Below are 56,204 nucleotides of genomic sequence, written 5' to 3' on the forward strand. Positions count from 1 at the left end.
CAGGCACCCTTTTCATTGCGTCCGCGAACGGAACGATCGCGGTCACATCGGTCGACCACCGCCCATCGGCGAAGCGCTTCTGCGCCTCCATCACGGCAGCGCCCCTGCGCTGCGGATCGGTGGATCGCATCCACTCCGTCAGCCAGAATCCCTCGATCTTCTTGTGCATGAAGATGAGCTGTCCGGGCTCCTGGATCGGCGTCTCGGTCTGGTCGAGCCGTCCGTAGACGATCCACCGCGCGCGTCGCGGCATCGCATTGAAAATCGTCGCCGCCAGCGGCCCCGTCACGGCATCGAGCAGGATGCGCGGCTTTTCGACCTTGCAGGCCTCCGCCAATCGCTGCTTGAAATCAGGCGCTTCGGCGTTCAGCACGATCGCCGCCCCTGCCTTTTCCAAAAGCGGAATCTGGTCGTCGCGGCGCACGATGGCAATTGGGCGATACCCTTCGTCGCGCGCGATCCCCATGATCAGCTTGCAGAGCTGGCTGGCGGCGGCGGTCAGGATGAAGGCCTTCTCGCCCTCCTGCCTGACGATGTCAAACATGGCGATCGCCGTCAGCGGATTGACGATCATCGCCGCGCCGTCGGCATCCTTGACGCCGTCGATCAGCGGCAGGCAGGCCGCCGCTTCGGCAACGGCATATTCCGCCCAGGCGCCCCAGTTGGAGATGCCCGTGGCAAAGGCCACCCGCTTGCCGACCAGCTTCTGCGCGCCTGCGTCTTCGCCCGCCGCGACCACCTCGCCGACGCCCTCGAAGCCCGCCGGCTGCCCCTTTGCCCGAGGCTGGCCGTACATACCCTTGATGAACATGACGTCCGATGGATTGATCGAGGCCAGCGCGACCTTGACGAGCACCTGGCTGGCCTTCGGCGTAGGGACGGCGATCGTGCCGGGCGTCACATAGGGCTCCATCGCCTCCAACATGCTTCCCGACGGACGGGCCGTGTAGCCATCGTCGTTGAGCAGCAGCGCGCGCATGGTGGCGGGGAGCGTCATCGTCGGGGTCCTACGGCTTGAGGATCAGCTTGCCCGCGACGGCGCGGTCGTGGATGCGCCTGAGCACATCCTTGGCCTCTGCCAGCGGGTAGATGCCTTCGATCACCGGCTTGAGCTTTCCCGCCACCAGCCAGTCGATCAGCTCATGCATGTTCTCCTCATGCGCCTCGGGCTCTTTCGCGGTGAACGTGCCCCAGAACACGCCGACGACGCTGAAGCCCTTCACCAGCGCGAGGTTGACCGGGAATTGCGGGATCTTGCCGGAGGTGAAGCCGATGACGAGCAGGCGGCCGTTCCAGGCCATAGAGCGTGCCAGGACGTCAAACATATCGCCGCCGACGGGATCGTAGCCGACGTCGACGCCCTTGCCGCCGGTGGCTTCCTTCAGCGTCTCCCGGAGATTCTCGTAGCCGAGCGTGATGTCGGCGCCCGCCGCCTTCGCGACTTCGCGCTTCTCGGGCGTCGAGGCGACCGCGATCACCTTGGCGCCCATGATCTTGCCGATCTGGATCGCCGCGAGGCCGGTGGTGCCGGCAGCGCCAAGCACGACAAGCGTCTCGCCAGGCTTGATCTGCGCCCGTTGCTTCAGCGCGTGGTGCGAGGTGCCGTAGCCGCAGATCAGCGCGCAGGCATCCGCACCGGAGACGTTGTCCGGCAGCTTGATGACGACGGACTCGTCGACGCCGATTTTCTCGGCATAGGCACCGAGCGGCGTGAAGGAGACGACGCGGTCGCCGACCTTGAACTTCGTCACCGCCTCGCCGACGGCCGACACCCGGCCGGCCATCTCCATGCCGGGGACGAACGGCGTCGGCGGCTTGGCCTGATAGAGGCCCTGCACCAGCAGGCCGTCCGGATAGTTCACGCCGATCGCCTCGGCCTCGATGACGACGGTGCGGCCGGTCGCGTTGGGCTCCGGCCAGTCCGCGTAGTCGAGGTTTTCGATCGGTCCGTATTCGCGTGCGACGACAGCCTTCATGACGTCACACCTTCTCCTGGGTGTATTTCTTCAGTTCCTGCCGGGCGATCTGGCGGCGGTGCACGGCGTCCGGCCCGTCGACGATGCGCAGCGTGCGCAGGTTCTTCCAGGTGCGCGCCAGCGGCGTGTCCTGGCTGACGCCGGCTGCGCCATGCAGCTGCACCGCCTCGTCGGCGATCTTGAGCGCGACGCGCGGGGCGACGACCTTGATCTGGCTGATCCAGGGAGCCGCGGCCTTGGGGTCGCCCTGGTCCATCATCCATGCCGCCTTGAGGCAGAGCAGGCGGGCCATCTCGATCTCCATCCGCGCCTCGGCGATGATGTCGTAGTTGGCGCCGAGCTTGGCGAGCGGCTGGCCGAAGGCCTCGCGGCGCATCGAGCGGCGGCACATGGTCTCCAGCGCCATCTCGGCCTGGCCGATCGCGCGCATGCAGTGATGGATGCGGCCCGGGCCGAGGCGGCCCTGCGCGATCTCGAAGCCCCTGCCCTCGCCGAGCAAAAGGTTCGACGCCGGCACGCGCACATTGGTGAAGCGCATGTGCAGGTGGCCGTGCGGCGCGTCGTCGTCGCCATAGATCGTCATCGCCCGCACCTTCTCGACGCCGGCGGTGTCGGCAGGCACGAGGATCATCGAGTGCTGGGCATGCTTCGGGCCGTCATTCGCGGTGCGCACCATGACGATGTAGATGGCGCAGCGCGGGTCGCCCGCGCCCGACGACCACCACTTCTCGCCGTTGAGCACGTAATGGTCGCCGTCGCGCTCGCAGCGCATCGAGATATTGGTGGCGTCGGAGGAGGCGACGTCCGGCTCGGTCATCAGGAAGGCCGAGCGGATCTTGCCCTCGAGCAGCGGCTTCAGCCACTTCTCCTTGTGCTCGCTGGCGCCGTATCGCTCCAGCACCTCCATGTTGCCGGTGTCAGGAGCCGAGCAGTTGAAAACCTCGGCGCCGATATGGGCCTTGCCCATCTCCTCGGCGAGATAGGCGTATTCGACGGTCGTCAGGCCGTAGCCCTGGTCGGAATTGGTCAGCCAGAAGTTCCACAGGCCGCGCTCCTTGGCCTTCGCCTTGAGGCCTTCGAGGATCTCCGACTGGCGCTTCGTGAACGACCAGCGGTCGCCCTCCTTGCCCACCTCGGCGAGGAACTCCTCGTCGAGCGGAATGATCTCGTCCCGGATCATCGCCGCCACCCGCGCGTGGATCGGCTTCAGCTTCTCGGTCAATCCGAGGTTCATCTCACTCATGGTCTTTCCCTATCTTTTCCACCCAACCCGCCGCGCGCGAACGCCACGACCTGGTCAACGATATTGTCGATGTCCTGCGCGCTCTCGCGGGGACGCGGCTTGTACCAGAAGATCGGCGAATTGAGCGCCATGAACATCATCTGGTTGGCGATGCTGAGATCGGCGAAGTGCATGTCGCCCTGGTCGCGCGCCCTCGCCATCTGCAGCCGGAAAACGCTGCTGTACTGGGACCGATACTCGACCAGCTCGTTCAGCTGGCTGCGCTGCTCTGGCGTGGTCGCGCCGCGCAGATGCATCTCCACACCCTCCCAGACCACGCGCTGATACGCCCGGGTCACGATCATCTGGCGCACATGCGTGTGCGCCATCTTCGTCCAGATAGCGATCGCCGGCTCGTCGAGCGACCGCAAAGGCTCGATCGCGGCGAAATTCATATCCATGCCGGTTCGGAAGATCTGCGCGAAGAGATCGGCCTTGGACGAGAAATGGTGGTAGATTCGGCCCTTGGTCGCCCGCAGCCGGCGCGCCACGTCATCGATGGACGTCGCCGCGTAGCCGCGCTCCATGAAGCACGCGGCGGCCGCGTCGAGAATCTCGACGCGTGCCCTTTCGGTAACCGGCTCGCCGACGCCAACTTCCGCCAGAACCATGATCTCCCTTTCCCGCAGACCTTTTGTGCGGCATCGCCGATCGGGTCTTTACGGATGCGCAAATAATGAACATACTACTCGGTATGTTGTCAACGCGGCATCCGAGCTGATCGGAAAACAAGCCCGCGGCGGGAGGAAGAATGGCTTATCTGGACGAACTGTTTTCGGTTGCCGGCAAGACGGCGCTTGTGACCGGGGCCGCGACCGGCATCGGCCGCATGATCGCCACCGCCCTCGTCCAGGGCGGCGCCCGTGTGCTGATCGCCTCGCGCAAGGCCGCCGACTGCGAGAAGGTCGCCGCCGAGCTCAACGCGATGGGCGCGCCGGGCAGCGCCGAAGGCTTCGGCGCCGACGTAAGCACCGAACAGGGCGTCGATGCGCTGGCCGCCGAGGTGAAGGCACGCACGGACAAGCTGCACATCCTCGTCAACAATGCCGGCGTGTCGTGGGGCGCGCCGCTGGAGGCCTTCCCCTATTCGGGTTGGGCCAAGGTGCTGAACGTCAACGTCACCGGCCTGTTCCACCTGACCAGGCAGCTCCTGCCGCTGCTCGACGCGGCCGCGAGCGACGAAGACCCCGCCCGCGTGATCAATCTCGGCTCGGTGATGGGCACCCAGCCGCTCGCCGACGACGCCTATTCCTACACCGCCTCGAAGGCGGCCGTTCACCACCTGACAAAGACGCTCGCCAACGAGTTCGCCAGCCGCCGCATCACCGTCAACGCCTTCGCGCCCGGCCCCTTCCAGAGCCGCATGACGGCCTTCGCCACGGCGAGCGACGACCAGGCCAAGACCGTCGGCAGCCGCGTTCCGCTGGGACGCATCGGCGCGCCGTCCGACATCGCGGCGGCCACCCTGTTCCTCTGCGGCCGGGGTGGCAGCTATGTCACCGGAGCAATCCTTCCGCTTGACGGCGGCCAATCGGTCCAGCATGGCATGACGCTGTTCAAGGAATGAGCGGCGAGGCAGCCATGCTGCAGAAAAGGAAGGAGCCGGTCACCGTCGACGCGATGGTCCGGCTGGTCGGTAGGGAGGTGGGAGTTTCGCCCTGGCGGACGGTCTCTCAGGAAATGATCGACCGCTTCGCCGACGCCACCGACGACCACCAGTTCATCCATGTCGACCCCGAGCGCGCCAGGGCGGAGACACCCTATGGCGGCACGATCGCACACGGCTTCCTGTTGCTGTCGCTGCTGTCGCCGATGACCTACGAGACGCTGCCGCCGCTGGAGGGCGCAGGGATGGCGATCAACCACGGCTTCGACAAGATCCGCTTCACTTCGCCGGTCCGCTCCGGCGCGCGCGTGCGCACCCGTTTCGTGCTCGCCGAGATGAATGCGCGCCCCTCCGGCATGGTCCAGATCGGCTACGACGTGACGATGGAAATCGAGAATTCGCTGAAGCCGGCGCTGACCGCGCGCTGGCAGATGATCGCGGTGATGGACCGCAAGGACGAGCCGGCATGAACGATCCGAACGCGCTGGATGCAGGGGCGCTGGGACCCTACCTCGCCGGGCATATCGACGGCTTCGGCACGCTCGACGAAATCGTCAAGTTCAATGCCGGCCAGTCCAACCCGACCTATCTCTTGAAGACCTCCACCGGCCGCTTCGTGCTGCGCGCCAAGCCGCCGGGCGAACTCCTGAAATCGGCGCATCAGGTCGACCGCGAATACCGTGTCATGAAGGCGCTGGAGGCGACCGACGTGCCGGTGCCGCGCATGCTGCACCTGTCGGGCGACGATTCGCCGATCGGCCGTCAGTTCTTCGTCATGGAATTCCTCGACGGCCGCATCCTGTGGGACCCCGCGCTCGGCGAGATCGGCACCAATGCGGAGCGAGGCGCGATCTACGATTCCATGAACGCGACGCTGGCCAGGCTGCACAGCGTCGACATCGAGGCCCGCGGCCTTGCCGACTTCGGCAAGCCGGGCAGTTATTTCGAGCGGCAGCTCACCCGCTGGACCAGCCAGTATCGGGCATCGGAGACCGGCGCGATCGCCGACATGAACCGCCTGATCGAATGGCTGGAGAAGCGCATTCCGGCCGACGATGGGCTGGTGTCGCTGGTGCATGGCGACTACCGGCTCGACAACATGATGTTCGCCAAGGACCGGCCGGAGGTGATCGCCGTCCTCGACTGGGAACTGTCGACGCTCGGCCACCCCTATTCCGACATCGCCTACCAGTGCATGCAGTGGCGGCTGCCGCACTCGTCCGGCTTCCGCGGCCTCGGCGGCGTCGACCGCAAGGCCGTCGGCCTGCCGAGCGAGGAGGAATATGTCGCTCTCTACTGCCAGCGGCGCGGTATCGCCGGCATCGACAACTGGACGTTCTATCTCGCCTTCTCCTTCTTCCGGCTCGCCGCGATCTGCCAGGGCGTCTACAAGCGCGCGCTGGACGGCAATGCGTCCAATCCGGAGAAGGCGAAGACCTATGGCGAAGCGGTCCGCCTCTTGTCCGCGCTGGCTGTGCAACTGATCGACGGAGAATGATGTGGCGCGTTTTTCAGGGCTGACGGCGATCATCACGGGCGCCACGGGCGGCTTCGGCCGCCGCACCGCGGAACGGCTGGCCGAGGAAGGCGCGCGCCTCGTGCTCTCCGACGTGCGCGAGGAGCCGCTGAAGGAGTTCGCCGCCACGCTGCCGACCGAAACCGCGATCCGCGCCGGCGACATTTCGGACGAGGCGCTGTCGGAGGCGCTGGTGGACCTCGCGGTCGAACGCTTCGGCGGGCTCGACATCGCCATCAACAATGCCGGCGTCGCGCAGAGCTTCGTCAAGCTGCCGCTGGTGCCTTCTGACGAGGCTCGCCGCATCCTCGAGATCGACCTTCTCGGCGTGTTCTTCGCCCTCAAGCACCAGCTGCCGGTGATGGAGAAGCAGAACCGCGCCTCGGGCCGGCTCGGCGCCATCGTCAACATCGCGTCCGTGGCAGGCGTCGCGGGCGCTCCGCGTCTCGCCGTCTATTCCGCCGCCAAGCACGGCGTGGTCGGCCTGACGCGTTCGGCGGCCGCCGAATACGCCACCAAGGGCATCCGTGTGAATGCGGTCTGCCCCTCCTTCGCCCGCACCGCGATGGCGTTGGATTTCCTGAAGATGTCGCCGGCCGGCATCGAGGAAAGTGCCGCCAACCTGACGCGCGGCGTGCCGATGAAGCGGTTGGCCGAGGTGGACGAGGTGGTGGAGGTGATCCTGTTCGCCTGCGATCCGAAGAACACCTTCATGACCGGCCAGACCTTCGGCGTCGACGGCGGCATCACCGCCATCTGAGCCGTTCCTACGGAACCAGCACTGCGTCGGCCGCTGCCTCTTCGAGGAAATCGAAGGCGTAGGCGGAGAAAGAGCGCCAGCACTCGACGCGGAAGGTTGTCTCTGCCGTCCGCCAGATCACGACCTCGATCTTGCCGAGGATGGTGCGCGAACAGGCGCCGACCGGGAAGGCGGCCAGCGACAGGTCCTGCGGGCAGCCCGCATTGAGTGTCGCCTCCGCCCCCCTGCCCTCGACCAGGATCGCGGTGTTGCGGTGGGAGATGTCGACGGCGGAGTGAAGCGCCTTGACCTTGGCGCAGTCGGCGAGCGGATCGCCGCCCGCGGTGTCGATGACGAGCCATTCGTCGGGGCCGAGCCACAGGGCTGCGCGGCCTCCGGACTTCGATAGGGCGGAGGTCTTCGGCTTTTCGGGCAGCTTGACGCCGAGCGCCTTGGACAAAGCGGCGACGCCATCCGGCCGGGCGCGCAGCGACAGGCGCGCGGCGGGTTCGGCGGGCGTGACGGTCACGGTGGGATTGGCGACCTTGCGGCCGGCGAGCGGGTGGATGCGGGTGAGCTGAATGGTCATGGAGAGAGCCCCCCTCTGGCCTGCGCGCGAACGACGTTATCCATGCAGCCGCTCCCCCTTCTCGTCGAAGAACACCTGCCCGACCACCTCGACCTCGATCGTCCGGTCGGGCATCGGCACGTGGAGCGTCTGGCCTGTGCGGTCGAAGCCGCCGGCGACCAGCGCCAGCGCGATGGAGCGGCCACAGTTCTCCGACCAGTAGCTTGACGTCACGTGGCCGATCATCTTCATCGGGATCGGCTGCTTCGGATCCTCGACGATCTGCGCACCCTCTTCCAGCACCACCTTCGGGTCCTTCGTCTTCAACCCGACGAGCTGCTTGCGGCCCTTGGCCATGAGGTCCGGCCGTTTCAGGCCGCGGATGCCGACGAAGTCGGTCTTCTTCTTGCCGATCGCCCAGTCGAGCCCGGCGTCCTGCGGCGTGACCGTGCCGTCGGTGTCCTGGCCGACGATGATGTAGCCCTTCTCGGCGCGCAAAATGTGCATCGCCTCGGTGCCGTAGGCGCAGGCGCCGTGCTTCTGGCCCTCGGCCCAGACGGCATCCCACACCGCTTCCGCGTAATCGGCCGGCACATTGATCTCGAAGCCGCGCTCGCCGGTGAAGGACATGCGGAAGAGCCGCGTCGGCACGCCGCAGATCTTGCCCTCCCGCACCGACATATGCGGCATGGCGGCGTCGGACATGTCGATGCCCTCGACCAGCGGCTCAATGATTTTCCGCGCGTTCGGCCCTTGCACGGCGATGACCGCCCACTGCTCGGAAATCGAGGTGAGCCAGACGTCGAGATGCGGGAACTCGGTCTGGAGGTAGTCCTCCATGTGGTTCATGACGCGGGCAGCACCGCCCGTCGTCGTGGTGACATGGAAGCGGTCGGCCGCCAGCCTGCCCACGACGCCGTCGTCGTAGATGAAGCCGTCCTCGCGCAGCATGATGCCATAGCGGCAGCGGCCGGGCTCCAGCTTCTCCCACGGATTGGTGTACATCAGCTCCATGAACTTCGCCGCGTCGGACCCGACGATCTCGATCTTGCCGAGCGTCGAGGCATCGAAGATGCCGGCGGCCTTGCGCACCGTCGCGCATTCGCGATTCACCGCCGCGTGCATGTCTTCGCCGGCGCGCGGATAATACCAGGCGCGCTTCCACTGGCCGACATCCTCGAACACCGCGCCGAGCTTTTCCTCCTGCGCGTGGAACGGCGTGCGGCGGGTCGGGTCGAACAGCTTGCCCTTGGCGTGGCCAATCAGTGCGCCGAAGGTGACGGGCGTATAGGGCGCGCGGAAGGTGGTGAGGCCGACCTCGGGCATCTCCTTGCCCAGCGCCTCGGCTGCAATGGCGAGGCCATGAATATTCGACGTCTTACCCTGGTCGGTCGCCATGCCGTTGGTGGTGAAGCGCTTGACGTGCTCGATCGAGCGCATGCCTTCGTGCACTGCTTGGCGGATGTCCTTGGCGGTCACGTCGTTCTGGAAATCGACGAAGGCCTTTCCGGTCGATCCCGATCCGGCGCCGGGGGCAGCACCCACCATGCCGCCGGCCCAGCTCTCGGTCGTCTCGGCCTTCAGCTTCGTTCCTGAAACCTTGGCGGCACCCGCAGCCTTGGCAGCCTTCTCCCCAGCGGCGAGCGCCTCCTTGACGGTATCGGCGAGCGTATCGGTGCCGGCGCAGGCGCCAACCGAAACGCAGTCCTGCGCATAGGTGCCGGGCAGGAAGCGGCGCGTGGCGCTGTCGAAGGCCACCTTGCCGCGCGACTGCGAGAAGAGATGCACCGACGGCGTCCAGCCTGCCGACATCAGCAGCGAGTCGACCGGGATCGAGCGCTCCGGCCCCCCTGCGGACGCACGGACGGAGATGGAGGAGACGCGCAGTCCGCCCGAGGCCTTGGCCACCGTGCGGCCGGACAGGATCTCGATGCCCAGCTTGCGGGCTTCGTCGACCAGCGGCCCGGCCGGGTTGTCGCGCAGGTCGACGATCGCGGCGATACCTGCGCCGGCCTTCTTGAGGTCGATCGCGGCGGCATAGGCGGAATCGCCGGCTGTGAAGACGCCGACATTCTTCCCGACCAGCACGCCGTAATGGTTGAGATAGGTGCGCGCCGCGGACGCCAGCATGACGCCCGGCTTGTCGTTGCCGTCGAATACCATGTGCCGCTCGATCGCGCCGGAGGCGAGGATCACGCGCTTCGCCCTCACCTGCCACAGCCGCTCCCGTGGCAGGTCGCCGGGGCTTGCGAGATGGTCGCTGACGCGCTCGACCAGGCCGACGAGGTTCTGGGCGTAGTAGCCGAAGGCGGTGGTGCGGGTGAGCACGCGGACATTGTCGAGCGCCGCGAGCTTCGCGATGGTCGCCTGCGCCCAGTCCCAGCCGGCCGCGCCGTCGATGGTGGCGCCCTGCTCGAAGCGGAGCGCGCCGCCGGCCTGCGCCTGCTCGTCGACAAGGATGACGCCCGCGCCGGTCTCGGCGGCGGCCAGTGCCGCGGCCAGGCCGGCCGCGCCTGCACCGAGCACCAGCACGTCGCAATGCGCGTAGCGGGAGGAATAGTGGTCCGGATCCGCCTTGTCCGGCGCAACGCCGAGGCCTGCGGCAGCGCGGATGTTCGGCTCGTAGACCGACTTCCACGCCGCCTTCGGCCACATGAAGGTCTTGTAGTAGAAGCCGGCCGAGAACATCGGCGAGGCGATGTCGTTGACCGCGCCGATGTCGAAGGCGAGCGACGGCCAGCGGTTCTGCGACACGGCGGTCAGGCCGTCATAGACCTCCTGCACGGTGGCGCGGACGTTCGGCGTCTGGCGCGCCGCGTCGCGGTGGATGCCGACCAGCGCGTTCGGCTCCTCGGCGCCGGCCGAGAGAACGCCGCGCGGGCGGTGATACTTGAACGAGCGGCCCATGAGATGCACGCCGTTGGCGAGCAGCGCCGAGGCCAGCGTATCGCCCTCCAGCGCCGGGTAGGATGCGCCGTCGAAGGAGAAACGGACAGCTTTCGCGCCCTTGAGACGGCCGGCGGTCGCGGTGCGGAATGCGGCGGTCATGCCTTCTCTCCCGCCTTCACCGCCGGCTTCTTCTCACCTGCCTTGTAGGTCATCAGGAACTTGTCGCTCACGCTGTCGCGAACGGCGTTGAAGAACCGCCCGCAGCCGTGGATGTGCCGCCAGCGCTCGTAGACCAAGCCCTTGGGATTGGTGCGGATGAAGAAGAACTGCGCGAACTCCTCGTCGGAGATCTCCGCGATGTTGTCCGGCCGCGCGATATGCGCCTCGCCGGCGCCACGGAACTCGAGTTCCGGGCGCTCTTCCTCGCAATAGGGACAACGGATCAGCAGCATCGGAACCTCAGTGCGCCACGGCGGCGGCGGCCGCCTCGTCGATCAGCCGGCCGGAGCGGAAGCGTTCCAGCGTGAAGCCGGCATTGATCGGGTGCGGGTTGTCGTTGGCGATGGTGTGGGCGAAGACATGGCCCGAGCCCGGCGTCGCCTTGAACCCGCCCGTGCCCCAGCCGCAATTGACGTAGAGGCCCGGCACCGGCGTCTTGGCGAGGATCGGCGAACGGTCTGGCGTCACATCGACGATGCCGCCCCAGGAACGCAGCATCTTCATGCGGCCGAACATCGGGAACATCTCGCAGATCGCGTCCAGCGTATGCGTCAGGATGTGCATGCCGCCGGTCTGCGAATAGGAGATGTACTGGTCGGTGCCGGCGCCGATCACCAGCTCCCCCTTGTCGGACTGGGAGATATAGGCGTGAACCGTGTTGGACATCGCCACGCAGGGGAAGACCGGCTTGACCGGCTCCGACACCAGCGCCTGCAGCGGATAGCTTTCGAGCGGCATGCGCACGTCGGCCATCTGCATGATCACCGAGGAGTGCCCGGCCGCGACGACGCCGACCTTCTTCGCGCCGATGAAACCACGCGTCGTCTCGACGCCGGTGACGTGGCCATTGGCCGAGCGGCGGATGCCCTTGACCTCGCAGTTCTGGATGATGTGGACGCCGCGGTCGGAGGCCGCCCGCGCATAACCCCAGGCGACCGCGTCGTGGCGCGCCGTGCCGCCGCGACGCTGCAGCGTCGCACCGACGACCGGATAGCGCGCGTCCGGCGAGATGTTGAGCGGCGGGCAATAGGCCTTGGCCTGCTCGGGCGTCATCCACTCATTGTCGATGCCGTTCAGCCGGTTGGCATGCACGTGGCGCTTGAGCGACTGCACGTCGTGGACGTTGTGCGCCAGCATCATCACGCCGCGCGCCGAATACATGACGTTGTAGTTGAGGTCCTGCGACAGCCCGTCCCACAGCTTCACGGCGTGGTCGTAGATGCCGGCGCTCTCGTCGTAGAGATAGTTGGAGCGGATGATGGTGGTGTTGCGGCCGGTGTTGCCGCCGCCGAGCCAGCCCTTTTCAAGCACGGCAATGTTGGTGATGCCATGGTTCTTGGCAAGGTAGTAGGCGGTGGCCAGCCCGTGGCCGCCGGCGCCGACGATGATAACGTCGTATTCCGAGCGGGGCTCGGGCGAGGACCACTGCTCCTCCCAGCCCTTGTGGGCGCGCATGGCCTCGCGGGCAATCGCGAACACGGAGTATTTGCGCATCGTTCGGACCTCTGGACGGGTTCGGCACCGGGAGCATGGCGGCCCCGCGGACACCGAGGGTATCACTACCCAAAATGCGTCGGAAGCAAGTGCGCTGTTTGCGACGGCGCTTGCCGCTTTGCGCCATCGCGGACACGACGAGGGTGCGACATGGCGCCCGATGCCAGACGCGTCGCGCGGCGGTCAGCCGAACTTGCGCTGCGCGTCGAGCGCAAGCCCGAGGCCAACGCTGCCGAAGGCGTCGCCCTCGACGACGCGGGCTTCCGGAAACAGGGCGCGGACGGCGCTGCGCATCTGCGGGATCGCGGTCGAGCCGCCGGTGAGGAACAGCGTCTCGATCTGCGCCGGCACGAGGCCGGCGTCGCGGACCGTGGCCGAGGCGGTCTCGACGATGCGGGAAATCGCAGGCGCGATCGCCGCGTTCATTCTTTCCTGCGTCAGCGGGATGTCGACTTTATCGTCCGCAAGCGGCAACGGAATCGACGCGAGCGGCTGCGCGGTCAATTCGATCTTGGCCTGCTCGACGCGCCCTGCCAGCGCATGGCCCTGGCGATGGCGGACAATGTCGATCATCCGCTCGACCAGCTCCGGCTCCGCCGCCTCCTGCCGGATCTGGCGGAGATCGGTCGCGGCGCGGTTGGAATAGAGCTGGTTGATGCGCTGCCAGGTGGCGAGGTCGTTGAAATAGGAGACCGGCAGGTTGCGCTTGCCGTCTTTTGTGGGAGTGCCATAGCCCAGCGCAGGCATGACGTTGGCGATGCTGATCAGCCGGTCGAAATCCGTGCCGCCGACATGGACGCCGGAATTGGCGAGCACGTCGGATTTGCGGTCGGGCCGGCGCGCGCCTTGCGGCGACACGCGCACGATCGAGAAATCGGACGTGCCGCCGCCGATGTCGACGATCAGCGCCAGTTCCTCGCCGTTCACGCTCTGCTCGTAGTCGAGCGCGGCGGCAATCGGCTCGAACTGGAACTCGATGTCGCGAAAGCCCTGCGCACGCGCTGCCTGCTCCAGCTCGGACTGCGCGGCGCGGTCGGCGGTCTCGTCACCGTCGACGAAATAGACCGGGCGTCCGAGCACGACGCGGCCGACGTCGCCGCCCGCGGCCGTGTCGAGCTGCCGCTTCAGGTTCTTCAGGAACAGGCCGATGATGTCGGTGAAGGCAATCGAGCGCGCCTTGATGCGCGTCTTCTCGTGGACCAGCGACGAGCCGAGCACGCTCTTGAGCGCTCTCAGGAGCCGGCCCTCCGAGTTCAGCGTGTAATCCTCGATCGCGCGGCGGCCGTAATAGGTGCGGTCGTCCTCGAAGTTGAAGAAGACGGCGCTGGGCAGCGTGACATGGTCGCCCTCGAGCGGCACGAGGCGCGGCCGCCCGTCCCGCATGATGCCCACGGTCGAATTTGACGTGCCGAAGTCGATCCCGCCGAAGCTGTTCTGCATGATGGTGGCTCCGCTCGGGATGCTGGAAAGAGGGAGCGGGATAGTCGCGCGGGCGCGGCGAGTCCACCACCAAACACGAAAGGCAGGTATCCTCTCGACAACCGCGATCGATTCTGCTAACAGCCGCCGCAATTCGCGGTGGGTGTCCATCGCGGACGCCTTTCGCTTACCCGTCCGTCTCACGACCCGCCAGGCCAGCGACAGCGTTTTACCCCGGTTTAGAAGCTACAGGATCGCACGTGCAGGTACTCGTCCGCGACAACAATGTTGACCAGGCGCTCCGCGCCCTGAAGAAGAAAATGCAGCGCGAAGGCATCTTCCGCGAGATGAAGATGCGCGACCACTACGAGAAGCCGTCCGAGAAGCGTGCGCGCGAAAAGGCCGAAGGCATCCGCCGCGCCCGCAAGATGGCCCGCAAGAAGTTGCAGCGCGAAGGCCTGCTGCCGCCCACGCCCAAGCCGGCGGCGGCTGCCCGTCCCGCGGCGCGCTGATCTCCGCCGCTATTTCGTCCCTTTCGGGCCATAGGAACGTGGCGCGGTTTCGGCCGCGCCATTTTCGTTTCATCGCCTGTGGGGACAGGTTGCATTCGAGCGAAAGCCGGTCGCGGGGGGAAGACCGGTCAGAGGACGAAGGGATCCGCCTGCGATGAATGATGTGCGTCTCAACCGCCCGGCCGCCAGGGGCGCGGCAGTTGCGCTGCTGCTGGCCGCCGCCCTCGGGCTGGCCGGCTGCCAGACGGCGGCGATCAGCGACATCGCGACCGTCGAGGAGGCACAGGGCTCGACGGAGAACATCTCCTCGCTGACGGCGGTGATCGAGCGCAACCCGAACGATCCGGAAGCCTATAATGTGCGCGGCTTCGCCTATGGACGAGGCGGGCGCTACACCGAGGCGCTGAAGGATTTCGACACCGCCATCAAGCTCAATCCCGGCTTCTACCAGGCCTATGCCAATCGCGGCCTGATCTACCGCTTCCTCGGCAGGAACACGGAGGCCATCGCGGACTACAACCGCTCGATCCAGCTCAATTCGAGCTACGACACGGCCTATATCGGCCGCGGCGAGGTCTATCGCACCTCCGGCCGCACCCAGGAGGCCTTCAACGACTTCGAGAAGGCCATCCAGCTCGACACGACCGACCCCCGCGCCTATCACCGCCGCGGCCTGCTCTACCAGATCCGCGGCCAGCACGACTTCGCCATCGAGGACTTCTCGACCGCGATCTCGATGTCCGGCGGCTCGCCCGAGCCGTACAACGGCCGCGGCCTTTCCTATCTGGCGCGCGGCGACGAGGACAACGCCTTCGCCGACTTCAACACCGCCATCGGCCTCAACGACAAGGTCGCCGAGAGCTGGGCCAACCAGGCGCTGATCTACGAGCGCCGGGGCGACAAGGCCCGCGCGGCCAAGTCCTATGCCCGCGCCGTGCAGCTCGACCCGAACTACAAGCCCGCCGTCGACGGCCTCTCCCGCACCAAGACCTCCTGATCCGGCATGCCGGCGGGAACCATGCGCCGCGCCGGAAGTTGTGCTATCTTGGATGGAAACGTGCTCGTGGGAGTTTCCGAGATGATGAAGATCCTCGCCTCCGCCACCCTTCTCGCAGCGATCTTGGCGACGCCCGCCGGCGCGCAGAAGCAGGGCGTCGAACTCGGCGTGCTCGATTGCGTGATCGACGGCGGCACTGGCTTCGTCTTTGGGTCGACCAAGGATTTGAGCTGCACCTTCCGTCCTGCCAACACGGCCAATGCGCCCGAGGACTATTTCGGCGTGGTGCGCAAATACGGGCTGGACGTCGGGACGACCGGCACGACCTTTATGCAGTGGGTGGTTCTGGCCCCGACTGCCAACATCTATGCGCCGGGTGCGCTCGCCGGCGACTATATCGGCGCGAGCGCCGGTGCGACGGTCGGTGTCGGCGCGGGCGCCAATCTCCTGGTTGGCGGCTCCGGCTCCTTCTTCACCCTCCAGCCGTTGAGCGTCGAGGCGCAGACAGGGTTGAACCTGGCGATCGGCGTCAGTTCGTTCCAGCTGCGCAGCGCGGACTGATCCCTGCCGCGCAATACGCCCCTCGTAGGCGGATTCTCGACCGATGATTGCATTGCCGCGCATCCGCTTCATCAATCCTTAAACGCGCCTGTCTAGGGTAACCCTCGTGTGGAGGTGCCTGAGTTGCGGCGTTTGAACAGACTGTCGATCTTCAGAAAGAACGGCGGACGTCGCAGCCTCCAGTTCCATCTCTTTACGATCATGCTGTTTGCCGTGGTACCGGTGGTTGCGGCCACCGCACTTGCGGTCTGGCAGGCGGGTGAGGCCTTCCACACCTCGTCGGAGAGCAGGCTGCGCGATACCTCGCAGACTCTCGCGAACGCCGTCGAGGCGGATCTCGCCGGCACGTTCACCTCGCTTTCGACCCTTGCCAATCTCTATGCCAGCGGCCGCAACACCGCCCGGTCGTTCGAACCCTGGCTCGATGAGGCCGGCACCCATCTCGGCGGAACGCTGCATGTCGTGGCCAGAGGCTTGACCGACATCGGGGCTAACAATGCGGCATTCGCGACTGGGCTGCGTGCGATCGAGCACCGCAGCCGCGCGATCTCGAACCTGATCGATCCGGCCTCGGGCAAGGACGCCCGTATCGCGCTCGCGGTGCCGTTCGAAACGGCCGGAGGCCAGCTCCAGGCGCTCGTCTTCGTCGCGAAACCGGACAGGCTCGTGCACCTGCTCCAGGGGAACGAGCTTGAAGGCTCGGAATTCCTCGTTGCGGTCACCGATGGCACCGGCCACCTCGTCGGGCGCTCCCGCGACGCCGACAGGTTCATCGGCAAGCCGGTGCCCGACTGGGGCAAGCTCCAGAGCATGGGCAGTCCGAGCGGCCTGTTCGAGGCGGTGTCCAAGGAGGGCAGCGAGATCATGCTCTCGTTCCGCAAGCTCGCCGGCACGCCGGGCTGGGTCGTGGTCGTCGGCGAGAATCTCGACGCCTTCAACGCGCGCTGGCAGGGGCCGCTCGCGACGCTCGCACTCAGTGCGCTGATCGCTTTTTCCATCGCGCTCCTCGGCGCCCTCTGGATGGCGCAACGTATCCTGGCTCCCGTGAAGGCGCTCGCCGCCTACGGCCGCGGGATCGCCGAGGGAGGGCAGCTTTCCGACGGGGCGCACCTCCAGCGTTCGTCGATCGCCGAATTCGAGAGCCTTCGCGAGAGCTTCATCGCCGCGCAGACGGAACTGCGCGAGCGGGCGGAACGCGAGAAGGAGATCGCCGACACGCTGACGCTGAGCGAACGGCGCTATCGTGCCGTCGCCGAGGCGGGCGCGCTCGTCTTCTGGCAGCGCGACCGTACAGGCCCCGTCACGCAGGTGACGGGCTGGCGCGAACTCACCGGCCGCAGCGACACCGACGCGATCGGCTTGGGGTGGATGGCAAGCGTCCATGCGGAGGATCTGCCGGTGGTGGAATCCGCCTGGGCCGAATGCGTCGCCAAAGGCAGCGACGTCGATGTTGAAGCTAGGGTCCTCACCCCTGCGGGATGGAAATGGGTCAGGGCCCGCGGCGCGCCGATCCGCGACGCGGCGGGAGAGATCGTCGAATGGGTCGGCTCTCTGGAAGACATCGACGCCCGCCGCAGCGCGCAGGCGCGCATCGCCCACATGGCGCATCACGACACGCTGACCGGGCTCGGCAACCGCGCCCTCATGGCCAAGCGCATGGCCGAGGCGATCGAGGCAGCACACGACGGCCAGTGCGCGGCTTTGCTGTGCATCGACCTCGACCGCTTCAAGCTGGTGAACGACACGATGGGCCACCCGGTAGGCGACGCGTTGCTGTGCGCCGTCGCTGCGAGGCTGAAGCAGTGCGTGGCCGAGACGGACGTCGTCATCCGCACCGGTGGCGACGAATTCGCCGTCATCCAGTCCGCTTCCAGCTGGGCGACTGCGAGCCTGCTGGCGGCGAAGATCGTCAAGTCGCTGTCCGATCCCTTCACGCTGCGCCGCCAGTCCGTGTCCATCGGCGCGAGCATCGGTGTGACGTTCATCGACGATCCCGGCATCGGGGACAGCGAGCTGATGCGGCGCGCCGACATCGCCCTCTACGCCGCGAAGGCGGAAGGACGCGGACAGTTCCATCTCTTCGACCCGAGGATGGACTTGCAACGCCGCCGCGCGCCGGCAAGGTCGAAGCCGGCCGTGCGAGAAAAGGCGCGCAGCCGCTGACCAGTCGTGCTGGCGCAAGCGGCTCTGCCGGACTGCCTCCTGCCCCGAGGCCGCAACTCAGGTAATGGCTGGCCGCTCGATGGGCAGAGGCGCCGCGAAATGGTCGATCGATCCGGACGGCGGGTAGACTGGCGCGCGCTCTGGGCGAGCGGCGACCTCGGCCTGTTCTGCTTCGTCAGCCTCGGCATCCTGCTGCACGCCACCATGGAAACCATGATGGCGACGATCATGCCGGCGCTGGTCGGCGACCTCGAGGGCGTGACGCTAGTCGGCTGGACCTTCGCCATCTACGAACTCGGCGCGATCGTGGCCGGGACGGCCGCCGGCCGGCTGGTGTCCTATGTCTCGCTGCGCGGCAATATGGTGGGCGCGGCCACGCTCTACGGCTGCGGAGCACTGATCTGCGCGCTGGCGCCGACGATGCCGATCCTGCTGGCCGGGCGGCTGATCGAAGGGCTCGGCGGCGGTGGGCTCGTCTCGCTCGCCTATGTGTCGGTCGAGCGGCTGTTTGCGCGGGCGATCTGGCCGCAGCTCTTCGGCATCATGTCCGCCATCTGGGGCGTGGCCGCCTTCAGCGGGCCGCTGCTCGGTGCCCTTATCTCAACGGCCTTTGGCTGGCGCTGGGCGTTCGGGACGTTCGCGATCGCCGGCGTCGCCATGGCCGCGGTCAGCTACGCGGTGCTGCGCATGCCCGAGGCGCGGCGCGTCACCGGCGACGAGCCGCCGCCATTTCCAGTTCCGGCGCTCGCCACGCTGGCCTGCGCGGTGATCCTGATCGCGTTTGCCGGCGTCACCGCGAGCGGCTACGCCTCGCTCGCGCTGCTGGTCGCCGGTCTGTTCGGGCTGTGGCTCTTCTTCAGGGTGGATGCGCTCATGCCGCGCTCGCGCCTGTTTCCACGCCGGCCCTTCGACTGGTCGACGGCGTTGGGATCGGGCATGACGATGGTCGCGGCCCTGTCCGTCTCGACCGTGTCGTTCGCGGTCTATGCGCCGCTGCTGCTGACCAGCCTGCACGGCATTCCGGTGCTGACGACCGGCTACATCATCGCGGCCGAGTCGATCGCCTGGTCGATCCTGTCGATCCTCGTCGCGGGCGCGCCGCCGCATCGCGAGCGCCTCATCATCGTTGGCGGCGCAGTGATGATCACGGCCGGGCTGGCCGGCTTCTCGGTGGCGATCCCCGCGGGCAACGTCCCCGCCATCCTCTTCTGCGCACTGCTGCAGGGCGGCGGCTTCGGCATCGCCTGGCCCTTCGTGACGCGCATCATCGTCGCCTCCGCGCCGGCGCAGGACAGCACGGTCGCCTCCTCGGCAGTGCCGGCGCTGCAGCGGATCGGCTATGCGGTCGGTGCGGCGGCCGCAGGCATCGTCGCCAATTCCAGCGGCTTCGCCGAAGGACTTTCGGGGGAGACGGCGGCCGGCGTCGCCCGCTGGCTGTTCCTCGCCTTCCTGCCGCTCGCCCTCATCGGCTGCGCGGCAGCCGTCAGGATGTCGCGTACCGGTTGACGGCTACAGCTTCTCCGCCCAGTCGAGCACATAGGCCGCCACCTTCTCGTGGCCCGGCTCTGCCGCGAGGAAATGCGACAGTCCGGGGAACTCGACGAAATCGGTGCGCGCGGCCGACTTCTTCTGCTTGCGCCAGATGGCGCGGGAGAGCGCGGGCGCCACGGTGCGGTCGTGCTCGGCAGCCGTCACCAGCAGCGGCTGCTTGCGCGCCTTCGTATTGACGCCGACGCCGATGCCGGTGGCCGCCTGGGCGAAGAGACGGCCCGAGGTCGGCACGACATACTTGTCGTAGGCCTCGTCGCGCAGCGCCTGCGGCGCGGTGTTGGCGAAGCGGGCGTCGAACGTCGCCTTCGGCAACGTGTAGGTGCGGTTCCAGGCATTCCAGCGCAGGAGCACGGGAATGGCCGCGCTGAGGGACAGAAAGTCGGGGATGACGCCCGCGATCGGACCCGGATCGAGCGCCACGCCGGCGACGCCATAGCCGCGGTCAAGCAGGAGCTGGGTCACCAGGCCGCCCATCGAATGGCCGATGATCAGCGGCTTTTCCGGCAGCGTGTCGATGAACTTCGCATAGTGGTCGGCGATCGCGCCGGCGGTCAGCCTGCCGAGCCCTTCCGGCGGGTTGGCGCGCAGTTCCGCGGCGGTGCCCCTCTCCAGATAGGGCCAGGTCGGCGTGTGGACGGTATAGCCGCCTGCCTCCAGCGGCTTGCGGAAATTGTCCCACGATGCCGGCGTCATCCACGCGCCGTGGATGAGGACGACCGTATTGGTGAGGCGGCTGGGGCGGGGCTCGGTTGCCATGACTTCTCTCCTTGCGATTGCACGGCCCGGCGCCGCGCTGTTCAATGACGTCGATTTAATCGTGCACGATCTAATCGTCAACGACTTCACAATGAGTTGATCGGCATTGCGATAAGATCGCGCGCGATCTAAATGAGCCTCATGACCGACGCCCCTTCCCCGCTCGACATCGATTTCGTCGCCCACCCCGAACTGATGGATCAGGTCACGCTCGACGTGATGCCCTGCTTCGCGATCTATTCCGCCGCCAATGCGGTGACCCGCTTCTACCGCAAGGCGCTCGCCGAGACCGGGCTGACCTATCCGCAGTATCTGGTGATGATGGTGCTGTGGGAGACGAAGGGCGTGACGATGAAGGCGCTGGGCGAGCGGCTCGGCCTGGACTCCAACACCTTGACCCCGCTGGTGAAGAAGCTGGAGGCGCGCGGCCTCGTGACGCGCGCGCGCAGCAAGGCTGACGAGCGCCTGCTCGACATCGCGCCGACAGAGGCCGGCATGGCGCTGCGCCGGACCGGCTGCGAGGCGGCGATCGCGATGACGGTCAATTCGGGCGAGACCTTCGAGAGCCAGGCGGAGTTGAGGGCGCGCATCATGCGCGTCCGCGACGGGCTCGACGCCTTCGCCGCGGACATGCCGGCCGACGCGGCCTGAGCTCAGTCGAGCGGCTTGGCCATATTGGTGGAGTGCGACCGGAAACCGAACTTCCGGTAGGCCTCGGCCGCGCCGTCATTGCCTTCGATGACGTGCAGCATCATCCGCGACAGGCCGCGCTCCCGCGTCAGCCGCTCCGCCTCTTCGAGGAGCGCTTTGCCGACGCCCTTGCCGCGATGCTTTACGGCAACCACCAGCGCATCGACCTTGCCGTAGCGGCGGTATTTTTCCGCGAGATAGCTCTCGCCGGTGGCGACATACCAGATCAGCAAGCCCGCCGGCTCGCCGTCGATTTCGGCCAGCACCACCGCCGCGTCCCATTCGGCCAGGATCTCCTCCGCCTCGATGGCGCCGATCTCGGCCGTCTCCGCGTCGACCAGCGATTCGCCCGAGATCGCGTTCTCGTGCCGGTTGAGATCGAGCAGCAGCGCCGTCATGGCGGCACGGTCGGAGGGTTGGTATGGCCGCAGCAGGATCGTCACGGCGCACCGCCTTCGACGCGTAACAGGTCAAGAGCCTCCCGCAACGCGGCCAGATGCGCCTCCCCTTTCCCGTCCGACCAGCCTCCGACCGGATCGGCCTCGGCGTCGGGCGACCAGTAGTCGGTGTGGGTGAACAGGCGCGGGCTGAGCCATCCGCCCGGCTTGCGGATCTCCACCTGGAACTCCTTGACGCCCCAGCCGAAATTCTCCCGCACCGACCCCGAGATCGGGTCGCCGCTCCACAGGAAGTTGCCGAGATCGTAGATGTTGCTCCAGCGCGTCGCCGCAAAGCAGGCGGCATGGTGCACGGCCCAGACCTTCGGCTTGCTGTTGTACCGCACGTCGGGCTCGGTCGCCTTGTTCGATTGCGGCGGCGAGGTGGAGAACAGCCGCTCCGCGATGCCCTTCCGAAGTTCCTGCCCGTCCTGTGCCATCAGGAACTCGGCATGCGACAACGGGCTGCCGACCGTGACGAAATCGCTGATCTTCCACGACGGCTGTATGGCGTCGCCGCCCCGCAGCGCGAGATAGAGCCCCCATTGCGCGGCGCGGAACTCGGACAGGTCCGTTCCCGTTGGCGCCGAACCGTCCGCCAGCGTCGAGAAACGGCCAACGGCGCGGATGGTCTTCATCAGCGCGCCGTGATCCGCCATGGTCATGTCGCGCGGCCGGCGCTCGTCCCAGAGGAGCTGCAAAAGGTCGTAGGCCAGGATCGAGCCGAGGCTGTGGCCGACCAGCACGATCCGGTCGTATTCGCCGTCGTCGGACAGCTCGCGCAAAAGCCCGAGGCCCCGCTCGCGCACGGCGGCGCGCTGCGCCACCGTTTCCGGCGTTGCCCGCGCGTAGCTTGCCACATCGCCGAGATAAGGCAGAAGCAGTCGGTCCACGATCCAGGACAGAAGTGCCGCGATCGCCGCGACGACCACGGCCACGAACGGGCTGAGGACCGCCGAGACGGCGACCAGCAGCCCGATCGCCAGATAGATGGCGGCGGCGACCATGGTCGCGCGATAGATCGGCAGGGCGTCGGACGGGATCGTGCTCTTGTCGCGCCAGAGCAGTTCCTTGATCCAGGCGAAGAGCCGCGACCGGGTGCTCCCCTGCATCAGGTCGGCCCAGTAGAGCTCGTAGAAATCAGTGCGGATCTTGATCTTCTCCGCCTTGGGCGGATGGAAGACATAGGCCGTCACGATACGCCGCAACTCGTGTGAGCCGGTTCGTTCGTCGGGGCTGATCCACGTCTTGGCGCCGTTGGGGTGGCCGGCGGCCTCCACCACCTTCGGATCGCGCGTCCATACGCTGTCCACGAAGCTGCGCAGCGTCGACATCGGCCACTGCTCGCCCATGCCGTGAACCACGACAACAGCCTGTTTCAGCCGCGTCTCGTCCGCCGGCGGCCCGTCATCCGGCTCTGTCGTTTCGGGGGCAAGCGCCAAGCGGATACTCCCTGCCGCGATGATCGAGCTTACTACGGGCGGAGAACGGGCGAAAGGCGGGAGCGCCGGCTGTCGACGTCTCGGCTGGGGACGCGAATCGAAACGGCGCCGGGGATGAACCCGGCGCCGTCCCAGTGGACTGCATCCGCCTTCCGGCGCTCAGTGATCCAGCGCCTTGACGATTTCCTCGGTCATCTTCTTGGCGTCGCCGAGCAGCATCATCGTGCCGTCCTTGTAGAACAGCGTGTTGTCGATGCCGGCATAGCCGGAGCCTAGGCTGCGCTTGACGAACAGGCAGGTGCGGGCCTTGTCGACGTCGAGGATCGGCATGCCGTAGATCGGCGAGGACTTGTCGTCGCGCGCGGAGGGGTTGGTCACGTCGTTGGCGCCGATGACATAGGCGACGTCGGCCTGTGCGAACTCGGAGTTGATGTCCTCCAATTCGAACACCTCGTCGTAAGGCACGTTGGCCTCGGCGAGCAGCACGTTCATGTGGCCGGGCATGCGGCCTGCGACCGGGTGGATGGCGTATTTCACCTCGACGCCCTTGGCCTTCAACTTGTCGGCCATCTCGCGCAGAGCATGCTGCGCCTGGGCGACCGCCATGCCGTAGCCCGGCACGATGATGACCTTCTGGGCGTTGGCCATCAGGTAGGCGGCGTCGTCGGCCGAGCCCTGCTTGACCGTGCGCTGCACGCCGTCGTCGCCGCCGGCCGCCGCGGTCTCGCCGCCGAAGCCGCCGAGGATGACCGAGATGAACGAGCGGTTCATGCCCTTGCACATGATGTAGGACAGGATCGCACCGGATGAGCCGACCAGCGCGCCGGTGATGATCAGCGCCAGGTTGCCGAGCGTGAAGCCCAGTGCCGCCGCCGCCCAGCCGGAATAGGAGTTCAGCATCGACACGACGACCGGCATGTCCGCGCCGCCGATCGGCACGATGAGCAGCACGCCCAGCACCAGCGAGGCGGCCACGATCAGCCAGAAGATGGTGTAGCTCTGCGTCGTGACCAGGAGCACGATCAGCACCACCAGCGCGATGCCTAGCGCGGCGTTAATGACATGGCGCATCGGCAGCAGGATCGGCTTGCCGGACATGCGCCCGTCGAGCTTGAGGAAGGCGATGACCGAACCGGTGAAGGTGATGGCGCCGATGGCGACGCCGAGGCTCATCTCGACCAGCGCCTGGCCGTGGATGGCGCCGATCGTGCCGATGCCGAAGCTTTCCGGCGCATACATCGCGGCTGCGGCCACCATCACCGCCGCCATGCCGACCAGCGAGTGGAAGGCCGCGACCAGCTGCGGCATCGAGGTCATGGCGATACGCCGCGCGGTGATCGCGCCGACGCCGCCGCCGATGGCCAAGCCGACGAGGATCAGCCCGAAGCCGCTCGCCGACGGGGTCGCCAGCGCCAGCGTCGTGACGATGGCGATCGCCATGCCGATCATGCCGTAGATGTTGCCCTGGCGGCTGGTCGTCGGATGCGACAGACCGCGCAGCGCCATGATGAACAGGACGCCGGAGACGAGGTAGAGGAAAGAGGCGAGATTGGCGGACATCGGCCTTACTTCTCTTTCTTCTTGTACATCGCCAGCATGCGCTGGGTGACGAGGAACCCGCCGAAGATGTTGACCGAGGCGAGCACCAGCGCGACGAAGCCGAAGCCGGTGGCAAGGCCCGAGGCCGAGATGCCGACCGCGAGCAGCGCGCCGACCACGATCACCGACGAGATCGCGTTGGTGACTGCCATCAGCGGCGTGTGCAGCGCCGGCGTCACCGACCAGACCACGTAGTAGCCGACGAAGATCGCCAGCACGAAGATCGCGAGGCGGAAGACGAAGGGATCGACCGCGCCGCCCGACACGCCGTGCGCCACAGCGCCCGCCGCGTCGGCGACATTGCTGTCAGAGAGCGCGATGCGAACCGCCGCGACCGCCTGGTCGAGCTGGTCCAGCGCCCTTTCGAGAGCCGATTTTTCCATTATGCCTCTCCCTTCCTGACCGCCGGCTTGCGCGGGCCGCGCTTCTTGGGCTCGGGCGCCTCGACAGGCGTCGCCGGAGCGGCGGCGGGAGCGGCCTCGGCAGCCTTGGCAAAGGCCGGATGCACCACGGCGCCGCCATTGGTCAGCATCGTCGCCTTCTGCAACTCGTCCTCCGGATTGATCCGGATCGTCTTCGTCTCCTTGTCGACCATCGTCTCCAGGAAGGCGAACAGGTTCTTGGCGTAGAGCAGCGAAGCGGACGCCGCCACGCGACCCGGGACATTCAGATGGCCGACGATCTTCACGCCGTTCGCCGTGGTGACCACCTTGCCGGGCTGAGCGCCTTCGACATTGCCGCCGCGCTCGACCGCGAGGTCGACGATCACCGAGCCCGGCTTCATCGAGGCGACCATCGCCGCCGAGACCAGCTTCGGCGCCGGCCGGCCGGGGATCAGCGCCGTGGTGATGACGATGTCCTGCTTGGCGATGTGCTCGGCGGTGAGTGCGGCCTGCTTCGCCTGATATTCCTTGGACATTTCCTTGGCGTAGCCGCCGGCGGTCTCGGCCGCCTTGAACTCCTCGTCCTCGACGGCGAGGAATTTTGCGCCGAGCGAAGCAACCTGCTCCTTGGCGGCGGGCCGCACGTCCGTCGCGGTCACCACCGCGCCCATGCGGCGCGCGGTCGCGATCGCCTGCAGGCCGGCGACGCCGACGCCCATCACGAACACCTTGGCGGCGGGCACGGTGCCGGCCGCCGTCATCATCATCGGCAGCGCGCGGTCATACTCGGCAGCCGCGTCGATCACCGCCTGGTAACCGGCGAGATTGGCCTGCGAGGACAGCACGTCCATCACCTGCGCGCGGGTAATGCGCGGCATGAACTCCATCGCGAAGGCGGTGAGCCCGGCCTTCGCCATCGCCTGCACGGCAGCGTCGTTGCCATAAGGGTCCATGGTCGCGATCACGACCGCGCCGGTCTTGTAGCCCTTGAGGTCGGACGGACGGCGCACCCTGAGCACGATATCGGCCTTCGAAACATCCGAGGCCTTGCCGATCGAAGCGCCAACCTTGGCGAATTCGTCGTCGGGGATGCGGGAACCCTGGCCCGCGCCCGTCTCGACGATCACGTCGAAGCCGAGGCCGGCAAGGCGCTTGACGGTTTCCGGCGACGCCGCGACACGCGGTTCGCCCGCGCCTCCCTCAGCCGGCACGAAGATGATCTGCCCCACGCCTGGTTATCCTCCCTGGAAGTCGAGCCTGCGGGTGATCCCGCCAAAGATGTATCGATCCGTCCGGCGGCAATCGGCCGCCGACGGCAGCCTAGCGAAGCAGGAAAATCCCGACTGCGCAGATCAGAACGAACAGGACGGTCGAGGAGACGAACCCGCCGCCGGCGAAGAAACCGAACGCCATGGCGATCATCAGCGCCGCAACGAAGACCGAGCCGTATTTCACGAGATGGATGAAGAGCGAATAGGTCTTCTCGTGCTCGGAGTAGTCCATCTTCGCGCCCATCTCGACCGGACCCGTCGGCGAATGATCAGCCATCGTCTGTTTCCCCTGCAAAGTGACCGTGGGCCGACATAGCGAAAAGGTTACGTCATCGCAATGGTGTCGATGCCGCATCGCGATATCATCCGGCGCAATGCCGTCATGCAAGGGCGATGCGCCGGCCGATGTCCAGGCTTTCGAAGAAATCCTCGTCGTGGCTGACCACCAGCAAGGCGCCGTCGTAACGCTTCAGCGCGGATTCGATCGCTGCGACCGAATGGAGGTCGAGATGGTTGGTCGGCTCGTCGAGGATGAGCAGCGCCGGCGGCGCGCTCCCGCCCAGAACGCAGGCCAGCCCCGCCCGCAGCTTCTCGCCGCCGCTGAGTTCGGCGGGCGTCTTCAGCGCCTCGTCCGCCCTGAACAGGAAGCGCGCGAGCGCGGCGCGGCAGGCATTGTCGTTGTCCTGGGGATTGATCCGCCGGAAATTGTCGACGAGCGTCCGATCCGGATTGAGCAGCCGCACATGCTGGTCGAGCATGGCGAACGGCACGTGTGGCACGACAGCCCCGGACAATGGCGCCAGCTCTCCTGCGGCGAGCCGCAGCACCGTCGTCTTGCCCGACCCGTTCGGACCGGTGACCGCCACGCGCTCCGGACCGACGATCGAAAAGCTCAGGTCCCGCACCACCGGTCGCTGTGGATCGTATCCGCCGGACACTTGATCGAACGTAAGCACGGCCCGTCCCGCCGGGAGACCGGTCTCTGGAAGCGCGAAGGACAGGTTTCTCGCCTGCTCGACATTGGCGCGCGCCTCCTCCAGCGCGGCCGTTGCGTCCGCGCGCTGCCGCGCGGCGAGGACACCGCCGCGGCCTCCGCTCTGCTCCGCCCTCTCTTTCTGCGCGTCGAGCAGGATCGGCGCCTGCCCGCCGCGGGCACGCGCCTTCTGGCCGGCCGCGTCCCGCCTTGCCTTCCGCTCGCGCGCAAGCTGGATTTTCTGCTCGGCGAGCTTTGCCTGCCGCTCGGCCGAGGCGAGAGTCGCTTCCGCATTGGCCAGTTCCTCTGCCTTGCGCTCGGCATAGAGGTCCCAGTTGCCGCCATAGATCTTCGCGCCGAGGCCGGAGAGTTCGACGATGCGGTCCATCTGCCGCAGGAGGGAGCGGTCGTGGCTGACCACGACGGCCCCACCCCGCCATTGCGCCAGGAGCCGCCCGACCATCGCCCGGCCGTCCGCATCGAGATTGTTGGTGGGCTCGTCGAGCAGGATCATGTCGGGACTATCGAAGGTCAGCGCGGCGAGCGCGATGCGCGTGCGCTGGCCGCCGCTCAGCGACGCCAGCGGCCGCTCCGGCTCCATGCCCGCGAGACCGACGGCGGCGAGCGCCTCGGCCAGCCGCTCCTCCAGCGTCCAGTCGGCCTCCGCCACGTCCTCGGCGGAGCCTTCGCCGGCCAGCACGCGGCGCAGCTGCGCGAGCGCGGCGGCAACGCCGAAGGCGCCGGCAACGGTCTCATCGGGATCGGCGGCGAGTTCCTGCCGCAGGACGCGGATCGTTCCCGCGCGCGTCACGGTCCCCGCAAGCGGAGCGAGTTCGCCCGTCGCGAGCCTGAGCAGCGTCGACTTGCCGGAGCCGTTGCGCCCGACGATGCCGGTGCGCTCCGCGCCGAAGGAGAGATCGATGGTGTCGAAAAGGGTGGTGCCGTCAGGCGTGGCGCAGGAGACGCCGTGAAACGAGATGATGGACATAGGAGGCTGCGATAACGGTTGCGAAGCGGGCGAAAGCTGCTTGCACTCCGAAATCCATGGCCTGAGATCCTCATCGTTCGTCGAGAGCGACTAGATAGGCGGCGGCGCGTGCCCGATCAACCCCTTGCCGAACTCCACGACGGCGTGCCGTTCGACCCGGTCTGACGTCTACGACAGCCAGCGCTTCCGCCTGTAGTGTTCACGTCCTTGAAGCTGCGCCTTCCCTCGCCGCCGACGCCATACATACCCGCCTTGCCGACAGCTTCTGGACCGGTCACCGATCTGCTAGAATGCGCACAGGGCGACTTTCTCGAATTCCGCCAAGCGAGCTTCATACGACGATGACCGCGAGCTCCACCTTCAATGCGTCCAGTGCGAAGGACTACGAGCAGGTCATGGGTCGTTGGAGCCGGCGGCTGGCCGAGAAGTTTCTCGATTTCGCCGGCTGCCTGGATGGCGAGAGTGTCCTGGACGCGGGCTGCGGGACGGGCAGTCTGTCCGAGGCCATTGTCGCACGCACTTCCACGACAACAGTGCACGGCATCGATCTGGCAGATGCCTATGTGGATTATGCACAGGTACGGCTCCCGGATCCGCGTGCGACGTTCAGCGTCGGCGATGTCTGCTCCCTGCATTTCGAGAATGGCCGCTTCGACCGTGTCCTGTCCTTGCTCGTGCTTCATTTCGTACCAAGAGGCGCCGCTGCCGTGGCCGAGCTGCGCCGGGTAGCCAAGCCCGGCGCGACAGTCGCCGCCACAGTTTGGGACGCGCGGGCGGTTTCGTGACCAGTCGAATGTTCTGCGACACGGCCGCAATGCTCGATCCAAGGGCAGGAGAGATGCGCGCCAGGAGCTTCACGCGGCCAATGACAAGGCCTGGCGAACTGGCCGCCGCGTGGCGAGAAGCCGGTTTCAGGGAAGTACAAGATACGATGCTCGCTGTCCGCATGGACTTCGAGACCTTCGAAGACTTCTGGCGTCCCTATACCGGGAGCGATGGACCGGGTGCCGCCTATGTCGCGACCTTGGACAACGCAAAAAGGGACGCACTCCGGAAAGCGCTGCGCTCGGCTTACCTCGACGGAGAGGACGATGGCCCGCGATCTTACGCCGCCGTAGCGTGGGCGGTGAAAGGCATTGCCTAGGACAGCCAGCGCTTCCGCCGCTTGTAGTGCTTGACGTCCTTGAAGCTCCGCCGCCCCTCGCCGCCGACGCCGAGGTAGAATTCCTTCACGTCCTCGTTCTCGCGCAGCGCTGCCGCCTCGCCGTCGAGCACGATGCGGCCGGATTCGAGGATGTAGCCGTATTTGGCGTAGCGGAGTGCGACATTGGTGTTCTGCTCGGCAAGCAGGAAGGACACGCCCTGCTCCTCGTTCAGCTTGCGCACGATCTCGAAGATTTCCTCGACGAGCTGCGGCGCCAGCCCCATCGATGGCTCGTCGAGCAGGATCATCTTCGGCCGGCTCATCAGCGCGCGGCCGATGGCGGTCATCTGCTGTTCGCCGCCCGAGGTGTAGCCGGCCTGGCTGGCGCGCCGCACCCTGAGGCGCGGGAAGTAATCGTAGACCATTTCGAGGTCCTGGCGGATCGCGGTGGCGCCGTCGCGCCGCGTGAATGCACCGGTCATCAGGTTGTCCTCGACCGAGAGGTGACCGAAGCAGTGCCGGCCCTCCATCACCTGGATGCAGCCGCGCCGCACGAGTTCGTTCGGCGACAGCGACTGGATCTCGTGGCCCTCAAACAGGATGTTGCCCTTCGTCACCGCGCCGCGCTCGGCATGCAGCAGATTGGAAATCGCCTTCAGCGTCGTCGTCTTGCCGGCGCCGTTTGCGCCGAGCAGCGCCGTGATGCCGCCCGTCGGCACGGTCAGCGAGACGCCCTTGAGCACGAGGATCACGTGATCGTAGATCACCTCGATGTTGTTGATCGACAGGATCGGCTGGGCTGCGTCTGGCTTCGGCACCGCATTCGACATCAGTCTTTTCCCCTACTTGTCCGTTCGACCATCGCAGCCAGCCGCTTCGGCGAGACCAGCCGATAACTTCGTCTCACGATAGCATCGACTTCTTCCCAGTCGGGACCGCGGTCTAGCCGTACGCCGATCCATCCCTTCGGGCCGACATAGGGCGGCACGAAGAAGGTGTTCGGATCGGCCCCCACCAGCACCTGCTGACTGCCCGGCGGCGCCTTGCACCAGACCGAAACGCGGCCGTCGCCAGACTTTATCATCGCGAAGATCTTGTCCCGCACCCGGAAGGTCACATCGCCCCAGGCTTCCTTCTCGGTCGCTTCGGGCAAAGTCAGGCAGATGGAGCGCATGCGCTCCGTCGCGCGCGAAAGAAACGCCTCGTCCATCCGCCTGTCTCATGTTCCGGAGCCGGCCCGCCTTGGCGGGCCGGCTCGTCACCTCACTGGCAGGCCTGGGTCGGCCACGGCTTGTTGGCCTCGGCATATTCCTTGGCCTTGACCTCGACGATCGGATCGATCGCCGCGCGGTCGGCCTGCATCACCTCGGACGCCTTGACGAACTTGGCACCGTCCCATTCCAGGATCCAACCGCCGGCGTGACCGGTGTGGTTGGAGCAGCTGGTCTTGAATGGCGGAATCATACCGTCAAGCCCGAGTTCCTTGATGCGCGCCTCGGAGAAGTCGAGGTTCTCGAGACCCCAGCGGACCTGCTCGGCGTTCACCACCTTGGCGCCGTACTTGTCCTGCGCCACCTTGATGCCCTCGACCATCATCGCCGCGATCAGCACGCCGCGCTGGTAGAACACCGTATCGAACTCGCCGGGGGCTGCCTGCGACTTGCCGGCGTCGACGACGAGCTTCTTGATGTCCTGCATCGCCTTGGCGTCGTTGTTCGGGAAGCTCCAAGACACCGACCGGTAGCCCTTGCCGGCCTCGCCGACGAGCTTCAGGTCTGCGTCATGACCCGCCCACCAGATGCCGAGGAACTGGTTCATCGGATACTTGGTCTTGGCGGCTTCGGTCAGTGCGCCGCCGTTCATGGCGCCCCAGCCCCACATCAGCACGAAGTCGGGCTTTTCGCGGCGAATCTGCAGCCACTGCGCCGACTGGTTCTGCATCTCCTTGAGGCCGACCGGGATCGGCAGCAGGGTGAAGCCGTGCTTGGCGGCCAGCGCCTCCATCAGCGGGATCGGCTCCTTGCCGTAGGGATGGTCGAGATGCAGCAGCGCGACCTTCTTGCCCTTGAGGTTGTCGAGATTACCGTCGGCAATCGTGTTGAGCAGGATCGAGGCGCCATCCCAATAGGAAGACGGCGGATTGAAGGCCCATTCGAAGGTCTTGCCGTCTTGCATGGCGGAGAACCCGTAGCCGGGCGCCAGGATCGGGATCTTGTCGACATGCGACTTGGGCAGAACCTGCAGCGTGATGCCGGTGGACCAGGGCTGGGTGACGACCGCGTTGCCCTTGGTCTTCTCGTAGCACTCGACACCCTTCTCGGTGTTGTAGCCCGTCTCGCACTCCGAGCCGTCGAGCTTCACCCCGTTGAGGCCGCCGTCGCGCTCGTTGAGCATGGTGAGGTAGTCGAGCTGGCCATTGGCGAGCGGCGTGCCGCTCGTGGCAAACGGGCCGGTGCGATAGGACAGGTTCGGCACGTGCAGCACGTCCTGCGCAAAGGCCGGAGCGGCGAATGCGCCGGCGACCAGCACGCTCGTCGCCAGAAGCGCGGATTTCAGGATAGTCCTCATTCTCATTTCCTCCACTTGTCCGTTTCCCATAATTGGCGGGGCGAACCGGCCCCGTTTTACTGCGGCTTTCGCCGCGATCAGCACCGTCCCTCAGTGGGGGAACGGCCAGATGATGAGCTTCTCCCTGAGGACCGCCCAGAACCGCGCCAGCCCGTGCGGCTCGACGATCAGGAAGAAGATGATAAGCGCTCCCACGATCATGATGTTGATATGCTCGACCGTCGAGGAACTGATCGGAATGCCGAGCGCGCCCGGCAGGTAGCTGAGCACCACCGGCAGCGCCACGATCAGCATCGCGCCGAGATAATTGCCCAGGATCGAGCCGAGGCCCCCGATGATAGCGATGAACAGCACGCGGAACGACAGCGGGATGTCGAACAGATTGGGCTCCGCGGCACCCCGCCACAGGAAGACGAACAACGCTCCCGCGATACCGACAATGTAGGACGAGACGAAGAAGGCCGAGAGCTTCGCCCTCATCAGATTGATGCCGACGAGCTCGGCGGCGATGTCCATGTCGCGCACGGATTTCCACATGCGCCCGATGCGCCCGCGGGTGATGTTGATGGCGAAGATCGTCACGATGGTGACCACGGCCAACACGACATAGTACTGCGTGATCGCCTTGGCGTTCGGCCCCGCGATTACGATGCCGAACATCTCGATGGTCGGCACCTGGATCGCACCCGAGGCCGAGTAGTTGTAGAGCCAGGCCCATTTCTCGAACAGCCACACGAGGAAGAACTGCGCCGCGAGCGTGGCGATGGCCAGGTAGAAGCCCTTGATCCTGAGCGAAGGAACACCGAAGGCGACGCCGACGGCCGCCGAGAAGAAGCCCGACAGCGCGATCGCGACCAGAAGGTTCACTTCGGGAAAGATCGTGATGATCTTGTAGCAGGCATAGGCGCCGACCCCCATGAACGCCCCTGTGCCGAGCGAGAGCTGGCCGGCATAGCCGGTGAGGATGTTGAGCCCGAGCGCCGCGAGCGTGTAGATCAGTACTGGAATCAGCAGCGCCTTGAACGCGAACTCATTGGCGGTGAGCGGCAGGACGACGAAGGCGAAGGCGAGGATGATGCCGAGCAGGACTGCGTCCTGCCGGACTGGAAACAGCGCGTGGTCGGCTTCATAGGTGGTCTTGAACTGGCCGGCGGTTCTGTAGAGCATCTGGTCCTCACACCCGCTCGATGATGCGTTCGCCGAACAGACCCTGCGGCCGGAACAGCAGCACGACCAGGGCCAGGACGAAGGCGAACCAGGTCTCGGTGTTGCCGCCGAGCAGCGGCTGGCCCCAATAGATCTCGAACAGCTTTTCCAGAATGCCGATCGCGAGTCCGCCGACGATGGCGCCAAGCACGCTTTCCAGCCCGCCCAGCATCAGCACCGGCAGCGCCTTGTAGGCGATCACCTCCAGTGCGAAGGAGACGCCCGCGCGGGAGCCCCAGACGATGCCCGTCGCCAGCGCGATGACGCCGGCGATGAACCAGACGACCACCCAGATGGTCGACAGCGAGATGCCGACGGACAGCGCGGCCTGGTGGTCGTCGCCAAGCGCGCGGATGGCGCGGCCCATCTTCGACTTGTTGAGGAAGAGCAGCAGCGCGGCGACAAGGACGACCGCTCCGACGACCGCCGTCACGTCGCGCTGCTCGATCGAGAGGAAGCCGCCGAAAGGTTCGAATTCCCAGGAGCCGGTCGGAATGCCGAGTTCCCGGGTGATCATCACCTTGTTCTCGCCGCCGAAGATGATCTCGCCGAAGCCGATCAGGAACAGCGTGATGCCGATGGTTGCCATGAACAGGATGATGTCGGGCTGGTTGACCAGCGGCCTGAGCACCACGCGCTCGATCGAGACCGCAAGCAGGAACATGACGCCGAGCGTCAGCGGCAGCGCCAGCCACGCCGGCACGCCCTTCTCGTGCAGGCCGACCAAGGTCAGCGCCGCGAAGACGACCATGATGCCTTGCGCGAAGTTGAAGATGCGCGACGACTTGTAGATCAGCACGAAGCCCAGCGCGATCAGCGCGTAGAGCACGCCGGAGACGAGCCCTTCCCACAAAACCTGCATGAGGAAGTCGGGCGCGCCAAACATATCGGCGAACGGTTTGATCAGGACGTCATACAGCATCTTAGAGGATCCCGTGGATGCGCGCGTGGTAGAGGAGCAGTATGGTCTTGGCATCGCGGATTTCGTTCCGCGCCACCATGGCGAGCGCTTCGTCGAACGCGATCTCCAGAACCTCGATGTTCTCGTTCTCGCCTTCCGCTCCGCCGCCTGCAGTAGGGCGGTCGGCGGGGTCGAATTCGGCGATGAAGAAGTGAAGACGCTCGGTCACGGATCCGGGACTCATGAAGATGTCGAACACTTCACGTGCCTCGCCGATGCGGTAACCAGTCTCCTCCGCAACCTCCCGGCGGATTGCAGCGCCCGGATCGTCGCCATCCAGCAGGCCGGCGGCCGTTTCGATCATCCATCCGGCACCACCGTTCAGGAAGGCCGGCAGGCGGAACTGTCGGGTCAGGACGACGGTGCCGCGCTCGCGGTTGTAGAGCAGGATCGTCGCGCCGTTGCCGCGATCGTAGGCCTCGCGAAGCTGGGACTGCCATGTCCCGTCGGCGAGCCTCAAATCGAAGGCGTATCGGCTGAGGAAATACCAGTTGTCCGAAAGCAGCGTGACGTCGCGCACCCGCACACCCGTCAGATCCTCGGGAGGGAAATGAGACATCGACGTGGGTTGCGGGCGCGCGCTCACGGTAGGGTCCTCACCCTGCCAGCTGCGGGAACAGGCCGAGCAGGCCGACGACGATGAGGTAGATCGCCACGATGTAGTTGAGCAGGCGCGGCATCAGGAGGATGAGCACGCCGGCTATCAGCGAGACGAGAGGGGTAAGGGGAAGGTTTCCGAGGTCCATGTTCGTTCCTTTCAGTGCGCGACGCCGAGATAGGCGTCGATGACGTCCTGGTTGGACTTGACCTCCTCCGGCGTGCCGTCGGCGATCTTGCGTCCGTAGTCGAGAACGACCACACGGTCCGAAAGGTCCATCACCACGCCCATGTCATGCTCGATCAGCGCGATCGTGGTGCCGCGCTGCCGGTTGACCTCGAGGATGAAGCGGCTCATGTCCTCTTTTTCCTCGAGATTCATGCCGGCCATCGGCTCGTCGAGCAGCAGCAGCGACGGCTCCATCGCCAGCGCCCGGCCGAGCTCCACCCGCTTCTGCAGGCCGTAGGGCAGCTTGCCGACGGGCGTGCGGCGGATGTGCTGGATTTCGAGGAAATCGATGATCTCCTCGACTGCCTTGCGGTGCTCGATCTCCTCCGCCAGCGCCGGTCCGTGCCACAGCATCTGCCAGCCCAGCCCGCGCTTCATCATCACCGATCGGCCGGTCATGATGTTGTCGAGCGTCGACATGCCCTTGAACAGCGCGACGTTCTGGAAGGTGCGGGCGATCCCCTGCCCCACGGCATGGTGCGGCTTCATGCCGACGCGCTCCCTGCCGCGGAAGACGATCGTGCCCTTCTGCGGCGTGTAGAAGCCGTTGATGACGTTGAGCATCGACGTCTTGCCGGCGCCGTTGGGGCCGATGATGGCGCGGATCTCGCCCTTGCGGATGTCGAACGAGATGTCGGTGATTGCCTTCACCCCGCCGAAGGCGAGCGAGACGTTGCGCAGGTTGAGCAGCACCTCGCCGTCGGCCATGCCTTCCAGCTTGGACGCGAAATCCCTGGGGTCCACCGGCCGGTTCATTCCGCAGCCTCCCGCACCGGTTCGGCCGTCCCGCCATAGGTGGGCGCGTCGACGATCCTGACCGTCGCGGCGATCTTCGCCTTGCGGCCGTCCTCGTAGGTGATCTCGGTCTCGACGCGCTTGGATGTCGAGCCGTCGTAGAGCGCCTCGATCAGTTCGCCATAGCGCTCGGCGATGAAGGAGCGACGCACCTTCTGGGTGCGGGTCAGCTCGCCGTCGTCCGCGTCGAGCTCCTTGTGCAGCACGAGGAAGCGCCGGATCTGCGAGGCGGCCATCATCGGCTCGGTCGCAAGCTTGCGGTTCGCCGCATCGACATGCTCGGCGACCATCTTGTAGACATCCGGATGGTTGGCGAGCTCCTGGTAGGAAGCATAGGCGACATTGTTGCGCTCGGCCCAGGAGCCGACCGACTGCAGGTCGATATTGACGAAGACGGCGCAGAAATCGCGCCCGTCGCCGAAGGCCACCGCCTCCTTGATGTCGGGGAAGAATTTCAGCGCGTTCTCGATGTATTTCGGCGCGAACAGCGCGCCCGACTTCATCCGCCCCACATCCTTGGCGCGGTCGATGATCTTGAGATGCCCGTCGGCATTGAAGAAGCCGGCATCGCCCGTCTTCACCCAGCCGTCCGGCGTCTTGGTCTCCGCGGTCGCCTGATCGTTCTTGTAGTAGCCGATAAAGGTGCCATCGGAACGGTAGAGCACCTCGCCATTGTCGGCGATCCTGATCTCGACGCCCGGCGACGGCAGCCCGACCGTATCGGCCTGGATCTGACCGTCCGGCTGCGCGGTGATGTAGACCGTCGCCTCCGTCTGCCCGTAGAGCTGCTTCAGGTTCAGCCCGATCGCGCGGTAGAAGCGGAAGAGCTCCGGCCCGATCGCTTCGCCGGCGGTGTAGGCGACGCGCAGCCGCGACAGGCCCATGCGGTTCTTCACCGGCCCGTAGACCAGGAACTCGCCCAGCGCATATTTCAGCCGGTCCCACGCGCCGACGCTCTCGCCGTTGAGGATCTTCTCGCCGACTTTGCGGGCATGCGCCGTGAAGGTGTCGAACATCCGCTTCTTGGTCCGGCCGGCGTCCTCCATCCGCACCATCATCGCGGTGAGCAGGCCCTCGAACACGCGCGGCGGCGCGAAGAAGTAGGTCGGCGCGATCTCGCGTCGGTCTTCCGTCACCGTCTCCGGGCTTTCCGGGCAGGCGACGCAGAAGCCGGCCGTGTAGGACTGCGAGTAGGAGAACACGTGGTCGCCCACCCAGGCGAGCGGCAGGTAGGCGATCGTCGTCTCGTTCTCGGTAAGGTGGTCGAAAGCGTTGCCGTGCAGTGCCGACTTCACTAGATTGTCGTTGGAGAGCATCACGCCTTTCGGCCGCCCGGTGGTGCCGGACGTGTAAAGCATGATGCCGAGATCCGAGCCCCTCCCCTTGGCGATCTCTGCCAGCCAGGCTTCGGCGGCGCCGTCGATCTTGAGCCGCGTTAGGCCGGCCTCGCGCACCTTCTCGTAGTCGTGCAGGCGCTTCGGGTCGTAGTCGCGCATGCCGCGCGGCTCGTCGTAGACGATCTCGTGCAGCGACGGCACCTTGTCCGCGATCGAGAGGAGCTTGTCGACCTGCTCCTGGTCCTCCACGACGGCGAAGCGGACCTCGGCGTGGTCGAGCACGTAAGCCATCTCCTCGGCGACCGAGTCGGCATAGACCGGCACCGGTATGCCGCCCAGCGCCTGGACCGCGGCGAATGTCCAGTAGAGACGCGGGCGGTTCGAACCGACCACGGCGACCTTGTCGCCGCGCACGACGCCGATCGCCTGCAGGCCGAGCGACAGCGCCCGCACCTCGGCAAGCTGCTCCTTCCAGGTCCAGCTCTGCCAGATGCCGTAGTTCTTGAAGCGCATCGCGGGGCGGCCAGCGAAGCGCTCGGCGTTCCACAGCAGATACTTCGGAAACGTATCAAGCGGCCTTTCGGCGGCAGACGCCGTCGAATCCATCTCGCCAACTCCTCCCGGCCCGCATTATTCGCGGTTTGTCCGGATTTTGATGCCCGTATGACAGACGCGCAACCTATCTTTCGAAGTAGATGGCGCCGCCAGCCGGGTCCAATCCGGTGACTGTTCCTCGAAGGGTAGACTTTCACGTTGCGGCCTGCGGTTCAACGCCGCCATTGACAGACAGGCCGGGGAATTGTCAGTTAGCGCTGCGCCAATCATTGTCCGCGATCACGCGGAGGGCGTGCGCCGGCCGGCAAAATCAATCGTCTTCGTAGTTTCCAAGCGCTTCGACGTCGAAGACGACGATTCGCGAATGCTCGACGCGCAGCAGACCCTCGGCCTCCAGCGCCTGCAGGCTCTTGCTGACGACCGGCCGCGACACGCCCGCCAGCAGGCCGAGCTCCTCCTGCCCGATCTCGATTTCCGGCTTGGTGACCGGATAAAGGATTGGATTGAAGAACCAGGAGATGTTGCGCGCCACCCGCGCCTTGGGCGACAGGATGCGGTCATATTCGATCGTTGCGATGAACTGGCCCATGCGCTCGTTCAGCTGCCGGACGAGGAAGCGGTTGAAGCCGGTCGAATTCTCGTAGAGCCACATGAAGGTGGCGCGCGGCATCATCGCCAGCCGCGTGTCGGCGATCGCCACCAGATCGTATTTGCGAGGCTCGTCCTTGAGGACCGATCCCTCGCCGAACCAGCCGCCCGCGCCCGCGCCTGCGAACGTCATCGCCTTGCCGCTGGCCGAGATGGCGCTGATCTTGACCAGGCCGCTGATCACCCCGGTCCAGTGGTCCAGCTTGTCGCCGCGATGGCAGATATAGCCGCCCTTCGAGAACTGCTTCTCGATCACCCCGCGGCGCGCACGCTCGATCTCCTCGGAAGTAAGCTCCCGGGCCCAGATGGCGTTGCGGACGAAATCGTCCCTGGTTTCCTTCATCGACTGCTATGTTGGCCAAGGCGGCCGTAAATGCAAATCCACCGATCAGGCGGCGCGGGCGACCACGTTCGCCGTGGGGATGATCGTCAGCGGCGCCGGCTCGCCCTTCGCAGGCTTGCCGAACAAAAGCCGCTGCTCGGCCGGCGTCGCATGGAAGAACGGATAGCGCCGCAGCGTCTTCTGCAGATTGATGGCACAGTTCGAGTCGTAGAGCATGACCGGCACGGTGAACGGCGGATAGGCCCGCGGCTCGCCGACCTGCACGGCGCCGAAGATTCGGCGATAGAAGGCCGTATGCTCCTCGCGCACCACGCAGATGCAGCTCGTGGTGTCGAAATACGAATTGGCGGCCACAGCCAGGCGCAGCGTCACATAGGGTAGCGCCGGAAAGACGCCGACGATCGACGGATCGGCCGCGAACAGGGTCGGGTTGATGAAGGTCTCGCCCCGCCGCAGCCGCGGTCCGATGATATCCTCGAAGGTGCTCATGATCGACGAATACGGTTCGGCCGCGGTCATGTGATGGACGCGCACCGTCGAGATGAGCTGATCTTCGAGCCAGACGCCGAAGCGGTAGCTGTTGGGCGTCTCGTCATATGCGTCGGTTGTGACGCCGTCCGCGGATTCGGGCACGAACCCGTGTGCGCGATAGGCGCGGTAACGCAGCCGGCAGATCGCCTCGAAGTCCTCGCCGCTGTCGCAGCGACGGTATTCGATGCGTTCGAGCATGGCCGAGACCTGTGCAACGAAGCCGGAAGGCTTCACGTCCACATCAAGCGACTGCGCCACAGCGCGCAGCGCTGTACCATCCGTAATCATGCCGATCATCCCCGAAACCCGCCGTATGAGGACGTTAGGAAAATCGCCATCGTAGTAAAGCCGAAAATGGTATTTCGTGCGTTTACCTATAGTTAACCTTAACGAACGGTAAATTTTCGCTAAATTTTAGCGGCTTTGGCTGAAGTGGGCGGGATTCCGGGAGAACGGGCGCGATCGCGTTGCGTTTCGTCGCGATCTTTGTGCTAGGCGGAGAGGTGGCGCGGGGAACGGCGGACAGCCTGGATATCCTTCGCGAAGGGCCAGGTGGTGGTCGACATCGTCTCGATGCCCGAGGCCGACAGGGCCGAGCCGAACAGGAACCCCTGCACCAGGTCCGGCTTCACGTCGAGGGCGAGCACCTTGAGCTGCTCGAACGTCTCCACACCTTCGATCGTGACCGAGAGGCCGAGCGGCCGCGACAGGTTCACGACGCCGCGCAGCAGGTCGAGCGAACGCTCGTTGCGGGTGATGTCCTCGATGAAGGACCGGTCGATCTTGACCTTGTCGAGCGGCAGCGTGTGCAGGTAGCTCAGGCTCGAATAGCCGGTGCCGAAGTCGTCGAGCGCGATGCGAACGCCCAGCGCCTTCAGTTCCTCGAGGAGCACGCGCGTCGACGACTTGTCGTCCAGAAGCGCGGTCTCCGTGACCTCGATCTCCATACGGTCGGGCGCAAGGCCCGCTTCCGTCAACGCCTCCCTCACCAGGGCGACGATGTTCCTGCTGCGGAAATCCTTGGCGGACAGGTTGATCGAGACGCGGATATGCTCCGGCCACTTGGCGCATTCGGCGCTGGCCGCCTTGAGCATGAACTCGCTGATCGCCGAGATGATGCCCATCTCCTCGGCGAGCGGGATGAAGACGCCCGGCGAGACCGGTCCGATCTCGGGGTGGTCCCAGCGGCAGAGGGCCTCGCAGCTGGCGATCCGCATCGTGTCCATCGCCACGATCGGCTGGTAGACGACACGCAGCAGCTTGTTCTCGACGGCATGGCGCAGGTCCGCCTTGAGCACCTGGCGGTTGCGGAACTCCGCATCCATCGTCGCCTCGAAGACCTGCCAGCCGTTCTTGCCGAACTCCTTGGCCTTGTAGAGTGCAAGGTCCGCCTTGACGAACATCGAATCGACGTTGGTTTCGCTCACCTTTGCCAGCACGGCGCCCGCGCTCGCCTGTATCCGCAGCGAATGCCCCGCCACGTCGACCTCGCCCTGCAGCGCCTCGAAGATGCGCGCGAGCTCGGCATGCAGCACTTCGGTGCTCTCGACCTCGTCGAAATAAAGCATGAACTCGTCGCCGCCGAAGCGGCTGATCTTGACGTTGTCGCGGGCAAGCCCCGCGAGCTTCTGCGCCACCGAGTAGATCATCCCGTCGCCGACCGGATGGCCGAGCGTGTCGTTGATGTTCTTGAAGTCGTCGAGATCGATCACGGCGAGCGCGCAAGTCCGCTTCTGATCGCCGCTGATGAGATATTCCCCGACCATCTCGTGGAAATAGGCGCGGTTCGGCAGCCCGGTGAGGTTGTCGTAGCGCGCCATGTAGCGGATCTTCTCTTCCGCCTCGACGCGCGCCGTCACGTCCTCGAAGGTGATGACGCCGAGCTCGTCGCGGCCCTCGCGGGCCGAGAATTCGAAGTGTCGCCCGTTGGTGAAGTTCACCAGGAGCTTCCGGTCGCGACCGTCGCGCAGCGCGCGCGCCAGCTGCGTTTCGACGTAGTGCGAATCGCGCATCGACAGCAGCCCGCCGGCGACGCCGCGCATCAGCAGCGCCTTCAGCGTTCGGCCGAGCAGCTTGTCGGGCGAAGAAACCGAGAACAGGTCGGCGGCCTCGGCGTTCGCCACGGCGACGCGGCCGCTGCCGTCGAGCATCACCAGGCCGTGCGACATCGTGTTGAGGGCGCGGTCGAAGCGCATCGCCAGCCCCTTCGCCTTCCTCTCCTCGCTGATGGCGGTGAACAGCACAGTTCGCACCGTCCTGGCCATCTTGACGATGGTGAACATGAACGGGACGACCAGCAGGCCGAGCGCGAAGTGGTAGATGTCGCCCTTCAGCATGAAGCCGGCCGCGATCGGCACGATCACCGAAAGCGACAGGATCACCACCATCTTGCGGGAGCCGAAGTTGCGGCCTGCGATGGTTACCGTCATCGCGAGCACGAGCGACATTCCGGCAAGCTCGCCGAAGAGGTCGGGCACCAGATAGAGGCAGCAGAAGGTGAACAGACCGACGGCCAGGCCCTGAATGGTGCCTGCCACGATATAGTAGCGCTCCCATTCGAGGGCCGACTTGTAGGTCAGGATCTTAGAAGGATCGACGCGGCGCAGCGCGTAGTAGCGGCCGACGGCGGCGGCGACCAGCATCAGGGTGAGGACGAGATAGATCGGCTGCTGCGTCTTCCAGAGGACGAGCGATCCGATCAGCCCCTGCGCGAACGCGCCGACGAGCAGGACACTCGTCTCGTCGAACAGCGACCTGACGAAGCCAATGTAGACGTCCTCTGAGATGTCGTCAGTTTTGTTTTTTTTCATCGACTGCGCGGCCGCGGAAGCTTCGCGGTTATGACATGGCCGTCTTAAGAAAGCCTTAGACGACGATGCGGCGCAAGCCCACGGCGGCTTATTCCGCCGCCTGAAGCACCGGCTTGGGCGGCGGGGAGACGAGACGATCGATCAGCCGCGCCCGCTCGCCCCTCGCCTTTTCGACATTGCGCATCTTGACGTGACCGTAGCCGCGAATGAGCGCGGGAACCGAAGCGAGCGCCACGGCCGCGTCGACCGAAAGCGGCGAAAGGTGCTTTTCGATCAGGTCGAGGTCGGCCTCGTAATCCGCGATCAGCCTGCGCTCCATCTTGCGCTCGGCGGTGTAGCCGAAGACGTCGAACGCGGTGCCGCGTAGTCCCTTGAAGGCGGCAAGCACGCCAAACCCCTTCATCATCCAAGGCCCGAAGGAGGATTTCCGCGGCAGGCCGTCCGCCCCCTTGCGGCCGAGGACGGGCGGCGCGAGGTGGAATTCGAGCCGGTCGAAATCCTGGAATTGGGATGCGAGCTGCTTGCGGAAGGACCCGTCGGTATAGAGCCGGGCAACCTCGTACTCGTCCTTGACCGCCATCAGCTTGAAGAGGTTGCGCGCAGCGGTCTCCGTCACGGCGGTCGACCCCGCGACAACGGCGGCCTCCGCCTTGCGCAGCCTGTCGATGCGCTCGGCGTAGCGTCGCGCATAGGCCGCGTTCTGGTAGGACGTCAGGAACTCGACCCGCTTCGCGACGATCTCGTCCAGCGTCTGCGCCAGCGGCGCGGCCGCCGCGCCCTGCACCGACTGCACGAGCTTGCGAACCGTTTCCGGATCGTGCGCGGCGCGGCGCCCCCAGCGGAACGCGGCGACGTTCATCTTCACCGCCTCGCCATTGAGCTCGATCGCCTTCTCGACCGCCTCCGCCGACACCGGCAGGCCGCCGTGCTGGTAGGCGAAGCCGAGCATGAACATGTTCGCGCCGACCGAGTTGCCGAACAGCGTCGCCGCACTGCGGGTGGCATCGAAGAAATGCGCCTTGTCGTCGCCAACCGCCTGCCGGATCGCCTTCTTCAGCCGCTCTGTCGGCAGCGAGAAGTCGGTCGAGCGCGTGAAGTCGCCGGGCATCACTTCCGCCGTATTGGCGACGAAGAGCGTGCGGCCCTCGCGCGCCGAGGCGAGCACCTTCTTCGCGCCGGAAACCACCAGGTCGCAGCCCAGCACGAGGTCGGCCTTGCCGGCCGAGACGCGGATCGCGCTGATGTCGTCCGGCGTGGGCGCGATGCGGACATGCGAGAACACCGCCCCGCCCTTCTGGGCAAGGCCGGCCATGTCGATCATGCCGCAGCCCTTGCCCTCGAGATGCGCCGCCATGCCGAGGATCGCGCCGATCGTCACCACGCCGGTGCCGCCGATGCCGTCGACGACACAGGCCCAGCCGCCCTGGCCGAGCGGAAAGAGCGCCGGCTCAGGCACGCCAGCCAGGGGATCCGATGCATTGGCCACGCCCTCGGCCTTGCGCAGCTTCGCGCCATGCACTGTCACGAAGGACGGGCAGAAGCCGTTGACGCAGGAGAAATCCTTGTTGCAGCTCGACTGGTCGATGCGGCGCTTGCGGCCGAACTCGGTCTCGACCGGCTGCACGGAGACGCAGTTCGACTTCACGCCGCAGTCGCCGCAGCCTTCGCAGACCAGCTCGTTGATGATGACCCGCTTGTCGGGGTCGGGGAACGTGCCGCGCTTGCGGCGCCTGCGCTTCTCGGCGGCGCAGGTCTGGTCGTAAAGCAGCACCGAGACGCCCTTCACGTCGCGCAACTCGCGCTGCACCGCGTCGAGGTCGTCGCGATGGCTGAAGCTGACGCCGGCCGGGAATTCGGCCTTGCCGGCATATTTGCCGGGCTCGTCGGTGACGACGGCGATGCGGTCGACACCCTCGGCGCGCACCTGCCGGGCGATCATGTCGACGGTGAGGTTGCCCTCGTGCGGCTGGCCGCCGGTCATCGCGACGGCGTCGTTGTAGAGGATCTTGTAGGTAATGTTCGCCTTCGAGGCGAGCGCGAAGCGGATCGCCAGCGAGCCGGAATGGTTGTAGGTCCCGTCGCCGAGGTTCTGGAACATGTGCTCGCGCTTGGAGAACGGCGCCTGGCCGATCCACTGCGCGCCCTCCCCGCCCATGGCGGTGAAGCCGACGGTCGAGCGGTCCATCCACAACGCCATGAAATGGCAGCCGATACCGGCGCCCGCGATCGAGCCCTCCGGCACCTTGGTCGAAGAATTGTGCGGGCAGCCCGAGCAGAAATAGGGCGTGCGGTTGGAGACGTCCTTGGTGTCGGCCAGCATCGCCTGGAACTGTTTGAGCTGCGCGACCCGCGCGGCGATCTCTTCCGAATGGCCGATGCTCTTCAGCACCCGCTCACCGATGGCGATGGCGATGTCGTTGGGATCGAGCGCACCCTTGGCCGGGAAGAGCCATTCTCCGCGCGCATCCTTCTTGCCCTCGATCAGCGGCTGCATCGCTGTGCCGTAGAGGTTCTCCCGCATCTGCACTTCGATCAGCGAGCGCTTCTCCTCGACAACCAGGACGGTCTCGAGGCCGCGGGCGAATTCCGAGATGTGCTCGACGTCCAGCGGCCAGGGAGCCGCGACCTTGAACAGCCTGAGACCGATCTGCGCCGAGCGCGCCTCGTCGATGCCGAGGTCGTCGAGCGCCTGGCGCACGTCGAGATAGGATTTGCCGACAGTGATGATGCCGATCTTCGGCGCGCTGCCGCCCGAATAAATGATCTTGTTCAGCCCGTTGGCGCGGATGAAGGCCGCCGCCGCCGCGCGCTTGTAGACGTGCAGCCGTTCTTCCTGGCCCATCTGGTCAAGCTCGTGGCGGATGCTGAGCCCGCCCGGCGGCAGGTCGATCTCGGGCAGCACGATGTTCAGCCTGTCGAGAGATACATCCACCGACGCCGTCGATTCGATGTTGTCCTTGACGCACTTGATCGCCGTCCAGGTGCTGGAGAACCGGGACATGGCAAAGCCGTAGAGGCCGTAGTCGATCAGTTCCTGCACGCCGGCCGGATTGAGGATCGGCATCATCGTGTCGACAAAGAGAAACTCGGTCGCATGCGCGTTGGTCGATGATTCGGCCGTGTGGTCGTCACCCATCAGCGCCAGCACGCCGCCGTTCTTCGAGGTGCCGGCGAGGTTGGCGTGGCGGAACACGTCGCCCGAGCGGTCGACGCCCGGTCCCTTGCCGTACCAGACGGAGAACACGCCGTCGTGCTTGCCTTCGCCTAGGAGTTCGGTCTGCTGAGAGCCCCAGACCGCGGTGGCGGCAAGCTCCTCGTTGAGACCGGGCTGGAAGACGATGCTGGAGGCTTCGAGCTGCTTTTTCGCCCGCCAGAACTGCTGGTCGAGGCCGCCGAGCGGCGAACCGCGATAGCCCGAGACGAAGCCTGCCGTGTCCAGCCCGAGGCGTCGATCGCGCTCGCGCTGCATAAGCAGCATCCTGACGATCGCCTGCGCGCCCGACAGAAAGATTCGTTCCTTGGAAAGGTCGAACTTGTCTCCGAGCGTCACGTCGTGAAGCGTCATCAACGGTCTCCTGCGGACGGCTGGGTATCACCTGACCGCCCTCCGTCAAAGTAGTGTTTCTGTGGCGGTCGACAACGTCAAACGAAATCAACGCGATCCGCAAAAGAGCAATCGCCGTCACGGATGCAGCTATCCAATGAATATTTTATGTCGCCGGGATGATGGCCGGCGAAATTTCCTGAGCCACAATCCGGTGTGCTCAACCCCGGCCGGGACAGCCCGCCTCGTTGGTGACGTCGAGCTTGCCGTCGGGACGGCCCTGCAGCTCCGGATTCGGCGTATAGACCGGCCCGACGACGAGGGGACGATCAGGCAGCACCTCCTGGTCCAGGTTGGACGTGATCGTCGTCTCGATTTCCTGCCGCACGGCCGCGTCCGGTCCCTCGATCCGGATCGTGACCGCATAGGGATGGTCCTTGCGAACGCAGCGCAGCGGCGGGCTTTCCAGCACCGCCTTGTCCAGCTTCGGCCAGATTCGCTGCCGCACCACGATAGGCTGTCCTCCGGCCGGATCCTCGAAGCTGGCAACGGCGGTCTGCCCGTCCTCGACCGGCCCCAGCGGCTTGAGCGTCACCAGATAGGTTGCGGTGGCGACCCGGTAGTTGAAGACGAACAGCTTGCCCGAAATCGCGAACAGCTTGCCGGGCCGGCTCTCGTCGCGGCAAGCCCCAAGCGCCAGCAGCGCGGCGGCGACCGCAAGGGCTAAAGATCTACGCATCGACCTGCCTTCCTTCGCCGCCACGACGGCGGCGGTAGTGCCGCCGGGCCTTCCGCCGGTTTCCGCACACGGTCATGTCGCACCAGACACGGCTGCCGTTGCGGCTTCTGTCCAGGAAGAGCCAGCCGCAATTGCCGCAGATGCGGATGCGCCGCCGCATGTCGGGAGCGAGCAGCGACAGCGCCGAGACCGCGACGGCGGCCTCGAGTTCGATCGTTCCCTGCCCTGCTTTCGGCCCGGCATGATCGGCCGCAAGCATCACGGGCGCCGCCGCGAGAGCGCGCGCGCAATGGTCGAGCAGCGGGGCCAGACGTTCGGACTGGACGGCGCCGCTCGCCGACGCGTCCCTGAACAACGCATCCGTCGCCTCGCGCAGCGCAACGATCCGCGGCTTCGCGCCTGTCGGATCGGAAACCGCCAGCGTGTTGCCGCCGATCTCTTCGGCGCGGAATGCCGTCGCCGCCCTGGCGAAACGCACGATCTCGTCGTGCTGCTCGAACCGGTCGAACGTCCGGTGCGGATCGTCGCGCAGCACCACCGTGTTCGCCACGTCGAGCGCAAGCACTTCGCCCGAGAACCGGTGTGGGGTCCAGATCGTCTCCATGTCGAAAATCTAACTTGTAAAATGGCTCTTGCAAGTTAGTTTGTGAGGAAACGTTCCTTGCGGCGACAGAAGACCTCCCGTCGCCATGGGTCCTGCGCCGACGCCGATGGCTTATTTCCTGCAGCAGATCCTGAACGGCGTGCATATCGGCGCGATCTACGCCCTGCTCGCCTTCGGCTATGCGATGACCTACGGCGTGCTCCGGCGCGCGAATCTGGCGCATGGCGCGATCTTCGCCTTTGGCGGGCAAGTCGGCATCCTCGCCACCGTGTTCGGCTGGAACGTGCTGTGGCTGACGCTTCCCGCCGCGCTGGGGTTCGGCGTGGTCCTCGCCTTCGCCTTTGCCGGCCTCGCCTCCCACCTGATCTCCCGCGCGGTGCTCGAACCTTTGCGCACCGGCAATCCGAACACGATCGTCGCCGCCACCCTCGGCGTCGCGATCGTCCTCATGGAGCTTGGACGCCTGGCGATGGAGAGCCGCGATCTCTGGCTGCCCCCGATCCTTGCCCGGACCATCGTCTTCTGGCGCGACGGCGCGTTCCTGGTGACGCTGACCGCGATACAGCTCGTCGACATCGCGATCGTGATTCTCTCAATCGCGATCGCGGCGATCTGGCTCGTCCGGTCGCGCTTCGGCCGCGACTGGCGCGCGATCTGCGACGACCCGCTGGCCGCCGCCATGTGCGGCGTCGACGCGCGACGGACATTCCGCACCACGGTCGTCGCAAGCGGCATGCTCGCGGCGATGGCCGGCGTGCTGGCAGCGATCCACTTCGGCAACATCAGCTTCGACACCGGCCTCGTCTTCGGTCTGAAGGTGCTGTTCGTCGCCGCTCTCGGCCTCGGCGGCTCGCCGCTCGCCGCGGCACTCGGAGCGGCCGGCGTCGGCATCGCGGAATCGCTGTGGACCGGCTACTTCGCCGGCGAGTGGCGCGACGCCGGCATCTTCTCCGCGCTCATCCTCCTGCTGGTGCTTCGCTCGGTCGATCTCGCGCGCGACCGGAACGTCTGAATTCCGCAGCGATATGCGACCAAAGTCGTGGCGGACTCGTAGTTTCACCATGCTGTTTCGCAGTGCACAAAAGTGTTAGGCACCGCTCCGACAATGCGACGATGCGAATCGGCGCTTGTTTCGTGTGCGTATTTTCGGCACTAGGAGACAGCGGCGGAGATCGCAAAGCGACACGACGCGTGACATGGGAGGAAGATTGATGGCGGGGCTTCTGGCTCTCTCGCGCCTGATCGACGGACTCAACGAATTCATCGGCAAATGGATATCGTGGGCGATTCTCGCCGCGGTCCTGATCAGCGCAATCAATGCGATTATCCGCAAGACGCTCAATACGTCTTCGAACGCCTGGCTGGAGATGCAGTGGTATCTCTACGGCGCGGCATTCCTGCTCGCGGCTGCTTACACGCTGAAGCAGAACGAGCATATCCGTATCGACATCGTCTACGGCGCCTTCTCGCGCCGGGTGCAGCACTGGATCGACCTGCTCGGGCACGTCTTCTTCCTGATGCCCTTCGTTCTTTTGATGATCTACTACTTCGTCCCCTACTTCCTCCTGTCCTTCCGCTCCGGCGAGGTCTCCACGAATGCCGGCGGCCTGATCATCTGGCCGGCGAAGCTGCTGCTGCTGATCGGCTTCAGCCTGCTTGGGCTGCAGGGCATCTCGGAGATCATCAAGAAGATCGCCATCATGAGAGGCGACATGGAGGACCCCAACCCCTTCATCTCGGCGCATGAGGCCGCCGAGCTCGAAGCCAAGGCGCTGGCCGAGGAGCTCAAGCAATGATGGAGTTCATCGCCCAGAACATGGCGCCGATCATGTTCTTCTCGCTGATCATCTTCCTTCTCATCGGCTACCCCGTCGCCTTCGCGCTCGCCGCGAACGGCCTGCTGTTCTTCTTCATCGGCGTCGAACTCGCGCCGCTGTCGAACGGCTCGATCAACCTGTCATGGCCGCTGCTCTATGCCTTGCCCGAGCGCTTCTACGGCGGCGTGATGGCCAACGAGACGCTGCTTGCGATCCCCTTCTTCACCTTCATGGGCATCGTGCTTGAACGGTCCGGCATGGCGGAGGACCTGCTCGACACGATCGGCCAGCTCTTCGGCCCGATCCGCGGCGGCCTCGCCTATGCGGTCATCTTCGTCGGTGCGCTGCTCGCGGCGACCACAGGCGTCGTGGCGGCGTCGGTTATCGCGATGGGGCTGATCTCGCTGCCGATCATGCTGCGGTACGGATATGACCGCCGGGTCGCCTCGGGTGTCATCGCGGCGTCCGGCACGCTGGCGCAGATCATTCCGCCGTCGCTGGTGCTCATCGTCCTGGCCGACCAGCTCGGCCGCTCGGTCGGCGACATGTACAAGGGCGCGTTGATTCCCGGCCTGATCCTGACCGGCATCTACATGTCCTACATCCTGTTGATGTCGATCATCCGGCCCAAGTCGATGCCGGCGCTGCCTTTGGAGGCTCGCACGCTCGGTTCGGGCGTCACCTCGCTGATCATCGCGCTCCTCGTCGCCGGCGGCATCGCCTACGGCGCCCATGTGTGGCTTTCCCCCACCCACGGCGACAATGCCGATATCCTCGGCGCCGCCGTGGGCACCATCGTCATCTATGTCGTCGCTATCGCCGACCGGTCGATGAAGCTCGGCATGATGTCGAGGCTTGCCCAGCAGGTCATCATCGTCCTGATCCCGCCACTGGCGCTGATCTTCCTCGTCCTCGGCACCATCTTCCTCGGCATCGCGACGCCGACGGAAGGCGGCGCCATGGGCGCGGTCGGCGCGCTGATCATGGCCGCCGCCAAGGGCCGCCTGACCCTCGACGTGATCAAGCAGGCGCTTGCCTCGACGACGCGCCTGTCGGCCTTCGTGATGTTCATCCTGATCGGTGCGCGCGTCTTCTCGCTCACCTTCTACGGCGTCAACGGCCATATCTGGGTGGAGCATCTGCTCACGTCGTTGCCGGGCGGCGAAGTCGGGTTCCTGATCGCCGTGAACATCCTGGTGTTCCTGCTGGCGTTCTTCCTCGACTTCTTCGAACTTGCCTTCATCATCGTGCCGCTGCTGGCGCCGGCTGCGACGGCGCTCGGCATCGACCTGATCTGGTTCGGCGTCCTGCTCGGCGTCAACATGCAGACGAGCTTCATGCATCCGCCCTTCGGCTTCGCGCTGTTCTACCTTCGCTCGGTGGCGGCGCGCGCGCCCTATATTGACAAGGTCACCGGCCGGCAGACCGCGCCGGTGACGACCGGGCAGATCTACTGGGGGGCGGTGCCCTTCGTCTGCATCCAGGTGATCATGGTGGCTCTCGTCATCACCTTCCCCGGCATGGTCATGCACTACAAGGGCAGCGGCCCCGTGGTCGATCCGAACACGATCAAGATCGAGGTGCCCGGTTTCGGCGGCCAGGGCGGCGGTCTCGGCGCGCCGGGAGGCCTCGGCCTGCCGCCGCTTGGTGGGGGCTCGCAGCCCGCGCAGCCGTCAGGCAACGGCCTGAGCAGCCCGCCGAGTTTCGGCGCCCCTGCACAGCCCACGCAGCCTGCGCCGTCGAACGACCTGACTCAACCGCCAAGCTTCGGCACGCCTGCTCCGGCCCCGGCGCAACCCGCACCGGCGCAGTAGCGCCGACGGCTGAAGGCTGGAAAGAAAAGACCCCGGGGCGTCGCCGCCCCGGGGTTTTCTTTTCGGATCCCTGCAGTCCGGATCAGCCGAGCTTGCCGGCCCGCTGCTGGATCATCATGAACGTGTCGTAGGTGTATTCCGAGATCTGCGCCCAGAGATAGGCGTCCTTGCGGAACTCGGACTGGTTGTCGAATATCTTCTTGAACATCGCATTCGAAGCGCCGATCTCGGCATAGGTCGCCGCCGAAGCATCGAACGCGGCGGAGAGAATCTCCTGGCTGAACGGCTTGAGCACCGCCCCGCCCGCGACCAGGCGGCGAAGGGCAGCCGGGTTCTTGGCGTCGTAGTTCGCCATCATGTCGCAGTTCGCCGCCTCGCAGGCCGCGCGCAGCAGCGACTGGTAGTGCTTGGGCAACTCGTTCCACTTGGCGAGGTTGATCAGCGCATGCAGCGTCGGGCCGCCCTCCCAGAAGCCCGGATAGTTGTAGTATTTCGCCACCTTGTAGAAGCCGAGCTTTTCGTCGTCATAAGGTCCGACCCACTCGGCGGCGTCGATCGTGCCCTTCTCCAGCGCCGGATAGATGTCGCCGCCGGCGATCTGCTGCGGCACGACGCCGAGCTTCTCCATGATCTTGCCGGCGAAGCCGCCGATGCGCATCTTCAGACCCTTGAGGTCGGCGAGCGTGTTGATCTCCTTGCGATACCAGCCGCCCATCTGGGCGCCGGTATTGCCGCAGGCGAGTCCGTAGAGGCCCTGCGTGGCGTAGAACTCGTTGAGCAGCGCCTCGCCGCCGGCATGGTAGATCCAGCCGTTCATCTGGCGTGCATTGAGCGAGAACGGCACCGCGGTCGCGAGCGCGTAAGTCGGATCCTTGCCCCAGAAGTAATACGAGGCCGTATGGCACATCTCGACAGTACCGGCCGAGGTCGCATCCGCCGCCTGCAGGCCGGGAACGATCTCTGCTGCGGCGAAGACCTGGATCTGGAAATTGCCGTCAGAGGCCTCGTTGACATATTTGGCCATCGTCTCGGCCGCGCCGTAGATCGTGTCGAGCGCCTTCGGGAACGACGACGTACAGCGCCAGGCGATCTTCGGAGAGCTCTGCGCGATGGCAGGCGCGGCGAGCGTCGACGCCGCTGCGGCGCCTGCGCCGGCCAGGCCGGCCTTGGTGATGAATGCACGACGATCCATTGAATATCCTCCCAGATGTGGATCCAACGGCTCCGGCAGGACATTCTGTAATAGGGAATTATGGTCGCCCTGCCCGACCGCTGGCCCAATCAATGCACGCTGGACCAATCAAGTAAAGACGGGTGAAAATACCCGACGTGCCACATCGCTCCGAAAACGAAAAACCCCGGAGCGTCGCCGCTCCGGGGCCAGTCGGACAATGCGCTCAGGTCAGATCTTGCCAGCGCGCTGCTGGATCATCATGAAGGTGTCGTAGTTGTATTCCGCCACCTGGGCGTTGAGGTAGTACGAGCCGCGGAAGGCGGTGATCGAATCCCAGATCTTCTTGAACTCGGGAATCGTCGACGTCATTTCGGCATAAACCTCGTTCGACTTGTCGAAGCACGCCGACAGGATCTCCTGGCTGAACGGACGCAGCTGCGCGCCGCTGGCCACCAGGTTCTTGATCGCGGTCGGGTTCTTATAGTCGTATTTCTGCAGCATGTCGGCGTCGGCGGCCTGGGCCGCGGTGCGCAGCAGCGCCTGGTAGTTCTTCGGCAGCTCTTCGTACTTCGCCTTGTTGAACAGGAAGTGGACGGTCGGACCACCTTCCCACCAGCCCGGATAGTAGTAGTACGGCGCCACCTTGTAGAAGCCGAGCTTTTCGTCGTCATACGGCCCGACCCACTCGGCCGCGTCGATGGTGCCCTTCTCCAGCGCCGGATAGATGTCGCCGCCGGCGATCTGCTGCGGCACGACGCCGAGCTTCTCGACAACCTTGCCGGCGAAGCCGCCGATGCGCATCTTCAGGCCCTGCAGGTCGGCGACCGTGTTGATTTCCTTACGGAACCAGCCGCCCATCTGCACGCCGGTATTGCCGCCCGGCAGGCCGTAGAGGCCCTGCGTGCCGAGGAACTCGTTGAACAGGTCGATGCCGCCGCCGTGATAGTGCCAGGCGTTCATGCCGCGCGCATTGAGCGCGAAGGGAACGGCAGCGCCCAGGGCCCAGGTCGGGTTCTTGCCCCAGTAGTAGTAAGAGACGGTGTGGCAGGCCTCAACCGTGCCGGCCGTGGTCGCGTCGGCAGCCTGCAGGCCGGGAACGATTTCGCCCGCGGCGAAGACCTGGATCTGGAAATTGCCGTCGGTCGCTTCCGACAGCATCTTCGACAGAACCTCGGCGCCGCCATAGATGGTGTCGAGCGACTTCGGGAACGACGACGTCATGCGCCAGGTGACTTTCGGCGCGCTCTGGGCAATGGCGGGCGCGGCGAGCGCCGTGGCGGCGACGGCACTGGTGCCGGCAAAACCCGCCTTCTTGATGAATGACCTGCGATCCATGATTTCTCCTCTCGGGACTTCCAGTCGAATCTGTTCGCGTTGCAGGAAAATGCCCACGCGACCTCCACTTAGGCGGGCGATACATACACGCCGCCGCGCTTCTGTCTAGGATTTCAGAGCCTTACGACACGATTACCGTATTTCTACCTTAGACTATGGTTTAATATCGGCCGGATGCCGTCCGGCCCGGCCGGCACCGGACGCATCCCGTGGATTTCGGCCGCGGACAGGTGTAGGAAACGGCCTTGAACATGACACTGCAAATGCGGAACGCATGCCCATGACACAGCCCCTCGTCGCCGTATCGACCGATGTTCGCCAGTTCGAAAACTACACCTGGCACGCCGCCCCGAAGCAGTATCTCGAAGCGGCGGTTGCCGGCGCGGACGTCTTCCCCGTCCTCGTTCCGTCCTTCGGCGACCGGCTCGATCTCGACGAGTTGCTGGACCGCGTCGACGGGGTGATGATCACCGGGTCGAAATCGAACGTCTATCCCGGCCTCTACGGCGGCGATCCGAGCGAGGCCAATGGCCCCTACGACCACGACCGCGACGCGACCACGCTGCCGCTCATCCGCAGGGCGATTGAGCGCGGCGTGCCGCTGCTCGCGATCTGCCGCGGCATCCAGGAACTGAACGTCGCGCTCGGCGGCACGCTGCATACCGAAGTCCAGGAGATCGAGGACCGCATGGACCACCGCGCGCCGGTCAGCGACGACCAGGACGAGCGCTTCGCCATCCGCCAGCGCGTCTCGATCAAGCCCGGCACCTGCCTCGCCGGCATCTTCGGCGCAGGCGAGGTGCCGGTGAACTCCGTCCACCGGCAGGCGGTGGATCGTCTCGGCGAGCGCCTTCAGGTCGAGGCGGTCGCGGACGACGGCACGGTCGAGGCGGTTTCGGTGGTGGGCGCGACCGCCTTCGCGGTCGGCGTGCAGTGGCACCCGGAATACTGGGTGAAGTCCGACGATGCCTCGGCGAGGATCTTCAGGGCCTTCGGCGATGCGGCCCGCGCCCACAGGGCGGCGCGGTCGGGACTGCGCGTCGCGGCGGAATAGAGCGCGGCCTAGCGCTGCTTTCGCGCGCCCGGAACGACAGAAGCCGTTTCCGCCACCGGCGTCAGCGGCCTCCCCTCGGTGAACCACGAGACAAGGTTGTCGACCGCCAGGTCCGCCATCGTCTTGCGCGTGTGGACCGACGCCGAGCCGACATGCGGCAGCAGGCTGGCATTGGTGCACTCCAGCAGCGCGTCCGGCACGTTCGGCTCGTTGCGGAACACGTCCAGCCCCGCCGCGAGGATCGTGCCATCGGCGAGCGCCTGCGCCAGCGCGTCCTCGTCCACCGTCGAGCCGCGCCCGATATTGACGAACACCCCCTTCGGCCCCAGCGCTTCCAGCACCGTGCGGTCCACCGCCTTCTCGGTCGAAGGACCACCCGGCGCGACGGAGATCAGCGTGTCAACCGCGCCGGCGAGTTCGACCAGGGTCGGATACCATGCATAGGCGACGCCTTCGACGGCGCGCCGGTTGTGATAGCTGACCGGCAGCCCGAATGCCTCGATGCGGCGGGCGATCGCGAGCCCGATCCGGCCCATGCCGAAGATGCCGACGCGGCGACCGCGCAGCGTGCCGCGCGTCAGCGGATAATTGCCTTCCGACGCCCAGCGGCCAGCCCTCAGCCAGCCCTCGGCCTTCGGCAGTTCGCGGACCGCATTGAGCAGCAGACCGATCGCCGTGTCCGCAACCTCTTCGGTCAGCACGTCCGGCGTATTGGTCACCATCACGCCGGCGGAGCCGGCATGCCGGGCGTCGACCGCGTCGTAGCCGACGCCGAAGTTCGCGATGATCTCCAGGTTCGGCAGCGCGTCGATGAAGGCGGCGCTGACCGTCGTCATCGACGACATGCCGCGCACCGTTCCGGCGATCTGCGGCGTGACCAGCTTAGGGTCGGCGGCGGGCAGCGCCACGAGTTCGAACTCCTTGCCGATCCGTTCCACCGCGTGCGGGTGAAGCCGGCCGGGAACGAGCACCGGGATTTTCTGCGTCGGGGCCAATTCGCGATCTCCGTGGTCGTGCAAGGAATAGGGACCGGGATCCGCCACGGCAATCGCCCAGTGGCCATCATCGCCTCGTCCAAGGATCGCGCTTGCCGCGTCACCGTTGCGACGGCCGGCCTGTCGATTGCCTGACATGCAGTTCCGGTCGGATGAGGTCCGGCGTAACGGGCTCGTGGTTGCCGCCGAGCCGGTCGAGAAGCGCGCGCGCCGCGCGGCGGCCGACCTCCCTCTGGCCGTTCCATACCGTTGTCAACGCCGGCGTTGCGATGGCCGCCTCCTCCAGGTCGTCATAACCCGTGACGGAGATGTCGACGCCCGGCACCAGCCCGGCGCGCGCGATGCCGTTCATCAGGCCGATCGCGACGAGGTCGTTCCAGCACACCGCGGCGGTCGGCTTGTCCTTGAGCGCCAGGAACTGCCCGGTCGCCTCGAACCCGCCCTGCTTGGTGCGGGGTCCGGGAACGCGCCAGTCCGGCTTCACCTCCAGCCCGGCCTTCTCCATCGCCAGCACGTAGCCGCGGTAGCGGTCGCGGCCCGTCGAGGTCTGGTCCGTGCCGCCGATCATCGCGATGCGGCGGTGGCCGAGCGAGATCAGGTGATTGGTGGCGAGGCCGATGCCGTAGGCGTCGTCGCCGCGGAACACCGGCACCAGCGCTCCCTCGACCTGGCGCGCGATCAGCACGACCGGCAGTCCGTTCTCCTCCATCATCTCGATATCCTCGCGCGGCGTGCCGATCGCGGGCGACATGATTACCCCGTCGGCGCCGAGCTGCAGCAGCGTGTCGATGAAGGTGCGCTGCTTCTCGAGCTGGTCGTAATGGTTGGAGAGGATGAAGGTCTGACCGCTGCGGTCGAGCTCGCTTTCGATCGAGCGCAGGATCTCGGCGAAGAACGGGTTCATGATGTCGTGCACGACCACGCCGACAATGCCCGACCGCGACGTCCTCAGGCTCGCGGCGCGGCGGTTGTAGATGTAGCCGATCGCGCGGGCATAATCCTTGATCCGGTCACGCGTCGCGTCCGCGACCAGCGGGCTGTCGCGCAACGCCAGCGACACCGTGGCGGTCGATACTCCAAGCGCATCCGCTATGGTCGAAAGCTTGATTTTCTGCGCCAGCCCCCCCTCCACTGCCGGTGAGTTAAACAGTTTAAAGAAACTATGTCAGAGGAGCGTAGCGATCAAAGCTTTTTTGCCAGGTCGCTCGATTCCGAGTTCGGCTCGGTGACGCTGGCGAGCCTGAGCTTGCGCTCCCGGTGCACGATATAGAGGCCGCTCGCGACAATGATGGCGGCCCCGACGACCGTGTAGCGGTCGGGAATGTCGCCGAACAGGAGGTAGCCCCACAGCGTCGCCCAGATGATCTGCGCAT

At 66.0% G+C, this 56,204-nt stretch carries 53 protein-coding genes (2 of these 53 only partly in view); 16 read left to right on the plus strand and 37 right to left on the minus strand.

Features of this window, described 5'->3' with window-relative positions:
- The 4 genes in view from B9Z03_RS23300 to B9Z03_RS23315 are tightly spaced (at most 10 nt apart) and all read right to left on the minus strand, a layout consistent with a single transcriptional unit that may run on beyond the window.
- A protein-coding gene (locus B9Z03_RS23300) for an alcohol dehydrogenase catalytic domain-containing protein (protein WP_085466405.1) crosses the window boundary here: on the minus strand, positions 1-997 show its 5' portion. The gene continues 44 nt to the left of window position 1, outside the view; 997 of the gene's 1,041 nt are visible here — the first part of the coding sequence; its start codon is at positions 995-997; its stop codon lies beyond the left edge, outside the window.
- A gap of 10 nt (positions 998-1,007) precedes the next feature.
- Positions 1,008-1,976, minus strand: a complete 969-nt coding sequence (locus B9Z03_RS23305) for an NADPH:quinone oxidoreductase family protein (protein WP_085466406.1) — start codon at positions 1,974-1,976, stop codon at positions 1,008-1,010.
- A 4-nt stretch (positions 1,977-1,980) separates the two neighbouring features.
- On the minus strand, positions 1,981-3,219 hold the full coding sequence (locus tag B9Z03_RS23310; protein WP_085466407.1) for an acyl-CoA dehydrogenase family protein: 1,239 nt from the start codon (positions 3,217-3,219) through the stop codon (positions 1,981-1,983).
- Positions 3,216-3,869, minus strand: coding sequence for a TetR/AcrR family transcriptional regulator (locus B9Z03_RS23315; protein ID WP_085466408.1), 654 nt, complete (start codon positions 3,867-3,869; stop codon positions 3,216-3,218). The genes B9Z03_RS23310 and B9Z03_RS23315 overlap by 4 nt, the downstream gene beginning before the upstream one ends.
- A 140-nt stretch (positions 3,870-4,009) precedes the next feature.
- Between B9Z03_RS23315 and B9Z03_RS23320 the strand changes: the two genes are divergently transcribed.
- The 4 genes from B9Z03_RS23320 to B9Z03_RS23335 are packed head-to-tail and all read left to right on the plus strand — an operon-like array spanning position 4,010 to position 7,140.
- Complete coding sequence (locus tag B9Z03_RS23320; protein ID WP_085466409.1) at positions 4,010-4,825, plus strand: SDR family oxidoreductase; 816 nt, start codon at positions 4,010-4,012, stop codon at positions 4,823-4,825.
- A 14-nt stretch (positions 4,826-4,839) separates the two neighbouring features.
- On the plus strand, positions 4,840-5,334 hold the full coding sequence (locus B9Z03_RS23325; RefSeq protein WP_085467833.1) for a MaoC family dehydratase: 495 nt from the start codon (positions 4,840-4,842) through the stop codon (positions 5,332-5,334).
- Positions 5,331-6,362 (plus strand): phosphotransferase family protein, encoded by a 1,032-nt coding sequence (locus B9Z03_RS23330; protein WP_085466410.1) that lies wholly within the window; start codon positions 5,331-5,333, stop codon positions 6,360-6,362. The genes B9Z03_RS23325 and B9Z03_RS23330 overlap by 4 nt, the downstream gene beginning before the upstream one ends.
- A gap of 1 nt (position 6,363) precedes the next feature.
- The gene (locus tag B9Z03_RS23335) at positions 6,364-7,140 is read left to right on the plus strand and encodes an SDR family NAD(P)-dependent oxidoreductase (protein WP_085466411.1); all 777 of its coding nucleotides are present in this window, start codon (positions 6,364-6,366) and stop codon (positions 7,138-7,140) included.
- A gap of 7 nt (positions 7,141-7,147) precedes the next feature.
- Here the strand turns inward: B9Z03_RS23335 and B9Z03_RS23340 are convergent, their stop codons facing one another.
- The 5 genes from B9Z03_RS23340 to B9Z03_RS23360 form a co-directional block, all read right to left on the minus strand.
- A complete protein-coding gene (locus B9Z03_RS23340) occupies positions 7,148-7,708 on the minus strand; it encodes a sarcosine oxidase subunit gamma (protein ID WP_085466412.1) in 561 nt (186 codons plus the stop codon).
- Between the two features lie 36 nt (positions 7,709-7,744).
- Positions 7,745-10,735, minus strand: coding sequence for a sarcosine oxidase subunit alpha (locus tag B9Z03_RS23345; protein ID WP_085466413.1), 2,991 nt, complete (start codon positions 10,733-10,735; stop codon positions 7,745-7,747).
- On the minus strand, positions 10,732-11,028 hold the full coding sequence (locus tag B9Z03_RS23350; protein ID WP_085466414.1) for a sarcosine oxidase subunit delta: 297 nt from the start codon (positions 11,026-11,028) through the stop codon (positions 10,732-10,734). The genes B9Z03_RS23345 and B9Z03_RS23350 overlap by 4 nt, the downstream gene beginning before the upstream one ends.
- Before the next feature lie 7 nt (positions 11,029-11,035).
- Positions 11,036-12,289 (minus strand): sarcosine oxidase subunit beta, encoded by a 1,254-nt coding sequence (locus B9Z03_RS23355; RefSeq protein WP_085466415.1) that lies wholly within the window; start codon positions 12,287-12,289, stop codon positions 11,036-11,038.
- A gap of 183 nt (positions 12,290-12,472) precedes the next feature.
- A complete protein-coding gene (locus tag B9Z03_RS23360) occupies positions 12,473-13,729 on the minus strand; it encodes an Hsp70 family protein (RefSeq protein ID WP_085466416.1) in 1,257 nt (418 codons plus the stop codon).
- A 239-nt stretch (positions 13,730-13,968) separates the two neighbouring features.
- Here B9Z03_RS23360 and rpsU point away from each other — a divergent pair, with 239 nt between their 5' ends.
- From rpsU to B9Z03_RS23385, 5 genes are all read left to right on the plus strand, one after another.
- Positions 13,969-14,220 (plus strand): 30S ribosomal protein S21, encoded by a 252-nt coding sequence (gene rpsU, locus B9Z03_RS23365; protein WP_085466417.1) that lies wholly within the window; start codon positions 13,969-13,971, stop codon positions 14,218-14,220.
- A 154-nt stretch (positions 14,221-14,374) separates the two neighbouring features.
- Positions 14,375-15,217, plus strand: a complete 843-nt coding sequence (locus B9Z03_RS23370; RefSeq protein ID WP_085466418.1) for a tetratricopeptide repeat protein — start codon at positions 14,375-14,377, stop codon at positions 15,215-15,217.
- A gap of 81 nt (positions 15,218-15,298) precedes the next feature.
- Positions 15,299-15,778 (plus strand): DUF992 domain-containing protein, encoded by a 480-nt coding sequence (locus B9Z03_RS23375; protein WP_085466419.1) that lies wholly within the window; start codon positions 15,299-15,301, stop codon positions 15,776-15,778.
- Between the two features lie 123 nt (positions 15,779-15,901).
- Positions 15,902-17,941 (plus strand): diguanylate cyclase domain-containing protein, encoded by a 2,040-nt coding sequence (locus B9Z03_RS23380; protein ID WP_139832373.1) that lies wholly within the window; start codon positions 15,902-15,904, stop codon positions 17,939-17,941.
- A 99-nt stretch (positions 17,942-18,040) separates the two neighbouring features.
- Positions 18,041-19,447, plus strand: a complete 1,407-nt coding sequence (locus B9Z03_RS23385; protein ID WP_085466421.1) for an MFS transporter — start codon at positions 18,041-18,043, stop codon at positions 19,445-19,447.
- 3 nt (positions 19,448-19,450) lie between these two features.
- Here the strand turns inward: B9Z03_RS23385 and B9Z03_RS23390 are convergent, their stop codons facing one another.
- Complete coding sequence (locus B9Z03_RS23390; protein ID WP_085466422.1) at positions 19,451-20,248, minus strand: alpha/beta hydrolase; 798 nt, start codon at positions 20,246-20,248, stop codon at positions 19,451-19,453.
- A gap of 141 nt (positions 20,249-20,389) precedes the next feature.
- Here B9Z03_RS23390 and B9Z03_RS23395 point away from each other — a divergent pair, with 141 nt between their 5' ends.
- Complete coding sequence (locus tag B9Z03_RS23395; protein ID WP_244561821.1) at positions 20,390-20,899, plus strand: MarR family winged helix-turn-helix transcriptional regulator; 510 nt, start codon at positions 20,390-20,392, stop codon at positions 20,897-20,899.
- 2 nt (positions 20,900-20,901) lie between these two features.
- Here B9Z03_RS23395 and B9Z03_RS23400 read toward each other — a convergent pair whose 3' ends face one another.
- The 7 genes from B9Z03_RS23400 to B9Z03_RS23430 form a co-directional block, all read right to left on the minus strand.
- The gene (locus B9Z03_RS23400; protein ID WP_085466423.1) at positions 20,902-21,381 is read right to left on the minus strand and encodes a GNAT family N-acetyltransferase; all 480 of its coding nucleotides are present in this window, start codon (positions 21,379-21,381) and stop codon (positions 20,902-20,904) included.
- Positions 21,378-22,817, minus strand: coding sequence for a hypothetical protein (locus tag B9Z03_RS23405; protein WP_085466424.1), 1,440 nt, complete (start codon positions 22,815-22,817; stop codon positions 21,378-21,380). The genes B9Z03_RS23400 and B9Z03_RS23405 overlap by 4 nt, the downstream gene beginning before the upstream one ends.
- A gap of 159 nt (positions 22,818-22,976) precedes the next feature.
- On the minus strand, positions 22,977-24,377 hold the full coding sequence (locus B9Z03_RS23410) for an NAD(P)(+) transhydrogenase (Re/Si-specific) subunit beta (protein WP_085466425.1): 1,401 nt from the start codon (positions 24,375-24,377) through the stop codon (positions 22,977-22,979).
- A 5-nt stretch (positions 24,378-24,382) separates the two neighbouring features.
- Positions 24,383-24,799 (minus strand): NAD(P) transhydrogenase subunit alpha part 2, encoded by a 417-nt coding sequence (locus B9Z03_RS23415; RefSeq protein WP_085466426.1) that lies wholly within the window; start codon positions 24,797-24,799, stop codon positions 24,383-24,385.
- Positions 24,799-26,028 carry a Re/Si-specific NAD(P)(+) transhydrogenase subunit alpha gene (locus tag B9Z03_RS23420; protein WP_085466427.1) on the minus strand — a complete coding sequence of 410 codons (1,230 nt, stop codon included), beginning with the start codon at positions 26,026-26,028 and terminating at the stop codon, positions 24,799-24,801. The genes B9Z03_RS23415 and B9Z03_RS23420 overlap by 1 nt, the downstream gene beginning before the upstream one ends.
- 91 nt (positions 26,029-26,119) lie before the next feature.
- Positions 26,120-26,347, minus strand: a complete 228-nt coding sequence (locus B9Z03_RS23425; protein ID WP_085466428.1) for an aa3-type cytochrome c oxidase subunit IV — start codon at positions 26,345-26,347, stop codon at positions 26,120-26,122.
- A 103-nt stretch (positions 26,348-26,450) separates the two neighbouring features.
- On the minus strand, positions 26,451-28,031 hold the full coding sequence (locus tag B9Z03_RS23430; RefSeq protein WP_085466429.1) for an ABC-F family ATP-binding cassette domain-containing protein: 1,581 nt from the start codon (positions 28,029-28,031) through the stop codon (positions 26,451-26,453).
- A 341-nt stretch (positions 28,032-28,372) separates the two neighbouring features.
- Here B9Z03_RS23430 and B9Z03_RS30335 point away from each other — a divergent pair, with 341 nt between their 5' ends.
- Positions 28,373-28,816: a class I SAM-dependent methyltransferase gene (locus tag B9Z03_RS30335; protein WP_244561822.1), complete on the plus strand. Its 444-nt coding sequence runs from the start codon at positions 28,373-28,375 to the stop codon at positions 28,814-28,816.
- An 8-nt stretch (positions 28,817-28,824) separates the two neighbouring features.
- Positions 28,825-29,175 carry a hypothetical protein gene (locus tag B9Z03_RS30340; RefSeq protein WP_244561823.1) on the plus strand — a complete coding sequence of 117 codons (351 nt, stop codon included), beginning with the start codon at positions 28,825-28,827 and terminating at the stop codon, positions 29,173-29,175.
- Here B9Z03_RS30340 and B9Z03_RS23440 read toward each other — a convergent pair.
- From B9Z03_RS23440 to B9Z03_RS23510, 15 genes are all read right to left on the minus strand, one after another.
- The gene (locus B9Z03_RS23440) at positions 29,172-30,005 is read right to left on the minus strand and encodes an ABC transporter ATP-binding protein (RefSeq protein ID WP_085466430.1); all 834 of its coding nucleotides are present in this window, start codon (positions 30,003-30,005) and stop codon (positions 29,172-29,174) included. The genes B9Z03_RS30340 and B9Z03_RS23440 overlap by 4 nt on opposite strands.
- Positions 30,005-30,385 carry an MmcQ/YjbR family DNA-binding protein gene (locus B9Z03_RS23445; protein WP_085466431.1) on the minus strand — a complete coding sequence of 127 codons (381 nt, stop codon included), beginning with the start codon at positions 30,383-30,385 and terminating at the stop codon, positions 30,005-30,007. The genes B9Z03_RS23440 and B9Z03_RS23445 overlap by 1 nt, the downstream gene beginning before the upstream one ends.
- A 53-nt stretch (positions 30,386-30,438) precedes the next feature.
- Positions 30,439-31,743, minus strand: a complete 1,305-nt coding sequence (locus B9Z03_RS23450) for an ABC transporter substrate-binding protein (protein WP_139832374.1) — start codon at positions 31,741-31,743, stop codon at positions 30,439-30,441.
- Positions 31,744-31,833: 90 nt separating this feature from the next.
- On the minus strand, positions 31,834-32,910 hold the full coding sequence (locus tag B9Z03_RS23455) for a branched-chain amino acid ABC transporter permease (protein WP_085466433.1): 1,077 nt from the start codon (positions 32,908-32,910) through the stop codon (positions 31,834-31,836).
- Between the two features lie 7 nt (positions 32,911-32,917).
- Positions 32,918-33,871: a branched-chain amino acid ABC transporter permease gene (locus tag B9Z03_RS23460; RefSeq protein ID WP_085466434.1), complete on the minus strand. Its 954-nt coding sequence runs from the start codon at positions 33,869-33,871 to the stop codon at positions 32,918-32,920.
- Position 33,872: 1 nt separating this feature from the next.
- On the minus strand, positions 33,873-34,469 hold the full coding sequence (locus B9Z03_RS23465; protein WP_085466435.1) for an NUDIX domain-containing protein: 597 nt from the start codon (positions 34,467-34,469) through the stop codon (positions 33,873-33,875).
- Positions 34,470-34,506: 37 nt separating this feature from the next.
- Positions 34,507-34,656, minus strand: a complete 150-nt coding sequence (locus tag B9Z03_RS23470; RefSeq protein WP_085466436.1) for a DUF3096 domain-containing protein — start codon at positions 34,654-34,656, stop codon at positions 34,507-34,509.
- Positions 34,657-34,667: 11 nt separating this feature from the next.
- Positions 34,668-35,492 (minus strand): ABC transporter ATP-binding protein, encoded by an 825-nt coding sequence (locus tag B9Z03_RS23475; RefSeq protein WP_085466437.1) that lies wholly within the window; start codon positions 35,490-35,492, stop codon positions 34,668-34,670.
- Positions 35,489-37,474, minus strand: coding sequence for an AMP-dependent synthetase/ligase (locus B9Z03_RS23480; protein WP_085466438.1), 1,986 nt, complete (start codon positions 37,472-37,474; stop codon positions 35,489-35,491). The genes B9Z03_RS23475 and B9Z03_RS23480 overlap by 4 nt, the downstream gene beginning before the upstream one ends.
- Positions 37,475-37,733: 259 nt before the next feature.
- Positions 37,734-38,414, minus strand: coding sequence for a Crp/Fnr family transcriptional regulator (locus B9Z03_RS23485; protein WP_085466439.1), 681 nt, complete (start codon positions 38,412-38,414; stop codon positions 37,734-37,736).
- A gap of 45 nt (positions 38,415-38,459) precedes the next feature.
- Entirely contained in the window at positions 38,460-39,233 is a 774-nt protein-coding gene (locus B9Z03_RS23490; protein WP_085467835.1) for an N-acyl amino acid synthase FeeM domain-containing protein, read from the minus strand.
- A gap of 203 nt (positions 39,234-39,436) precedes the next feature.
- The gene (locus tag B9Z03_RS23495) at positions 39,437-41,755 is read right to left on the minus strand and encodes a putative bifunctional diguanylate cyclase/phosphodiesterase (protein WP_085466440.1); all 2,319 of its coding nucleotides are present in this window, start codon (positions 41,753-41,755) and stop codon (positions 39,437-39,439) included.
- An 88-nt stretch (positions 41,756-41,843) separates the two neighbouring features.
- Complete coding sequence (locus tag B9Z03_RS23500) at positions 41,844-45,320, minus strand: indolepyruvate ferredoxin oxidoreductase family protein (protein WP_085466441.1); 3,477 nt, start codon at positions 45,318-45,320, stop codon at positions 41,844-41,846.
- A 199-nt stretch (positions 45,321-45,519) separates the two neighbouring features.
- Positions 45,520-46,038 (minus strand): hypothetical protein, encoded by a 519-nt coding sequence (locus B9Z03_RS23505; RefSeq protein WP_139832375.1) that lies wholly within the window; start codon positions 46,036-46,038, stop codon positions 45,520-45,522.
- Complete coding sequence (locus B9Z03_RS23510; RefSeq protein WP_085466443.1) at positions 46,031-46,642, minus strand: CGNR zinc finger domain-containing protein; 612 nt, start codon at positions 46,640-46,642, stop codon at positions 46,031-46,033. Before B9Z03_RS23510 ends, B9Z03_RS23505 begins: the two co-directional genes overlap by 8 nt.
- A gap of 85 nt (positions 46,643-46,727) precedes the next feature.
- On the opposite strand from B9Z03_RS23510, the gene B9Z03_RS23515 reads away from it, so the two are divergent.
- The 3 genes from B9Z03_RS23515 to B9Z03_RS23525 all read left to right on the plus strand — a co-directional run bounded on the left by B9Z03_RS23515 (position 46,728) and on the right by B9Z03_RS23525 (position 50,273).
- The gene (locus tag B9Z03_RS23515; RefSeq protein WP_348529060.1) at positions 46,728-47,654 is read left to right on the plus strand and encodes a branched-chain amino acid ABC transporter permease; all 927 of its coding nucleotides are present in this window, start codon (positions 46,728-46,730) and stop codon (positions 47,652-47,654) included.
- A gap of 199 nt (positions 47,655-47,853) precedes the next feature.
- Entirely contained in the window at positions 47,854-48,438 is a 585-nt protein-coding gene (locus B9Z03_RS23520; protein WP_085466444.1) for a TRAP transporter small permease subunit, read from the plus strand.
- Positions 48,435-50,273, plus strand: coding sequence for a TRAP transporter large permease (locus B9Z03_RS23525; RefSeq protein WP_085466445.1), 1,839 nt, complete (start codon positions 48,435-48,437; stop codon positions 50,271-50,273). The genes B9Z03_RS23520 and B9Z03_RS23525 overlap by 4 nt, the downstream gene beginning before the upstream one ends.
- Before the next feature lie 82 nt (positions 50,274-50,355).
- Here the strand turns inward: B9Z03_RS23525 and B9Z03_RS23530 are convergent, their stop codons facing one another.
- Positions 50,356-51,465 carry a TRAP transporter substrate-binding protein gene (locus tag B9Z03_RS23530; RefSeq protein WP_085466446.1) on the minus strand — a complete coding sequence of 370 codons (1,110 nt, stop codon included), beginning with the start codon at positions 51,463-51,465 and terminating at the stop codon, positions 50,356-50,358.
- A 210-nt stretch (positions 51,466-51,675) separates the two neighbouring features.
- The gene (locus B9Z03_RS23535) at positions 51,676-52,782 is read right to left on the minus strand and encodes a TRAP transporter substrate-binding protein (RefSeq protein WP_085466447.1); all 1,107 of its coding nucleotides are present in this window, start codon (positions 52,780-52,782) and stop codon (positions 51,676-51,678) included.
- 280 nt (positions 52,783-53,062) lie between these two features.
- On the opposite strand from B9Z03_RS23535, the gene B9Z03_RS23540 reads away from it, so the two are divergent.
- Complete coding sequence (locus tag B9Z03_RS23540; protein WP_085467837.1) at positions 53,063-53,836, plus strand: gamma-glutamyl-gamma-aminobutyrate hydrolase family protein; 774 nt, start codon at positions 53,063-53,065, stop codon at positions 53,834-53,836.
- Positions 53,837-53,844: 8 nt separating this feature from the next.
- Here the strand turns inward: B9Z03_RS23540 and B9Z03_RS23545 are convergent, their stop codons facing one another.
- From B9Z03_RS23545 to B9Z03_RS23555, 3 genes are all read right to left on the minus strand, one after another.
- Positions 53,845-54,831 carry a 2-hydroxyacid dehydrogenase gene (locus B9Z03_RS23545; protein ID WP_244561824.1) on the minus strand — a complete coding sequence of 329 codons (987 nt, stop codon included), beginning with the start codon at positions 54,829-54,831 and terminating at the stop codon, positions 53,845-53,847.
- A 100-nt stretch (positions 54,832-54,931) separates the two neighbouring features.
- Positions 54,932-55,951: a LacI family DNA-binding transcriptional regulator gene (locus tag B9Z03_RS23550; RefSeq protein ID WP_085467838.1), complete on the minus strand. Its 1,020-nt coding sequence runs from the start codon at positions 55,949-55,951 to the stop codon at positions 54,932-54,934.
- Between the two features lie 62 nt (positions 55,952-56,013).
- Positions 56,014-56,204: the 3' portion of a DMT family transporter gene (locus B9Z03_RS23555; protein ID WP_244561825.1), read on the minus strand. 751 nt of this gene lie beyond the right edge of the window; only the last 191 of its 942 coding nucleotides appear in the window; its start codon lies beyond the right edge, outside the window — the gene reads right to left on this strand; it ends in the stop codon at positions 56,014-56,016.

The organism is Mesorhizobium australicum, assembly GCF_900177325.1.
Classification (GTDB): Bacteria; Pseudomonadota; Alphaproteobacteria; order Rhizobiales; family Rhizobiaceae; genus Mesorhizobium_A; species Mesorhizobium_A australicum_A.

Coding starts and splice junctions, on each gene's coding strand:
- B9Z03_RS23385 (WP_085466421.1), top strand. CDS start 18,041: ATGGTCGATCGATCCGGACGGCGGGTAGACTGGCGCGCGCTCTGGGCG.
- B9Z03_RS23490 (WP_085467835.1), bottom strand. CDS start 39,233: ATGATTACGGATGGTACAGCGCTGCGCGCTGTGGCGCAGTCGCTTGAT.
- B9Z03_RS23320 (WP_085466409.1), top strand. CDS start 4,010: ATGGCTTATCTGGACGAACTGTTTTCGGTTGCCGGCAAGACGGCGCTT.
- B9Z03_RS23485 (WP_085466439.1), bottom strand. CDS start 38,414: ATGAAGGAAACCAGGGACGATTTCGTCCGCAACGCCATCTGGGCCCGG.
- B9Z03_RS23480 (WP_085466438.1), bottom strand. CDS start 37,474: ATGGATTCGACGGCGTCTGCCGCCGAAAGGCCGCTTGATACGTTTCCG.
- B9Z03_RS23370 (WP_085466418.1), top strand. CDS start 14,375: ATGAATGATGTGCGTCTCAACCGCCCGGCCGCCAGGGGCGCGGCAGTT.
- B9Z03_RS23325 (WP_085467833.1), top strand. CDS start 4,840: ATGCTGCAGAAAAGGAAGGAGCCGGTCACCGTCGACGCGATGGTCCGG.
- B9Z03_RS23475 (WP_085466437.1), bottom strand. CDS start 35,492: ATGAACCGGCCGGTGGACCCCAGGGATTTCGCGTCCAAGCTGGAAGGC.
- B9Z03_RS23345 (WP_085466413.1), bottom strand. CDS start 10,735: ATGACCGCCGCATTCCGCACCGCGACCGCCGGCCGTCTCAAGGGCGCG.
- B9Z03_RS23445 (WP_085466431.1), bottom strand. CDS start 30,385: ATGGACGAGGCGTTTCTTTCGCGCGCGACGGAGCGCATGCGCTCCATC.
- B9Z03_RS23340 (WP_085466412.1), bottom strand. CDS start 7,708: ATGACCATTCAGCTCACCCGCATCCACCCGCTCGCCGGCCGCAAGGTC.
- B9Z03_RS30335 (WP_244561822.1), top strand. CDS start 28,373: ATGACCGCGAGCTCCACCTTCAATGCGTCCAGTGCGAAGGACTACGAG.
- B9Z03_RS23515 (WP_348529060.1), top strand. CDS start 46,728: ATGGGTCCTGCGCCGACGCCGATGGCTTATTTCCTGCAGCAGATCCTG.
- B9Z03_RS23305 (WP_085466406.1), bottom strand. CDS start 1,976: ATGAAGGCTGTCGTCGCACGCGAATACGGACCGATCGAAAACCTCGAC.
- B9Z03_RS23470 (WP_085466436.1), bottom strand. CDS start 34,656: ATGGACCTCGGAAACCTTCCCCTTACCCCTCTCGTCTCGCTGATAGCC.
- B9Z03_RS23510 (WP_085466443.1), bottom strand. CDS start 46,642: ATGGAGACGATCTGGACCCCACACCGGTTCTCGGGCGAAGTGCTTGCG.
- B9Z03_RS23310 (WP_085466407.1), bottom strand. CDS start 3,219: ATGAGTGAGATGAACCTCGGATTGACCGAGAAGCTGAAGCCGATCCAC.
- B9Z03_RS23455 (WP_085466433.1), bottom strand. CDS start 32,910: ATGCTCTACAGAACCGCCGGCCAGTTCAAGACCACCTATGAAGCCGAC.
- B9Z03_RS23465 (WP_085466435.1), bottom strand. CDS start 34,469: ATGTCTCATTTCCCTCCCGAGGATCTGACGGGTGTGCGGGTGCGCGAC.
- B9Z03_RS23360 (WP_085466416.1), bottom strand. CDS start 13,729: ATGCAGAACAGCTTCGGCGGGATCGACTTCGGCACGTCAAATTCGACC.
- B9Z03_RS23495 (WP_085466440.1), bottom strand. CDS start 41,755: ATGAAAAAAAACAAAACTGACGACATCTCAGAGGACGTCTACATTGGC.
- B9Z03_RS23525 (WP_085466445.1), top strand. CDS start 48,435: ATGATGGAGTTCATCGCCCAGAACATGGCGCCGATCATGTTCTTCTCG.
- B9Z03_RS23415 (WP_085466426.1), bottom strand. CDS start 24,799: ATGGAAAAATCGGCTCTCGAAAGGGCGCTGGACCAGCTCGACCAGGCG.
- B9Z03_RS23520 (WP_085466444.1), top strand. CDS start 47,854: ATGGCGGGGCTTCTGGCTCTCTCGCGCCTGATCGACGGACTCAACGAA.
- B9Z03_RS23505 (WP_139832375.1), bottom strand. CDS start 46,038: ATGCGTAGATCTTTAGCCCTTGCGGTCGCCGCCGCGCTGCTGGCGCTT.
- B9Z03_RS23500 (WP_085466441.1), bottom strand. CDS start 45,320: ATGACGCTTCACGACGTGACGCTCGGAGACAAGTTCGACCTTTCCAAG.
- B9Z03_RS23410 (WP_085466425.1), bottom strand. CDS start 24,377: ATGTCCGCCAATCTCGCCTCTTTCCTCTACCTCGTCTCCGGCGTCCTG.
- B9Z03_RS23350 (WP_085466414.1), bottom strand. CDS start 11,028: ATGCTGCTGATCCGTTGTCCCTATTGCGAGGAAGAGCGCCCGGAACTC.
- B9Z03_RS23330 (WP_085466410.1), top strand. CDS start 5,331: ATGAACGATCCGAACGCGCTGGATGCAGGGGCGCTGGGACCCTACCTC.
- B9Z03_RS23530 (WP_085466446.1), bottom strand. CDS start 51,465: ATGGATCGTCGTGCATTCATCACCAAGGCCGGCCTGGCCGGCGCAGGC.
- B9Z03_RS23460 (WP_085466434.1), bottom strand. CDS start 33,871: ATGCTGTATGACGTCCTGATCAAACCGTTCGCCGATATGTTTGGCGCG.
- B9Z03_RS23450 (WP_139832374.1), bottom strand. CDS start 31,743: ATGAGGACTATCCTGAAATCCGCGCTTCTGGCGACGAGCGTGCTGGTC.
- B9Z03_RS23390 (WP_085466422.1), bottom strand. CDS start 20,248: ATGGCAACCGAGCCCCGCCCCAGCCGCCTCACCAATACGGTCGTCCTC.
- B9Z03_RS23425 (WP_085466428.1), bottom strand. CDS start 26,347: ATGGCTGATCATTCGCCGACGGGTCCGGTCGAGATGGGCGCGAAGATG.
- B9Z03_RS23540 (WP_085467837.1), top strand. CDS start 53,063: ATGACACAGCCCCTCGTCGCCGTATCGACCGATGTTCGCCAGTTCGAA.
- B9Z03_RS23430 (WP_085466429.1), bottom strand. CDS start 28,031: ATGTCCATCATCTCGTTTCACGGCGTCTCCTGCGCCACGCCTGACGGC.
- B9Z03_RS23395 (WP_244561821.1), top strand. CDS start 20,390: ATGACCGACGCCCCTTCCCCGCTCGACATCGATTTCGTCGCCCACCCC.
- B9Z03_RS23535 (WP_085466447.1), bottom strand. CDS start 52,782: ATGGATCGCAGGTCATTCATCAAGAAGGCGGGTTTTGCCGGCACCAGT.
- B9Z03_RS30340 (WP_244561823.1), top strand. CDS start 28,825: ATGTTCTGCGACACGGCCGCAATGCTCGATCCAAGGGCAGGAGAGATG.
- B9Z03_RS23315 (WP_085466408.1), bottom strand. CDS start 3,869: ATGGTTCTGGCGGAAGTTGGCGTCGGCGAGCCGGTTACCGAAAGGGCA.
- B9Z03_RS23375 (WP_085466419.1), top strand. CDS start 15,299: ATGATGAAGATCCTCGCCTCCGCCACCCTTCTCGCAGCGATCTTGGCG.
- B9Z03_RS23355 (WP_085466415.1), bottom strand. CDS start 12,289: ATGCGCAAATACTCCGTGTTCGCGATTGCCCGCGAGGCCATGCGCGCC.
- B9Z03_RS23440 (WP_085466430.1), bottom strand. CDS start 30,005: ATGTCGAATGCGGTGCCGAAGCCAGACGCAGCCCAGCCGATCCTGTCG.